Here is a 57,671-nt window from a genome sequence, read left to right as displayed (position 1 = left end):
AAAGATGTGATATGTTTAGAATAAAGTTTGCATCAACAGATGATATGAAATTTATGGAGGAAATTGCTAAGTATTTTAAAATACCATTTTCATGTGATATAAATAGATGTGTTTGCATGGTGGTAGTTGATGAGAAGCCATTTGGTTATATTTGTATTGAAGTAAATAATAATATTGCAAGAATAGTTGGACATGCAGTTTTGCCAAATTATCAAATGAAAGGCTATGGAACTATGCTTTTAAAGGTAGCTTTAAATAACTTATATGATTTTGGAATCCAAAAGGCATATATTGGTTATTCTGACTATGATGAATTTTATATAAAAAATGGCTTTAAAAAGTCTAATAATGGATTGACAATTGATATTGATGAATTATTTAAATAAATAACAATTTAGGAGGAATGTTTAATGGAACTATGGTTTACTGAACATCACAATGACTGCATTGGTTATTCACTTAAAGTAAAAAGAACGTTAAATTCGGAGGAAACTAAATATCAAAAGTTAGACGTTATAGAATCTGAATTCTATGGAAGAGTTTTAGTATTAGATGGCATCCTGCAAACAACTGAAAAAGATGAATTTGTGTATCATGAAATGATTGTACATGTTCCGCTTTTTACACACAAAAGTCCAAAAAATGTGCTGATTGTAGGTGGAGGTGATGGTGGAGCTGTAAAAGAAATTTTAAAACATAATACAGTAGAGAGAATTGTTCTTGCTGAAATAGATGAGAGAGTAGTAGAAAATTCAAAAAAATATTTGCCTTCAATAAGCTATGGATTAAATGATAAAAAAGTTGAAGTTATGATTGGCGATGGAATAAAGTATGTAAATGAACATAAAAATGAATTTGACGTTGTAATCGTAGATTCAACAGATCCAATAGGACCTGCAGTTGGCCTATTTACTGAAGATTTTTATAGATCTGTATATGACTGCCTTAGAGATGATGGGATAATAGTAGCACAGACAGAATCACCGTTTATTTATGGCAGTTTAATAAATAAATTAAGCAAGATGTTTAAAAAAATCTATCCAATAGTAAAGCCATATATCTGTACTATACCTACGTATCCAGGACACTTATGGACTTTTACAATGGGATCAAAAAAATACGATCCTGAAGCAGTTGATGTGAATAATATACCTGAGATTGAGACAAAATACTATACACCAGAATTGCATAAATCTAGTTTTGTATTGCCTAAATTTTTAAAAGATATTTTTGAGGAGGCATAGTTTTTGGTAATAAAAGACAATTTTTCGAATAGCGGCAAATTTTTAAGTAGCATTAATGATTACAAAGAGTCAGATATTGTAATTGTAGGCGTACCTATGGATTATACAGTTAGTTTTAAACCTGGTACACGTTTTGGCCCACAGGCGATAAGAACAGCATCATTAGGCTTAGAAGAATACAGCGTTTATCTAGATAGAAATTTAAAAGAAAAGAAATATTATGATTTTGGTGATTTAATTTTACCTTATGGAAACGTCGAGAAAAGCCTCGATATAATTGGAAATGCAGCCAAAGAAATACTTGATGATGGAAAAAAGCCGTTATTTTTGGGAGGAGAGCATTTAATAAGTGCTCCAGTTATAAAAGAAGTTTACAAAAAGTATGGTGATGAATTGGTAGTACTTCATTTTGATGCACATACTGATCTAAGAACTGAATTTTTTGGTGAAGAAAATTCTCATGCGACTGTTTTAAGAAAGGCTTCTGAATTCATCAATAATAAAAATATGTATCATTTTGGTATACGCTCTGGAATAAAAGAAGAATTCGAGTTTTCTTATAAAAATACTAATATGTTTTTGTTTAACGTTGTTGAGCCTTTAAAAAGTGTACTTGAGTATATTAAGTCAAAACCTATTTATATTACATGGGATATAGATGTTTTAGATCCTGCATATGCTCCTGGAACTGGTACACCTGAACCAGGTGGTATAACATCAAAAGAGGCATTTAATGCAATACACATTTTAAAAGATTTAAATGTTGTCGGTATGGATTTAGTTGAGGTATCACCTGATTACGACCATTCAGGTATTACTTCAATTTTAGCAGCAAAACTTATTCGTGAATCAATTTTATCCTTCTTATAAAAAAATGAGACCAGTTTTTAATACTTGGTCTTATTTTTTTATAGAAATCTAAATTAGATGATAGTATAATATAACATAAAGGAGGAGTTTTCATGGCTAAGATAAAGATCACAGAAACAGTTTTAAGGGATGCTCATCAATCGTTATTAGCAACTAGAATGACTACAGATGAAATGCTTCCTATTGCTGAAAAACTTGATGAGGTTGGATATTTTTCACTTGAGGCATGGGGTGGGGCTACTTTTGATGCTTGTATGAGATTTCTTGATGAAGATCCTTGGGAGAGATTGAGACTACTAAAAAAAGCAATAAAGAAGACACCACTTCAAATGCTTTTAAGAGGGCAGAATTTATTAGGTTATAAACATTATCCTGACGATATTGTCAATGAGTTTATAATAAAATCTGTTGAAAATGGCATTGATATTATTAGAATTTTTGATGCATTAAATGATGTTAGGAATCTAGAGGTACCTATTAAAGCGGCTAAAAGTGCAGGTGCACATGTGCAGGCAGCTATTGTATATACAATAAGTCCTGTTCATAATACAGAACATTATTTAAAAGTTGCGAAATCTCTTCAAGACTTGGGAGCAGATTCAATATGCATTAAAGACATGTCTGGAATATTGTCACCCTATGTTGCATATGATTTGATTAAATCTTTTAAAAAGGTAATTCGCGTACCCATTCAATTGCATAGTCATTATACAGCAGGATTGGCTTCAATGACATATTTAAAAGCAATAGAAGCTGGTGTTGACGTTGTTGATACTGCAATATCTCCTCTTGCTTTAGGAACATCTCAACCAGCTACAGAAGCGATTGTAGCAGCTTTGAAAGATACAAAATATGACACCGGATTAAATTTGAAATTGTTGTCTGAAATTGCAGACTATTTTAAAAATGTAAAAGAACATCATACAAATGGAAGTGACCTATCATTACTTATGAGTGTTGACGCTACTGCACTTGAGAGTCAAATTCCAGGCGGTATGTTATCAAATTTGGTTTTACAATTAAAACAACAGAATGCTCTTGATAAATACAATGAAGTATTAAAAGAAGTTCCGCATGTAAGGCAAGATTTAGGTTATCCACCACTTGTTACACCTATGAGCCAAATGGTAGGAACACAAGCTGTTTTAAATGTAGTTACAGGTGAAAGATATAAAATTGTACCCAAAGAAATAAAAGATTATGTTAAAGGTTTATATGGAAGACCACCAATACCAATTTCTGATGAGATACGTAAGAAAATAATTGGAAATGAAGAAATTATAACAAAAAGACCGGCTGATTTACTTAGTCCTCAATTAGATAAAATTAGAAATGAGATAAAGGAATATTTAGAGCAGGAGGAAGATGTTTTATCATATGCACTATTTCCACAAGTCGCTAAGGATTTTTTCAAATATAGGCAAGCTAAAAAGTATAAAATTGATTCAACATTAGTAAATATGGAGGAAAAAACATATCCAATATAAAAAATTATAAGCTATAGGTTAAAGGCCTATAGCTTTTTATGTAATTTTCAACATTCAAAAATTGGATGGTGTAACATAATTTTAAATTGAACATAACATGTATTAGAAAAATGAAAGGGGGTTTTTAAAATGTCTGATCCACAATATCACCCTGTACACTGTAGAACAACGTATATAGTAAGGCCAGGAGATTCAATGTGGACAATAGCTAATATGTATGGCATTCCATTAGACTGCTTGATTAGAGCGAACCCACAGATTCCGAATCCAAACTTAATATATCCAGGTCAGCAAATTTGTATACCAGCATTTTGCCCACCAGAAAGACATTGTAGAGAAATGTATATAGTAAGGCCAGGAGATTCAATGTGGACAATAGCTAATATGTATGGCATTCCATTAGATTGCTTGATTAGAGCGAACCCACAAATTCCGAATCCAAACTTAATATATCCAGGCCAGCAAATTTGCATACCTTATCATTGCTGGTAAAAATATATAATATGAGAATCATGTTAAGATACTATGCAATTGCGTAGTATCTTAACAATTTACATGTAGATAGATGACATTTAAATAATTGCTTTTAAATTTAATTATTTTAACAGGTCCAATATCTATTTTATTACCGCATTTAAGACAGTAAAGATTTTTATTTTTTTTTAGTTCTGAATAGGATTCATCAATTTCAAGTGAGCCATATTTTATAAAGCTTTTCCAACCTGTTTTGCATAATTTATATCTATTATAATAATCTGCATATACCCACTTTAACAATCTGTGAAAATGAAACGGATATTTAGTATAGCTTAGAAATCTTTTAGAAAGCCCCAATGATAAAGCGTAATCTTCAAAAGTCTTTTCAATTTTGTCTTGTAGAGGATTCAATATTTTTGTGCTTTTATAGTTATATCCATTAGTTTTTAAATAATCTCTTAAGCAGTCAAACATGTAGCCTCTGCAAACACATATTTCTTCTCTTTTACCTACGTTCATCATGTTTAAATATTTTATTGCAATTTCAGTCGCTTTTTTTAAATACAGTTTATTGCTAAAATTATCCTTTGTGTAACATTCTAGTGGGATTATATCATAGTGGTATTCGTTCGTTTCAACTCTCATAACACCTATACATGTCCCACCAACTAAACTTCCGCTTCCGGCATCGTCGATTTGTATCACAATATCACTCCTTGCTTATATATTAATTTTATATTAAAATCAAATTAATTATTCAATTCAATGTGGACCGTGAGAATATATTAATAGGAGGATATTTATGAATGTTTTATTAACAAATGATGATGGCGTTCTATCTCCAGGTATAAATAAATTAGCTGATATTTTAAAAGGAAGCTACAATGTAGTTGTTGTTGCACCTGATAGGGAAAGAAGTGCTGTAGGACATGCTATAACAATGCATAAACCATTAAGGATAAAAAAAATTAAAGATGAAGAAAATTTAAAAATATTTCATGCAAATGGAACACCATCAGATTGTGTGAAACTAGGAATAGATATTATTATGAAAGATAAACCGGATATTATAGTGTCTGGCATAAATGATGGCTTTAACTTAGGTACGGATATATTATATTCTGGAACAGTATCAGCTGCAATGGAAGGTTCAATAAATGGCTTTTCTTCTATTGCAATATCTTTAGAAGCAGGTTCAGATATAACAGATAAAGCCCTATTATTTATAAAAAAACTCATTAAAAGCGTTGCTAAAAATGGTTTACCAAAAAATTCCCTATTAAATGTCAATATACCAAATATAAGTGATAATTATAGTGGCGTCAAAATCACAAAATTGGGATATAGAAATTATATTGAGAATTTTACAAGAAGAATAGATCCTCATGGAAGAGAGTATTACTGGCTTGCTGGAAAAGTTTTGGAAAATATTAACGAAGAAGATAGTGATATAGTAGCTGTGAAAAATGGTTTTATTTCTATTACTCCAATACAGTTTGATTTGACAATGTATAGCCTAATTGATACTTTAAAAAGCTGGGATATACAAATTTAATATTTTGATGCAAGAAATTTACCAAAAATATCATTGGCATTTTTTTATTCATCGATTGCAGGATTTTTTAATTGCATATAGAATATTTTATATAAATAGAAAAATGATTAAACTAGTAATAGAAAGGACATAAACGATGGATAAAAATGAAGATATAATAAAAAGAATACAAAATAACTATACTCAATTAAGCAAAAGCCAAAAAATTATAGCAGAATACATAATAAATCATTATGATAAAGCTGCTTTTATGACAGCAGCAAAGTTGGGTAGTAGTATTAATATCAGTGAATCTACTGTTGTAAGATTTGCAAATACTTTGGGGTATGACGGCTATCCTGAGTTACAAAGTGCTTTGCAAGAATTAATAAAAAATAAATTGACTACTGTTCAAAGACTTGAGATGACAGATGAAACTGACGAAATTTCTATTTTAAATAATGTGCTAAAGTCCGATATTGAAAATATCAAGGAGACAAAAGAAGAAATAGATAAAAATTCATTTAAAGAAGTTGTTGATAATATTTTTAAAGCAAAAAAGATATATATTATTGGATTTAGAAGTTCGACTGCGATAGCTGAATATTTAGGGTTTTATTTAAATTTGATACTTGAAAATGTGATATTAGTAAAACCAGGAATATCTGACGTTTTTGAGCAAATGCTTCGCGTAGATTCTGATGATTTGGTAATTGGAATAGGCTTTCCTAGATATTCAAAGAGAACGCTGGAAGTATTGAAATATGCTAAATCACAGAATGCTAAAATAGTTGTGATAACTGACAGCCTTATATCTCCGCTTACAGAAATTGCAGATGAAATATTATTAGCAAAAAGCAATATGGCATCTTTTGTTGATTCGTTAGTAGCTCCATTAAGCTTAATAAATGCACTTATTGTTTCTGTCGGCATAAGAGAAAAAGATAAAATAACAGATACGTTTGAAAAGTTAGAAAATATCTGGAACGAATACGAAATTTATTTATCGAAAAATGCTTAAAATTTGCATTTTATATAAAATGCCTATAAGGCATTTAATTATTTTTAGGAGGGTATAGATGTCTACACGTTTATTTATCGTAAGACATGGTGAAACGTCTTGGAATAAATTAAAAAAGATTCAGGGTATTAGCAATGTTGATCTTACTAATGAAGGAGTAAAACAAGCTTATTTACTTTCACAGAGATTAAAACACGAAAAAATAGATGTAATATTTTCAAGTGATTTAGATAGGGCGTATAAAACAGCATCTTTGATTGCGAAAGAATTTGATTTAGATGTAATAAAATTACAGGAATTTAGAGAATTATCTTTTGGTGTATGGGAAGGCCTTACAATTGATGAAATAGAAAAGTTGTATAAAGATTTATATCATACATGGAAGACAAATCCTTCTGAAGCCATAATTGATGGAGCAGAAACGCTGGAAGCTGTCCAAAAGAGAATATTAAACATGACGTATAAAATAGTAGAACAATATAAAAATAAAAATATATTAATTGTTTCACATGGCACATCTATAAAGGCTCTTATTCTAGGATTATTGGGTTTAGATTTGAGTTTTTATCCAAAAATAAGGCAGGACAATACAGCTTTAAATATAGTAGACATAAAAGATGATGGCAATTGTGTGCTTGTACTGTTGAATGATACGTGTCACTTAAGGAGCGAGAATAATTGAAAAAAGTATTTGTTATTGGCTGTGGCGCATCGGGAATGATGGCTGCATTGATGAGTTCTAGCAAAGGTAATAAAGTAACTATATTTGAAAAAAATGATAGACCTGGTAAGAAGCTGCTGATAACAGGCAAAGGCAGATGCAATATAACTAATACTGCTACAATAAAAGAATTTATAGAAAACACTCCAACAAATGGGAAATTCCTTTATAGTGCATTAAATAGATTTTCCAATAGTGATTTGATTGAATTTTTAAATAAGAATGGTCTTATGACTAAAGTTGAAAGAGGAGGAAGAGTTTTTCCTGTTTCAGATAGATCAAAAGATGTCTTAGATGTGTTTTTAAAACTTATAAAGTCAAATCAAATAGATATTCAGTTTAATGCCAGAGTTACTGACATTTTATCTGATGGTTCGCGAGTGTTGGGTATAGTTGTAAATGGGAAAAAAGAATATTGTGATAGCATAATTTTGTCAACTGGCGGATTGTCATATCCATCAACAGGCTCTACAGGAGATGGATATGATATGGTAAAGAAGTTAGGACATACAATTATAGATCCGCGTCCTGCTTTAGTTCCACTTGTAACTGCAGAAGATGTAAGTGGAATGATGGGATTATCACTTAAAAATATTAATGCAAAATTGTACGTAAATGATAAGTTTGTAAAAGAAGAATTTGGAGAGATGCTTTTTACGCATGTTGGATTGTCTGGCCCTGTCATATTAACATTAAGCAGTTATATTAAGAATATTAATAAAAGTAATGTTGTTATAAAATTGGATTTAAAACCGGCTTTAACATATGAAAAACTTAACGAAAGAATACAAAGAGATTTTAAAAAGTATTTAAAGAAAGAATTTAAGAATTCTTTAAATGATTTACTACCACGTTCCTTAATTCCATATGTTATTAAAGAAAGCGGAATTAATCCGGATAAAAAAGTTTCGGAAGTGTCTAAAATAGAAAGAAATACTTTGATAAATACCATAAAAGGACTTTCATTTCATGTAATTTCAAAGAGACCTATAAAAGAAGCTGTTATTACTTCTGGAGGAGTAAGTACAAAAGAGATAAATCCTAAGACAATGGAATCTCGTTTAATTAAAGGACTTTTTTTTGCTGGTGAGATAATTGATGTTGATGCATTAACAGGTGGATATAATCTTCAAATATCTTTTTCAACCGGTTATCTAGCTGGAATAAATTCTTAATATAAAATCTCCTTTCGCATTTTTTTATATATTTTGCATAAAATATATAAAAAATGCATAAGGAGGATTATTATGGGGAAAAGAATAAAAAAATCAGGGCATGTGTATTTTATCAGCTTCGATAATTTAATAGCTTTTTTTGTCATAGCTGGTTTTTTAACAGTAGTAATTACGCAGGTACTTATGTTGAATGATAATATCAGGGTCTTTTTAAATTCAACGGAAAAAATAGAAGGCATTAATATCAATACGTATTTATCAAAGGATGGTACACTGAAATTAGAACTAGTTAATATGGAAAAAGCACCGAATGCATATGTGCTTATAAATAGTGATCCAAAGTATAGCTTTAAAAATAAATCCGTGGATATTAGTATTAAACAGGGAGAGTTAATAGAAATCGATGGAACAAAATATAAACAAACTATGTATATTAAAGTTGTTGATTCAAGTGATAATGTAATAGAACCGCAAAGAACTGCAGTAATAAAGGTTGATGGCGGTATCGAAGTTGTTGGGCGTGTGAGGTTAAAATGATGTTGTTATAACATCATTTTTACTATATAATTATAAAAAGAGGATAAAAGAAAGGAGTATGATGTCCTATAAAAGCAATTAGAGGCGCAATAACGACTGAAAATACAAAAGAAGATATTTTTAAAGATACAATTAATCTTATAGATGAGATCTTTCGCTGTAACGAAATTAAACCTAACGATGTTGTATCGATATTTTTCAGTGCCACAAAAGATATTAATTCTGCATATCCAGCCGAAGCATTAAGGTACCATGGAATTACTGATATTCCTATGATGTGCTTTCAGGAAATGGATGTTTATGGTAGCCTTAAAAAATGTATTCGAGTTATTGTATTTATTAATTGCAATGATGATAAAAAAATTAAGCATTTGTATTTAAAAAATGCAAAATTGTTAAGGCCGGATTTATTGAATATAAAAGTTGCTATTGATGGTCCAGCCGGTGCGGGAAAGAGTACAGCTGCTAAAAAGCTAGCTAAAAAACTTAATTTTACATATATAGATACAGGTGCGATGTACAGAGCTTTGACATATAAGTCTATCATTAATGATATTGACATAAACAATAAAGATGAAATTGTAGAATTGGCTTCCAAAATTGATATTAAATTAGAAAATGATAGAGTATTGTTGGATGGTATAGACATTACAAATGAAATAAGAACCCCAATTGTTTCAGAGAAAGTGTCATTAATTTCTAAGATACCTGAAGTAAGGAAAATAATGGTAAATTTACAGAGGCAATTGGTGAACAATGGTAGCGTTATAATGGATGGGAGAGACATAGCAACAGTTGTGATGCCTGATGCACAATTTAAATTTTTTTTAACGGCCAGCGCTGAGGTAAGAGCAATGCGGAGATACAATGAATTAATAGAGAAAAAAATTTCCGTTAATTATGATGATATATTAAAGGACATTAAAAAAAGAGATAAAATTGATACGGAAAGAGACATTGCACCTTTAAAAAAGTCTAATGATTCTATTGTAATTGATACATCTGACATGACTATAGAAGAAGTTGTTTGTAAAATGTATGATATTATTGTTAGTAAATAAAGGGGGACAACTGATGTTTTATTATATCGCAAAATACATTGTTCTCTTTATTATAAATGTAATTTTCAGAATAAAAGTTGAAGGTTATGAGAATATTCCTAAAGATGGGCCTATAATTATTTGCCCAAATCATATAAGTTTTCTTGATCCACCTATTATTGGAGCAGTTTTTACACGAAGAATATTTTTTATGGCAAAAGCCGAGCTTTTTAAAAATCCTATTCTTAAATTTGTTTTAAGCAATGGATTAGGTGCATTTCCAGTAAAAAGGGGAACATCAGATTTAACTGCTATCAAAATAGCATTAAAACACTTGAAAAATGGACATGTTGTAGGAATTTTTCCTGAGGGTACAAGGAGTAAAACAGGAAAACTTCAAAAAGCAGAGCCAGGTGTATCATTGTTATCAGTTAAAGGTAATGCACCTGTTTTGCCAATTGGAATAAAGTCATCATATAAACTGTTTTCGAAAGTCGTGATAAAAATAGGTAAGCCTATTTATTTTGATGAATATCAAAATGTCCATTTGACATCTCAAGATATGGCAAATATAGGTGAGAAGATTATGATTGAAATTTCTAAATTGATCTAGGAGGTTAGTGTGAAAATATTAATAGCAGATAATGCAGGGTTTTGCTTTGGTGTAAAAAGAGCCGTAAAAGTAGCGTATGATCAAATAAATCGAGATGATAGTAGACGGACATATACTTATGGGGAACTTATACACAATCCGCAAGTAGTAAGGGATTTAGAAGATAAGGGAATAAAAACAATAGATGGAATTGATAATTTAAAAGAAAATGATAGAATAATTATTAGAACTCATGGTATACCAGAGAAAACATATAAAGATTTAAAAGAGAAAAAAATTGAATTAATTGATATGACTTGCCCCTTTGTAAAGCGAGTCCAAAAGATAGTAAATGGTTATCATAAAAAAGGTTATACTATCGTTATAATAGGTGATAAAAATCATCCAGAAGTTATAGGAGTAAATGGATGGTGCGACAATTCAGCCTTTGTGATAGAATCAGTGAATGACGTTCAATTGCTACCGTATATTGATAGGGCTTGCGTTGTTGCACAGACAACGATAACACAAAAAACGTGGGAAGATAGTTTGAATGCATTAAAACTTAAAGTTAATAAATTGATATCATTCAATACAATATGTGATGCTACAAACAAAAGGCAATCATCTGCTGAAGAGATATCTAAAAAAGCTGATGTAATGATTGTTATCGGTGGAAAAAACAGTTCGAATACTCAAAAATTAAAAAGAATATGCGAAAAAAATTGTAAGAGAACTATTCAGATAGAAAACGCTGATGAAATTGATTTAAGTATTTTTAATGATAATGATATTGTAGGTATTACTGCAGGTGCTTCAACGCCTGATTATTTAATACAAGACGTGATAAGTAAAATAGCAATTAATAGAAAGGAAGATACTAATGAATGATTTTATGGATGAATATTCTTTTAATCTAATTCATACAGGAGACATTGTTAAAGGTAAAATTATAAAAATACTTAGTGATGGGATAATAGCGGATATTAATTATAAGGCCGATGCATATGTTCCTAAAGACCAATTGTCAATAGATCCAAATTTAGATATTAACAGCTTTTTTAAGGTAGGAGATGAGATTGATCTTTACATAGTTAAAAGAGAAGATGAAAACGGTGATGTATTAGCATCAAAGGTTAAAGCAGATACAGAATTAGCAGAAGAAAAACTAGATACAGCTTATAAAAATGGTGATATTTTAAGTGGGAAAATCATAGAAGTAATTAAAGGCGGAGTATTAGCTGATATTTTAGGTGTAAAAGCATTTATACCTGCTTCACAGCTTGATATACATTATGTAAATGACTTAAACGATTATCTAGGGAAAAATGTTGAAGTAAAAATTATAGATTATATACCGAATAAAAAGTTGATAGTATCTCAAAAAGTTGTATTAGAAGAGGAAAAGTTAAAAGAGAAAGAGGAATTGTTGAAAACTTTACAAGAAGGACAAGTAATTCAAGGTGTAGTAAAATCTATAGCTAAATTTGGTGCATTTATAGATATAGGTGGTATAGATGGCCTGATACCTTTAAGTGAAATTTCATGGGGCAGAAACAAAAATATAAATGATATATTGAATATTGGCGAAAAAGTAGATGTATATGTTGAAAAAATAGATAAAGAAAAAATTACACTAAGTTTGAGAAAACTTATTCCTGATCCCTGGACAACTATTAGTATAAAATTTAAAGTTAGCGACGTCATCTTGGGCAAAATAGTAAACATAACAACCTTCGGCATATTTGTAGATATTAGCGATGGGGTAGAAGGTCTTGTACACAAAAGCGATTTATTAAAAAATATTAAAGAATATAGAATTGGGGAAAATATTTCGGTTGAGATATTGAATATTGATGTTAATAATAAAAGAATGAGTCTAAGAGAAATCGATAGAAGTAACGAATCCTATGAATTAGAAAGAGAAGACTTGAATGTTTCTATAAAAGATATACTTCAAAGTATAAAATGATTATTTATGGGTGTTATGTAAAATACCTTGACAAAAGAAAAAAATCTGATAAAATTTATCTTATTGAATATCCGTACTTTTAAAATGCGAGGAGGCAAGATAATAGAATGAATGCTTTGGGTCGCCATATATTGGCAGAAATTTATGGTTGCGATGAAAATGTTCTTGATGATTGTGAATTAATAGAAGACATAATGGTAAAAGCAGCTATTGAAGCAGGTGCTGAAGTTCGTGAAGTTGCTTTCCATAAATTCAGCCCCCAGGGCGTTAGTGGAGTTGTAGTTATTTCAGAATCACATATAACAATTCATACTTGGCCGGAACTAGGGTATGCAGCCGTTGATGTGTTTACGTGTGGGAATAATGTGAATCCTTGGAATGCATGTAATTATTTAACGAAAATGCTAAAGGCAAAAAATATGACCGCTACTGAGGTAAAAAGAGGGGTTTTTGAGCAACCTGTCAAAGTTGTAAATATGTAATTTTATAAAATTTATTTTTATGTATATTTGATATTTAATGTGTTAATAATATTAATGAACCTCACAAAATACATTGAGACCCCCTTTACATCATTTAAGTGGCTAAGTTTAGCCACTTTTTTTATCATGACGTGAACACTTGGAGGTGTGCTTATTTTGAATTATGACGAATTTTTACTAAAGATATTTAATTTAACTGGTATAGATTTGTCACTTTATAAAGAAAAACAGATGAAAAGAAGGATAGATTCATTTATAGCAAATAATAATTGCCAAAGTTATGATATTTTTTATGATAGACTTACTAAAGATATAAAAGTTTATAAAGAATTTTTAAAATATATTACGATAAATGTAACAGAATTTTTTAGGAATTTTGATCAATGGATGATACTTAAGAACGAAATACTTCCCAAAATAATCAAAAAAAATATGAGAATTTGGAGTGCTGCATGTTCAACAGGTGAAGAAGCTTATAGTCTTGCAATGATAATTTCAGATTTTATTGATCTAAACCAAGTGAATATTATTGCGACTGATATAGATGATGTTGTACTTGAAAAGGCTAAAAAAGGAATATATAGTAATAAGAGTATAGAAAAAATTCCTAAGGAATATTTAAAATATTTTTCTTGCTATAATGAGAATAAGTACATAATTTCTGAGGAATTGAGAAAAAATATTGTTTTTAAAAAGCATAACTTGTTACTAGACAAATTTCCTGAAAATATTGATTTGATTGTATGTAGAAACGTATTAATATATTTTAATGATAAAGCGAAAGAAGAAATATATAAAAAATTTTACTCGAGCCTTAGCACAGAAGGCATTCTTTTTGTTGGTAGCACAGAGCAAATTATTTTTCCGTTTAAATACAATTTTGCGCCTTTAAAGACATTTTTTTACAAAAAAATATCTAAATAGCTATGAATTTAACATAAAACTTAGAATATAGTATAATATTATTATGGATTCATACTCAAAAATATTTTTTATAAACCTTTAATTGTTATATAATATATTGTTGTGATTAATTTAAGTGGAGGTACGTATTTAATGAGTGAAAGAAAAGAAATACTAGTCTCAGATGATGATATAAAAAAGCAAAAAGAGATAATAAATCAAATGGCTGTTTTAAATAAAGATAGATATCCAAAGTTTCACATAGAAACATACGGTTGTCAAATGAATGTTCATGATTCAGAAAAATTAGCAGGTATGCTAACTGAAATGGGGTACACACATACTGATAATTTAGAGGATGCAGATGTTATTCTCTTTAATACTTGTTGTGTCAGAGAACATGCCGAAATAAGGATATTTGGAAGAGTGTCACAGCTTAAAGAACTAAAGCAGAGAAAGCCTAATATAACATTAGGGATATGTGGATGTATGATGCAAGAAAAAGAAGTTGTTGAGGCTATAAAAAATGATTATCCATATATCGATATTGTATTCGGTACACATAATTTATTTAAATTTCCAGAGCTTTTACAAGAATCATTGAATTCAGATACTACTATTATAGACATTTGGGATGATAATAAAAGTATTGTAGAAGATATCCCCATAAGGCGTGCAGAAGGTTTAAAGGCATGGGTAAATATTATTTACGGGTGTAATAATTTTTGCACATATTGCATAGTGCCTTATGTACGTGGAAGAGAAAAAAGTAGAGAGCCTCATGATATTATAAATGAAATACAATCTTTAGCTAATGAAGGATTTAAAGAAATAACACTGCTTGGTCAAAATGTAAATTCTTATGGCAATGATTTACCTACTAAAATAGATTTTGCTGATCTTTTATATATGATAAATGATATTGATGGCATAGAAAGAATAAGATTTATGACTTCACACCCAAAAGATATTTCTGACAAATTGATTTTTGCTATGAGGGATTTGGACAAACTTTGTGAGCATCTGCATTTACCAGTTCAATCTGGTAGCAATGAAATACTAGAGAGAATGAATAGAAAATATACAAGAGAAAGATATTTGGAAATCATTAACAAGTTAAGAGATAACATACCGGGTATTGCTATAACCACAGACATAATAGTAGGTTTTCCTGGCGAGACAGATGAGGATTTTCAAGATACACTGGATCTTGTAAAAGAAGTAAGATACGATTCAGCGTACACATTTATTTATTCAAAAAGAAAAGGTACGCCTGCAGAAAAAATGTCAAATCAAGTCGATGAAGACATCAAACATAAGCGACTAGAAGAATTAATTAATTTGCAAAATGCAATAAGCATTGAAAAAAATAACGAAATGAAAGGGAAAATCGTAGAAGTTTTAGTCGAAGGTACAAGCAAAAGAGATGGTGAGAAATTAACTGGAAGAACGAGAACAAATAAAATTGTTCATTTTAAAGCCAAGCCTGAATTGATAGGTAAGTTTGTTAATGTAAAAATAATAGATACAAAAGCTTGGACTATGCAAGGAGAATTAATAAGTGAGTAAATGTGATAAAGAAGCTATAATTGAGAAAGCAATAGAATTAGGCAGACTTTTAGCAAATTCTGATATATTGAATGATTTGCGTGAAGCGGAAATTGCCTTTTTAAATGATGAAGAAGCGCAATTTTTACTTGAAGATATTAAAAAATTGAAAAAAAATGGCGATAAAAATGAAGCAAGCGTTTTAAGACAGAAACTTTTAAAATTAGACAGTTATAAAAGATTGTTAGAGGCGCAGGAGACTTCTAAAAAATTAATAGAAGAGATACATGGCATATTGAATTATTATATAAATGGATCATTGCCTAAGTGTGATGGTAATTCCTGTGCCAATTGCTCTAGACATTGTATAAAATAATGAATATGTTGTATGAGCTTATCTTTTTATGTAGTTGGAGGTAGTTTTTAATGCCATACACTCCTATGATGGAACAATATTTTAAAATAAAAGAAAAATACAAAGATTCGATTTTATTTTTTCGAATTGGTGATTTTTATGAAATGTTTTTTGATGATGCTATTATTGCAGCTAAGGAATTGGAAATAGTCTTGACAGGTAAAGATTGTGGCCAGGATGAAAGAGCACCAATGGCAGGAGTACCATTTCATGCTGCTGATTTTTATATAGACAAGCTCGTGAAAAAAGGTTATAAAGTGGCAATTTGCGAACAACTAGAAGATCCTGCATCTGCTAAGGGATTAGTTGATAGAGATGTAATTAGAGTTTTCACTCCTGGTACGGTTATAAATACAAATTCTATAGAAGAAAAGAGCAATAATTATCTTTTATCAATTTTTAAAAATGAAAATAATTATGGATTGTCCTTCGTCGATGTTATGACTGGTGATTTATTTGTAACGCAGATAATAAAATGCGATGACATAAGGAAAATTTATGACGAAATAATGAGATATAACCCTTCTGAAATAATTGCAAATAACGAATTTTTTAGCTTAAAAAAGCTTGTAAAAGTAATTAATAGCAGTAAAATTTATATCAATAAATACGAAAACAACTGTCAGGATTTTGAAAGCATAATATCTAATCAATTTAATAAATCGCTTAATGAGCTAGGATTAGAAGGAAAAAATTATGCGATTAAATCATTGACAACAGTTTTAATATATTTGAAAGAATTACAGAAAGTACAACTTAGTCAGCTAAATAATTTGACTTATTATGAAGACAATTCATTTATGTTACTGGATAATAATACAATTAAAAATTTAGAAATTGTACAATCTTCTAATAGAAATAATTCCAGAGATGGGACATTATTAAGTGTATTAGATCAAACTGTTACACCAATGGGTGGAAGACTTCTTAAAAGATGGATAGAAGAGCCTTTAATAGATATTGAAAAAATAAATTTGCGATTAGACTCTGTTGACGAACTTTTTAATGATTTTAAAGGTAGGTCAGATTTAAGGAATGCTTTAAAAGGAATTTATGATTTAGAAAGACTTTCCAGTAAACTTGTGTATCAAAATATTAATGCAAAAGACTTATTGTCTATAAAGGTTTCTATTGAAAGGCTTCCAAAGATAAAGGATTTAATTAGTAAATATAATTCAATTTATCTTAAAGAAATATTTTTAAAATTAGATACACTTCAAGATATATATGATTTGATAGATAAATCAATTAAAGATGATCCATCAACTTCCGTAAAAGAAGGAAACATAATAAAAGATGGATTCGATAAAAATGTAGATGAATTAAGAAAAGCTGCGACAAATGGAAAGTCATGGATTACAAACCTTGAATTGAATGAAAAAGAAAGAACGGGTATTAAGACTTTAAAAGTTGGGTATAATAAAGTATTTGGGTATTATATTGAAGTATCAAAATCTTATATATCGTCGGTTCCACAAAATTATATAAGAAAGCAGACATTAGCGAATGCGGAAAGATATATAACACCTGAACTTAAAGAGATAGAGGAGAAAATTTTAGGTGCCGAAACGAAACTTGTAGAACTTGAATATGAAATCTTCAATGGTATAAGAGAGCAAATAAAAAATGAGATTAACAGAATACAGATGACTTCAAAGTATATAGCTGTTTTAGATGTACTTACATCGTTGGCTATGGTGGCTGAATCAAATAATTATGTCAAGCCAATTGTCAATGACGGTGATAGAATCTTAATAAAAGATGGCAGACATCCTGTAATAGAAACTATAGTTGATGATTCGTTTATATCGAATGATATAGAAATTGATGAAAAAAAGCCTATTATGATTATAACAGGGCCTAATATGGCAGGAAAGTCTACGTATATGCGTCAGGTTGCTTTGATAGTATTAATGGCTCAAGTTGGTAGTTTTGTTCCTGCTTCATATGCTGAAATAGGCATAGTAGATAGAATTTTTACGCGAGTAGGTGCATCAGATGATCTATTTTCTGGACAAAGCACTTTTATGGTTGAGATGAATGAAGTATCTGTTATATTAAATTCTGCGACGCAAAAGAGCTTAATTATACTTGATGAAGTTGGTCGTGGTACCAGTACATATGATGGAATGAGTATTGCCTGCGCTATTCTCGAATATATACACGATAAAATAAAGGCGAAGACAATGTTTGCTACTCACTATCATGAATTGACTAAATTAGAGGACCAATTAAATGGCATTAAAAATTATAATATATCAGTTGATGAGACGAACGATGAGATTATTTTTTTAAGAAAAATAATACCAGGTTCGGCAGATAAAAGCTATGGTATACAAGTCGCTAAACTGGCTGGATTGCCGAATGACGTTATTGATAACGCAAAAAAAATATTAAATAGCCTTGAAAATAGCAATAGAGAAGTTGCAGTTGAAACGGCCGCAACTCAAATGGATATATTTAGTTTTGAAAAAGATGCTTTAATTAGTGAAATAGCTGATTTGGATGTAGAAAATATCACACCTATACAGGCATTGAATTATTTGTATGGCTTAAAGAAAAAAGCTTTATCATTGAGGATGTGATTAACTATGAATAAAATAAATCTCTTGGATGATGAATTGATAAATAAAATATCTGCAGGCGAAGTTGTAGAAAGACCTGCATCAATTGTCAAAGAACTTGTAGAAAATTCAATTGATGCAGGAAGTAATAATATTACAGTCGAAATAATGGAGGGTGGAATACCTTATATTAAAGTATCAGATGACGGTTGTGGTATGGATGAAATTGATGCCGTTTTAGCATTTGGGCGTCATGCTACAAGTAAAATTAAATCTATTAATGATCTTTTTAACATAGAAACTCTAGGCTTCCGTGGCGAAGCATTAGCCAGTATTGCTTCTATCTCAAAAGTTCTGTTAAAAACTAAAGAAGAGAACTCCTTGTATGGAACATTAATAAATGTTGAAGGCGGAAAAATAATAAAAAAAGTTAAATGTGGCTGTCCAAAAGGATGCAGCATAGAAGTAAGAGACATATTTTATAATACACCTGCTAGGAGAAAATTTTTAAAGCGTCCATCGACAGAGGCCATGTATATCACTGATATGGTAGCAAAAATAGCTCTTTCAAGACCCGATATATCATTTAAATATATAAAAGATAAAAAGATTGAACTTCAGACATCAGGAAATAACTCTGTTAGAGATGTTATTTTAAGGCTATATGGAGATGAATTATATTCTTCTTTAGTTCAATCAGAGTATACCAATGAATATTTAAATGTTAAAGTGTTTTTATGTAAACCGTCATATACAAAAGGAAATCGCAATATGCAAATATTATTTGTTAACGGCAGATTTGTAAAAAACAAAGTGTATAATGTCGCAATTGAAGAAGCATATAAAACATTGATACCTATAAATAGATATCCTGTTGTAATTACATATATAAACATTGATCCTAGAAAAATAGATGTGAATGTACATCCAACAAAATTAGAAGTAAAGTTTTCTGACGAAAAGGAGATATTTGATTCTATTTACAATAGCATTAAAGAAGCTTTGAATAAGTCTAATCTTATTCCTAATATAAAGCATGAAAAAAAGTTTGCTTTATCGGATGGTGATAAAGATAAAAATTATAAACATGAGCAGACAAAAATTAACCAATTAGAAATGACAACAAAAGAAATTACAAATCACAGTGGTGATATTCCTTTTTTAAAAGATGAAACTATATCTAGCTTTAATGGAAGCAATCAGAATATATATTTTGATAATGATAAAATTAATGAAACACTTCAAGATAAATATATAAGTAATTTTAATAGCTTGCCTAATGGCGAAAATGATGATTACAAAGTAATTGGTGTACTTTTTTCTACTTTTATAATTGTAGAAAAAGATGATATGGCATATATAATTGATCAACACGCTGCCCACGAAAGGATATTGTACGAAAGATTTATGAGTAAATATAACAATGTTCAAGGGAAACAGACTACGATACCAATATTGGTGAATATTGAACCTGGTGATGAGGAAATTATTAATGAGAACATGGATCTGTTGCATAAATTAGGTTATAAATTTGAAAGCTTCGGGAATAATTCAATTATATTGAGAGAAGTACCTGTAATATTAGGGCAGCCAGAATCAAGACAGTTGTTTTTAGATATAATTGATAAATTACGAAACGAAGATTTTAATAAAGATATCAAATTAAAAGAAGAAAATATTATTATGATGGCTTGTAAAAAAGCAGTTAAAGCTATGGATAAGTTGTCAAAAGAAGAAATTAAATCTTTATTTGATGAACTGAAAATAACAGAAAATCCGTATACATGTCCGCATGGGCGACCTGTGATTATTTCAATTAAAAAATATGAAATAGAAAAGATGTTTAAAAGAATTATGTAGAGGTGTTTCAATGGCAATACCATTGCTAATTATTGTAGGACCAACAGCTTCAGGGAAAACTAAATTATCTGTAGAACTTGCAAAATTTTATGATGGCGAAATAATATCTGCTGATTCAATGCAGATTTACAAGTACATGGATATTGGAACTGCTAAAATCACAGATGAAGAAAAGCAAGGCATACCGCATTATATGATCGATATAGTTGAACCGAATGTAAAATTTAGCGTTGCAGAATTTGAAAAAATGGCAAAACCGATAATAGATGATATTTACAAAAGAGGAAAATTACCTATTGTTGTAGGGGGAACAGGGCTTTATATAGATTCTTTAATATATATAATGAATTTCTCTGATTACATCGGAAATGACGATTTTAGATCTGCTTTAAAAAATATTGCTGAGGTACTTGGAAATGATTATTTATTTAATAGATTAAAAGTTGTAGATCCTAAAACATTTGATAAACTTCATCCTAATGATCTGCGAAGAATTATAAGAGCATTAGAAGTATATCAATTTACAGGCAAACCGATTTCGGTTTATCAGGAATTGAGCAGTAAGAGAATGAATCCGGAGTACGATGTAATAATGATTGGCTTGAATTTTAGAGATAGAAATAAATTATATAAAAGAATTGATGACAGAGTAGATATTATGTTGAAAAATAATTTAGTAAATGAAGTGGTAAATTTACTAAAAATAGGGTATAATAAGTATGATACTTCGATGCAGGCTTTGGGATACAAAGAAATTGCAGAATACTTGGATGGAAATGTCACATTTGAAGAAGCGATTAACAATTTAAAAAAAAGAACAAGGAGGTATGCAAAAAGACAAATAACTTGGTTTAAAAGTTATAAAATCATAAATTGGTTTTATGTTGACGACTATATCGACTTTGAAGAACTTAAAAAAAATATTATTTGTTTTTTAGCAGGAAAATTAAATTTTAAGTAGAATATTAATTATTATTACACAACAATAGAAGGGGGATGGCTATATGAATCAAAAGGCAGCTATCAATTTACAAGACATATTTTTAAACCAGGTAAGAAAGGAACATATCGCTGTAACTGTATACTTGATTAATGGCTTTCAGCTAAAAGGTATGGTTAAAGGATTTGATAATTTTACCGTTGTTTTAGAAACAGACAATAAGCAGCAGCAACTTATATATAAACATGCTGTTTCTACGATAACGCCTTTGAAACCTGTGATTTTTACAACGACAGAAAAAGATGAAAAGCAACAATAATGTGGTGAAATACGAGAAAACAGTATTAGAGTTAGCTAATACTGTTTTTTAAAATATTGGAGGTGTACATTTATGAAAATTGGATTCATAGGAACGGGTAATATGGGCACAGCATTAATAAAAGGTTTAATCAATTCAAAGTATGTATCTTCAAATTCAATATGTGCGTATGATATTTCTAAAGACAAACTTCTGAAATTAAAAGAAGAATTAGGTATTAATATAGGAAACAGTAACAAAGAAATAGCCAAAGAATGCGATGTTATAATTTTAGCTATAAAGCCAAATGTATACAATGACATTTTGTTAGAGATTAAAGATGACATTGATGAAAATAAAATTATAATAATAATTGCCCCTGGTATAACTATTGAAAGTGTAAAAAATATTTTAAGAAGAGGTAAAGTAGTACGTACGATTCCAAATACTCCAGCTTTAATTGGTGAAGGTGTTACAGCTATATCTTACCCTGAAAATATATCATCAAATGATAAAGAAATAGTAGAAAAAATATTCAGATCATGTGGTGAAGTTGTTGAAGTAAAAGAAAATTTGATAGATGCAGCAATGGCTATTTCAAGCTGTAGTCCAGCTTTTGTATATATGTTCATTGAATCATTGGCAGATGCAGGCGTCTCACTAGGGCTACCAAGGGATATATCGTATAAATTAGCATCAAAAGCTGTGTCAGGTTCTGGCAGTATGGTGTTAGAAACAGGCATGCATCCAGGTTATTTAAAGGATATGGTAACATCGCCTGGTGGAACTACAATTCAAGGTGTGAGAACACTGGAAAGACTAGGTTTAAGAAGTGCTTTGTTTGAAGCTGTAATTTCATCTTATGAAAGAGTTAAGGGAAACTAAAATGGCCAATATTCCCGAAATAGACATATATACTGATGGAGCCTGCAGTGGTAATCCTGGCCCTGGAGGTTGGGGCGCCGTGCTTATTTATAATGACATAAAAAAAGAAATATCAGGGTATGAAGAAAATACAACTAATAATAGAATGGAATTAACTGCTGCAATAAAAGCGCTAAGTTTACTTAAACGCTCGTGTAAAATTAATCTATATAGTGATAGCAGTTATTTGATAAATGCTTTTAATCAAAAATGGATTGAAAACTGGCAAAAAAGAGGCTGGCTTAAGTCTGATAAGACACCTGTTGAAAATAAAGATTTGTGGCTTAAACTTTTGGATTTATCATCATGTCATGATATTAAATGGATAAAAGTTAAAGGCCACTCTGATAATGAATATAATAATAGATGTGATAAACTTGCCACTGATGAAATTAGAAAACACTCAAATTAATTCAAATCAAAAAGGTTTTTCTCCAATTATACGAAATAACTATTTCGTATAATTGGAGGTGGAAATTAATTATATTGGAGGTGAATTCACCAGATGCGTATTTCTGCAAATAGTAATATTGAACTGCCACCCATCCTTGAAGAATTTCTTAATTATTTCTCTACTATAAAAGCTAGATCACCTAATACAGTTAAAGCCTATGAATATGATTTAGTATTGTTTTTTCGATTTATAAAAGTTAGAAAAAATTTAAGTTCTGATTCGGATTTTGATCAGATAGACATTAGCGATGTTGATCTCTCTCTTATTGAATCTATAGATTTAAACGACTTATATGCTTATTTGTCATTTGTCACGCATGAACGATCTAATACTCCTCCTGCTCGGGCTCGCAAAGTTGCCAGTCTTAGATCTTTTTATAACTATCTTTATGCAAAAAGAAAAGTTATAACTAAAAATCCTGCTTTAGAGCTAGAATCACCTAAACTCGGGATTAGACAGCCTGTGTACTTGACTCTAGATGAAAGTATGAAATTACTTGATTCTATAGATGGTCCTTTTAAAGAACGTGATTATGCTATCATTACCCTATTTTTAAACTGCGGACTTAGGCTATCAGAATTAGCTAATATAAATATAAGTGATATTAAGGATGATAAATTAACCGTCATTGGCAAAGGAAATAAACAACGGACAGTTTATTTAAATGATGCTTGTATATCAGCAATAAATGAATACTTAAAAGTGAGACCCCACGATGGTGTTAAAGATAAAAAAGCACTATTTTTAAGTAAAAGATTGCAAAGGATTAGCATAAAAACAATACAATACATAGTAAAAAAGCATTTAAAAGACGCTAATCTTGATGGCAAAAAATATTCTACGCATAAATTAAGACATACAGCGGCTACGCTTATGTATAGGTATGGAAAGGTTGATATTAGAACGTTACAAAGACTGTTAGGACATTCAAATGTGTCGACAACGCAAATCTATACACATGTTGATGATAGTCAACTTCGAGATGCAGTAAGTAGAAACCCCCTCTCGGAATTGAATTCTAATAATAAGAACTAGTGTTTGATTTAATGATGTAATTGTGATATAATAAGTGTAAGTTTGGAGGGGTTAAATTGTGAAAGATAAATCTAAAATCAGCCTAAAGCAACAAGAAATAATTGAATTTATCAAAAGTGAAATTAATCGAAAGGGGTATCCCCCATCTGTCAGAGAGATTGGCAAAGCTGTTGGTTTAAAGTCTACATCGACTGTTCATGGTCATCTATCACGACTTGAGAAAAAAGGTTATATAAGAAGGGATCCAACAAAACCAAGGGCAATTGAAGTTTTGAATAACGATATAAAAGATTTAAGTGATGTGATAAAGCTCCCTGTTATAGGTAAAGTTACTGCAGGTTCTCCGATACTGGCAGTTGAGAATATCGATGAATATTATTCTATTCCACGAGATCTTGTTGTTGGTTATGAAGGAGAAAGCTTTATATTAAAAGTTCGCGGTGAAAGTATGATAAACGCTGGTATCCTTGATGGAGATTATATAATTGTAAGAAAACAATCGTATGCAGATAACGGTGATATAATAGTAGCTTTAATTGAAGATGAAGCAACTGTAAAGAGATTTTTTAAAGAAAGCGATTATATTCGTCTGCAGCCAGAAAATCCTTCAATGGATCCAATTATAGTAGACAATGTTATGGTTTTAGGAAAAGTTGTAGGCGTTATAAGAAAACTCAAATGAATGTATTTTTCATTTGAGTTTTCTTAATTTATATCTTAATAAATCCTTTTTCAATCATATTTTTTATAGCAATCATAAGACTAAGTTTTACCTGATAATATGACAACCCACCTTGTACATAAGCTGTATATGGCTTTCTGATAGGTGCGTCGGCACTTAATTCTATAGATGCTCCTTGTATAAAACCACCTGCAGCCATAATAACTTGATCATTGTAGCCTGGCATGTCCCATGGCTCTGGTACAACATGAGAATCAACAGGTGAACCTTTTTGAATGCTTTGAATAAAAGTAATTAGCTCTTCTTTTGTTTTAAACCTAACTGCTTGAACGATATCAGTTCTTGATTCATTAAATTTTGGTAAAACGTCATAACCCAGCATTTCCATAATTCTAGATAAAATTATTGCACCTTTTAATGCATTACCTACGACAAGTGGTGATAAAAACAGCCCTTCCAAAATTAATCGATTTATATCTAATGAAGGACCTACTTTCTTCCCTATTCCAGGTGCGTATAACCTATAAGCAGCATTTTTGACAAGTTCCTTTTTCCCTACTACATATCCTCCTGTAGGCGATAATCCACCACCAGGATTTTTTATAAGAGATCCTGCAACTAAATCAGCTCCAACATCGGTTGGTTCAAGCTCTTCGATAAATTCACCATAACAATTGTCCACAAATACAATCAAATCTTTCTTTTTATTTTTAATCTTTTCTATAGTATTTTTGATATCATTGATGGTCAACGAATTTCTAAAATCATATCCTTTTGACCTTTGGATCATAACCATTTTCGTTTTATCAGATATGGCACCTAAAAGCTTATCAATATCAATTTTTCCACCTTCTAAAAGTGGAATTTCTTTATATTTTACACCGAAATCAATAAGTGAACCAGTATTATTATTTCTTTCCTTCCCTATCACATCTGCAAGTGTATCATAAGGTGTTCCACAAGCCGATATAAGCTCATCGTTAGGTCTTAATATAGCATAAAGGCATAATGATATTGCATGAGTTCCAGAAACAATTTGAGGCCTTACTAAAGCGTCTTCAGCGCTAAATATATCAGAATATATCTTTTCTATTGTATCTCTTCCGATATCTCCATATCCATATCCAGATGTTCCATTAAAATGAATATCACTTAAATGATTCTTTTGCATAGCATATAAAATCTTATATTGGTTTTTTTCTACTACTCTTTCTACTTTTTTAAACTCCTCCCTAACATCTTCTTCAGCTTTTTCCAGCAAAAAAATAACATCTTTTGGGATGTTGAACTTTTCTATAAGTATGTTCTCACTCCACATTATTATTTCAATCCTCTCTAATATCTATGGAATCAATTATCATTAAATCATCTTTTGTTATAGTTTTTTTGTTCATAATTCTAACAGCATGTTTTCTTATAGTTCTCTCAATTATGTTTCTAACTAATCTGGCATTCCCGATTTCCCTTGTCGTATTGTCATTAATTAAAACTTTCATGATTTTTCTTTTTGCACTGTCAGTTAGTATATACTGCCTATTTTTAACCATTAATTCAGCAATTTGCAACAACTCATCAATTGTATAATCAGGAAAATCTATTTGTATAGGAAATCGAGATCTCAATCCTGGATTTGTATTTAAAAAATATTCCATTTCAGCCCTGTAACCTGCTAGTATCAAAATAAATTCGTCTTTATAATCTTCCATTGCTTTTACCAATGTATCAATTGCTTCTTTTCCAAAGTCTTTCTCTCCACCTCTAGCCAGTGAATAGGCTTCATCCACAAATAATATACCACCTAATGATTTTTTTACATTTTCTTGTACTCTATGGGCAGTATGTCCTATATATTCGCCAACAAGATCAGCCCTTTCCACCTCTACTACGTGCCCTTTGCTAAGGACACCAATTCCTTTTAAAAGTTTACCAAGTATTCTTGCAACAGTTGTCTTTCCAGTACCAGGATTCCCCTTGAAAACCATATGTAATACGATTGGATCGGTTGCCAAACCTGCATTTTTTCTTTTAATTTGCACCTGCTCCAATGCATATAGCTCATTTATTATTTGCTTGACTTTATTTAAACCAATTAAAGAGTTTAACTCTTTTAATGCCTCTATCTCAAGATTTTTATCTTTATCAATGTTTTTATTTTCTTCAGATTTTGCTCTTCTTTCAATTTTATAATTATCAAAATTTACAGGCCATATACTCATTACAATCACATCCCAATATATTAGATAATATGTTAATATTATTTTATGATATTGGGATGTGAAATGTTCTTTTTATTTGTTATGGACGAATTCTAGACAGTGTCCTTGGAAATGGTATGCATTCTCTTACATGTTCGGTGTTTGTTATCCAAGCCACAGTTCTTTCAATACCTAAACCAAAACCAGAATGAGGAACCGAACCATATTTTCTTAAATCTATATACCAATCATACATTTCAAGTGGCAGATTTTCCTCTTTTAATCTTTTTATTAGTAAGTCATAATCATGTATGCGCTGGCTACCACCAATAATTTCTCCATATCCTTCTGGTGCAAGTAAATCAGCACACATTACGACTTCAGGCCTATCTTCTTTTGGCTGCATGTAAAAAGCTTTGCACTTTGCAGGATATTCTGTTATAAATACTGGTTTATCAAATTGATTTGACAAAAATGTCTCATCTGGAGAACCTAAATCATTTCCCCACTCGACTTCATAGCCGTTTTTCTTCAACATTTCAATTGCTTCATCATACGTTAGTCGCGGAAAAGGTGTTTTAATTTTTTCTAGCTTGCTTAGATCTCTTCCTAACTCTTTTAGTTCTTTTGACCGATTTTCCAAAACAGATTGCACTATGTATTCTACAAGCTTCTCTTGTATTTCCATATTTTCATAATAGTCTACAAATGACATTTCCGGTTCTACCATCCAAAACTCATTTAAATGCCTTCGAGTCTTAGATTTTTCAGCTCTAAATGTCGGTCCAAAGCTATAAACTTTTCCTAAAGCCATTGCAGCCGCTTCTTGATATAACTGACCAGTTTGGGAAAGGTATGCATTCTCACCAAAATAATCAATTTGAAACAAGTCGGATGTTCCTTCGCATGTAGATGGTGTTATAATCGGCGAATCAATCCTTACAAATCCATTGCTATTCAAAAATTCTTGAATAGCCTTGATTATCTCATGCCGAATAGATAAAATTGCATGCTGCTTTGGTGTTCTTATCCAGAGATGTCTATTATCCAATAAAAAATCAACACCATGCTCTTTTAAGGAAATTGGATAATCATTGAAAGCCATTTGAATCAATTTAATGTTTGAAATTGTAATCTCATATCCGAATGGAGATCTATCATCTTTTCTAACTATACCTGTAACTGTTATGGAAGATTCTTGCGTTAATTTGTCACACAGTTCAAAAACATCTTCTGCTACTTCGTTTTTTACTACCACACCTTGGACAAATCCAGAACCATCTCTAATTATTAGAAATTTTATTTTACCACTGGATCTTTTATTGTACAACCAGCCTTTTATTGTTACTTCTTCCCCCACAAAATCCTTCATTTCACTTATACGTATTATATTCATCATTTACGCCTCCTATCACGTAAATTATAGCATAATTATATTTATACTTCTATATCAGCTTTTACATCTTCAATGTTATTTGCATTCAATAACGGCCTTACAACATTTTCTATATATTCTATTGTTTGATTTTCAGCTCTGCCAGTGAATTTTTTAGGATCTAAAATATTGTCAATTTCATCATCAGATAAATTTATCCGTTCATCTTCTTTCAAATAATTTAAAAGTGGATTTTCCCCACCTTCTTTAATTACTTCTTGAGCCTTTAATGAATTTGTGCGTATGACTTCATGTAATTCTTGCCTATCACCGCCTTTTAATACACACTCCATTAGTATAGCTTCAGTAGCCATAAACGGTAACTCATTCATTACATGCTTATTTATTATTTTCATATTTACTTTAAGTCCAGATGCTACGTTTAAGTATAGATTTAATATTGCATCCGTTGTAAGAAACATTTCTGGAATTACAATTCTTCTATTAGCTGAATCATCTAGAGTTCTTTCAAACCACTGTGAAGATGATGTTATAGATGAATTTAGCAGTGCTGTAATAACATATCTGCACAGTGATGCCATTCTTTCACATCTCATAGGATTACGCTTATATGCCATTGCAGATGAACCTACTTGTTTTTCTTCAAAAGGTTCTTCAATTTCTTTTAAATGTTGTAATAATCTTATATCATTGCTAAATTTATGGGCACTTTGAGCTATTTCGCTTAATACAGAAAGAAGAATAAAATCGTACTTTCTTGTATATGTTTGACCCGTTACATCAAAAACGTTACTAAAACCCATTTTTTCTGCCACAAGTTTATCTAGTCTTTTTACTTTTTCTTCGTCACCATTAAAAAGTTCCATAAAGCTAGCTTGAGTGCCTGTTGTACCTTTGACACCTCTAAGTTTTATATTTTTAAGCCTGTATTCTAAGTCTTCATAATCAAATATGAGATCTTGTATCCAAAGGGTTGCCCTTTTCCCAACGGTAGTTAATTGTGCCGGCTGAAAATGAGTGAAACCCAAAGTAGGTACATCTTTGTATTTTATAGCAAAATCAGAAAGCACTTCAATCAGCTTAAGCAATTTCTTTTTAATTAATTGAAATCCTCTATACATAAGTATTATATCTGTATTATCATCGACAAAAGCTGATGTTGCTCCTAAGTGTATAATTGGTTTTGCTTTAGGACACTGAAGGCCAAATGCTCTTATGTGTGCCATAACATCGTGTCTAAGTTCCTTTTCAAACCTTTTTGCATCCTCATAATTTATATCTTCTGCATGCATTTCCATTTCTTCAATTTGTTCATCAGTAATATTTAGTCCCAACTCCTTTTCACTTTTTGCTAATGCAATCCATAATTTTCTCCATGTTTTGAATTTTTCATCATTGGAAAAAATTTGAGCCATTTCTCTACTCGCATATCGTGTAATTAATGGATTTTCGTAGATATTTGACATAGTTACCTCCACTTTCTAAATATTTTTTAAAAGATTTTCAATTCTATTAAGACCTTCTTCAATATTTTTGATTGAAGTAGCATATGACAATCTTATGTAATTATCATTTCCGAATGGAAGACAAGGGATTACAGCAACTTTAGCTTTTTCTAAAACAAAATTTGCAAAGTCAATAGATCCATTTATTTTTTTTCCAGATATATTCATTCCAATATATTTACTTATATTTACTATCACGTAAAATGCTCCTTGAGGTTTAATGCAAGTTAATCCGTTTATCTTATTTATTCTTTCTACAATGTAATCGCGTCTTTTTTTAAATTCATTAACCATATTTTTAATAATGTCGTTACCTGTACTCAATGCTTTAACACTAGCGTATTGTGCTATCGTGTTTGGATTTGATGTCATATGGCTTTGAATATTACTGATAAGACTTGCTATTTCCTTGTTTGATGCTGAATATCCTATTCTCCAGCCTGTCATGGAATAAGCTTTTGACATGCCATTTATTATTATAGTCAAATTTTTTATTTCATCATTAAATGATGCTATGCTTATATGTCCACCATCGTAAATTAATTTCTCATATATTTCATCGGAAATTATAAAAATATTACGCTTTACAGCCAAAGCAGCAATATTTTTTAATTCTGTTTCATTGTAAACTGCTCCTGTAGGATTATTGGGGCTATTTATTATAATTGCTTTTGTTCTATCAGAAATTGCTTTTTCTAGTTGTTCTACGGTAACTTTAAAATTGTTGCATTCGTCAGTCGCAACAAAGATTGGAACACCATTAGCCAATTTAACCATTTCCGGATAACTAAGCCAATATGGTGATGGGATTAAGACCTCATCTCCTGGATTTAAAATAGCACATAAAGTATTGTATATTGATTGTTTTGCACCATTTGAAACTACTATTTGCGATGTTTCATATGATAAATTATTATCTTTTTTTAATTTACTTACAATAGCTTCTTTTAATTCAATAATTCCTGAAGTAGGTGTATACTTTGTATAACCTTTTTTAATTGCTTCAATAGCAGCCTTTTTTATGTAATCAGGCGTATCAAAATCCGGTTCTCCAGCCCCAAAGCCGATGACGTCTATGCCAAGTGTTCTCATTTTATTTGCTTTAGCAGTTATATCCAGCGTTAAAGAAGGGCTAATACTACGTGCTTTCTCTGATAATTTCATGACTCCACCTCCAACAATATATTTATTATTTTATCTTATTTTTGATTTTATTTCTACACCAAATTACATTCTTTAAGTTTTTCTATATACTTATAATCTAGTTTTACAGTTCCAAGTAAATATTCTCCATCCACGTCTACTCCATGAAAATCAGATCCACCCGTTATTAATAAGTTATTTTCTAACGCGAAGTTCTTGAAGAATTCTGTATCAGCCCTAGTATGTTTAGAATGATATACTTCTATCCCTTTTAAACCATTTGCAATTAGATGTTTTATAATTTCTTTGTCAATTAAAAGTCCAGGATGAGCTAAAACTGGAATGCCGCCGGCATTTGTAACCATTTTAATTGAGTCAAAAGGATGTAATCTGTATCTCTTAACATATGCAGGTTTATCTTCGCCTATATATTTATCAAAAGCTTCTTTTACGCTTCTGGCATAACCTGCTTTGACTATTGCTCTTGCTATGTGTGGCCGTCCTATAAATGAAAATGACTCTTTCGTATGTGATAATACATCATCATATGTTATATTGATGTCCATTCCATTAAGCTTTGATATTATAAGTTTTGCGCGGTTCACCCTTGATTTTCTAATATCTTTAAGCCTTTCCAATAAATCATTATTTTTATAGTCTATGAAATAGCCTAATATATGTACATCTTGTCTATCATCATATGAATTCAACTCAATTCCTGGTATTATTTCTATACCATATAATTCTGATGCTTCTTTGGCTTCATCAATTCCATCTAACGTATCGTGGTCAGTTATAGCAATTGTACTCAAGTTTTCATCTTTAGCCATTTGTACTACTTCTTTTGGTTTACATGTTCCATCAGATTTTGTCGTATGTATATGTAAATCGCCAAACATTTATTTCCACTCCTAATATTAAACTAAAAACAACCTGTTTTGCAGGTTGTTTACCTTGGTTCTACAATTAATTTAATGGCAGTTCGTTCTTCGCCATCGATTTCAATGTCTGTGAAGGCTGGTATACAAATCAAATCAATACCACCAGGTGCAACAAAACCCCTTGCTATTGCTACTGCTTTTATTGCTTGGTTTAATGCACCCGCACCTATTGCTTGTACCTCAGCTCCACCGCGTTCTCTAAGCACTCCAGCTAGTGCACCTGCTACTGAATTTGGATTGGACTTTGCTGAGACCTTTAAAACCTCCATCGTATATCCCCCTTTTAATATATCGAATACATTATCTATATTCTACAAAAAAATTAAAAATCCTTCTTTAATGATATTTATATGTAATTTTTGTTTATTCTATAAATATCAATACACTTTCCTGTATTTTCATCAATATTTATGACTAATCCATTTATCTGTGCAGGTCCTTTTGCTATATCAAATTTTACAGGGATAGACGATGTAAATTTTTTTATTATCTTCTCTTTATCCATTCCAAGAACTGAATCATATGGTCCTGTCATACCAACATCCGTTATGAATCCTGTGCCACCAGACAAAATTTTTTCATCAGCTGTTTGAACATGTGTATGTGTCCCATATACGCAGGATACTCTTCCATCTAAATAATGCCCTAAAGCTATTTTTTCTGATGTTGCCTCTGCATGAAAATCTACAAGTATTATATTCGTATATTCTCTCAATGCTTTCACTTCATCGTCTGCAGTTAAAAATGGGTTCTTATTACATTGCATAAACACAGTCCCTTGTAAATTTATAATCCCTATTTTAATGTTGTTAATATTTAGTAATGAAGAACCTCGCCCAGGTGTATTTGGAAGGTAATTTGCAGGTCTAATTATCCTTTTTTCATCATCAATAAAATTGAATATCTCTTTTTGATCCCACACATGATTTCCCATTGTTAATGCAGATATGCCCATTTCAAAAAGCTCATCCGCCACTTTTCTAGTTATTCCATTGCCTCCTGCCGCATTTTCAGCGTTAGCGACGACCAAATTTATTTTATTCTCTTCAATTATTTCCTTTAATTTCTCTTTTAATATATTTCTTCCGACTCTTCCAACTATATCGCCTATAATAAGGGTATTCATAGAAGCCTCCATTCTCTATACATAATATTATTATATTACTTTAATTACAATTTTATAAATCTAAAAGCGTGCATATGCACGCTTTATTTCCAATCTATTTAGCATAGTCAACTGCAACTGTTTCCCTAACCACAATAACTTTAATTTGTCCAGGATATTCTAATTCCTCTTCAATCTTTTTAGTAATTTCTCTAGCTAACATAATTGTGGATTCGTCATTGATAATTTCAGGTTTTACCATTATTCTTATTTCGCGTCCAGCTTGTATTGCAAATGACTTTTCAACACCATCAAATGAATTAGCGATTTCCTCCAATTTGTTTAGACGTTTCAAATACGATTCAAGTGTTTCACGCCTTGCACCAGGTCTTGCTGCTGATATGGCATCTGCAGATTGAACTAAAACGGCTTCAACAGTTTGAGGCTCAACGTCATTATGATGTGCCATAATAGCATGAATTACTTCATTAGATTCATGGTATCTTTTTGCAAGATCAGCACCTATCATTACATGAGGACCTTCTATTTCATGATCAACTGCCTTTCCTATATCATGTAACAATCCAGCTCTTTTGGCTATATTAGCGTCTGCTCCTAACTCATACGCCATAAGTCCTGCTAAATGTGCAACTTCAATTGAATGTTTTAATACGTTTTGTCCGTAGCTAGTCCTAAACTTCAATCTTCCAAGTAATTTAATCAATTCAGGATGAATTCCATGAACATCTGCTTCAAATGTTGCTTCTTCTCCAGCTTTTATAATGACATTATCTACTTCTTTTTTAGCTTTCTCTACCATTTCCTCAATCCTAGCAGGGTGTATTCTTCCATCTTCTATCAATTTCTCCAATGCTATACGTGCAACTTCTCGCCTTATTGGATCAAATCCAGAAATAACTACAGCTTCAGGCGTGTCATCAATAATCAAATCGATACCTGTTAAAGTTTCCAGAGTCCTGATATTTCGCCCTTCTCGTCCAATAATTCTTCCTTTCATTTCATCGTTTGGTAAAGCGACAACTGAAACTGTGGTTTCAGCTGCGTGATCAACCGCGCATCTTTGAATAGATGTAACTACTATTTCTCTAGCTCTGCTTTCAGCTTCCTCTTTTGCTTTTGCTTCTATATCTTTTATCATTAACGCAGCTTCATGAGAAATTTCATTTTTAACATCATTCAATAAAATACTTCTGGCTTCTTCTCTAGTTAATTCTGATATTCTTTCTAATTCTTCAACTTCTTTTTGATGCATAATTTTAATTTCTTCTTCTAAATTGCTAATTTCTTTTTGCTTTTTTTCAATTAAAGCATCTTTTTGTTCTAATATTTCGGCTCTTCTATCGAGAGACTCTTCTTTTTGAATTAAACGCCTTTCCATTCTTTGAAGTTCGCCTCTACGATCTCTGACTTCCTTTTCCAGATCTGTCCTTTGTTTGTGAATTTCTTCTTTTGCTTCCAACAGCAATTCTCTCTTTTTATTTTCACCATCTTTTTTCGCATTTTCCAAAATAGTACGAGCCAATTCTTCCGCACTTTTTATTTTGGATTCCGCTATAAATTTACGTACGAAATATCCGATAAAAAGACCAATTGCTATAGCGATTAATACAAATACTGCTAAAATTAGTGGACTAATGTTGTTAATATGCCTACACCTCCTTTGCTGATACTCATTTTATATTTTAGTCCTATTTCAAAATTATGTCAAGTTAGGCTCTTTACCAATCTCCATGATTAAGAATATACTATGTGTGAACCATTTTCATCTTTTGTTATTTCTATCGAGTATGGAAAACTATCTTTAAGTTCATCTATATGCGTTATAACAATTATTAATTCAAATTCATCTTTTATCATATTTAAGACATCAATAATATTTTGACGCCCTATTACATCTTGTGATCCAAAACCTTCATCTATTATTAATGTTTGTAAATTAACTCCTGCTCTTTTTGATAAAAATTTTGATAGTGCAATTCTCAATGCAAAGTTAATCCTGAAGGCTTCACCTCCACTGAATAATTCGTATTTTCTTTTGCCAAGTTCATCGGAGATCTCTATATCAAGGGTTTCCTGTACCGAACCACTTTTATTAGTTTTTTGAGTTAATAAACTTACATACATTTTCCCATCTGAAAGTTTAGAAAGAAAATTATTTGCTGTATCTTCAAATTCTGGCAGAGCATTCTCGATTATAAGTGCTTGTATGCCTTTCTTGCCAAAGGACCTTTCTAATATCTCATAATAATGTATTTCAGTCAAATAATTATCTTTTTCTTTATTTAAGTCATTAATTTTCGTTTCTAAATATTCGATTCTTCTTATTCTGTCAGAAATCGATGCTAAATTTGCATTCAAGTTTAGAAATTCATTATTTAAAATATCCATTTTTTGTTTTAAAGATTTAATATCGTTTATTAATACATCGTATCCGCTACATTGAGATTTAAAATACTCCAAAGCTTCTTTGTCTTTTTTTAGGTTTTCAGTATACATGTCTATTGTCTTTTTATAATTGCTGTATGTGTTTTGATAATCAACAATATTTTGTTTTGAGATATTTAACCTTTCATATTTCTTTTCATAATCTCTATATTTTTCATATTTAACTTTTATGTCTTCATAAAATTCCACTGAAAAATTCAACTCTTTTAACTTATTTTCAATTGTAGACAATTTTTCTATTTCTTTAACTGCATATTTATTGTTATTTAAACAATCTGATATATCTTCTATTTTTCTTTTTAATTTATTTAGCTGGTTTAAAAGATTTTCTTTATCTGATAGATTATTTTTTAATGTATTTATATTAGCAACTAATCTTTCACGCTTATGTTGTAAATTCGATAAATTTTCTCGCTCTTTTCTTAAAACTTCTAAATTGTTTTGTTCTTTTAAAATTTCATCTTTGAGTATAGATATTTCTTTTTTGTACCCATTAATTTTTTCTTTAAAATCGTCCAGCAAACTACTTTTCCTTTCTTGATCAAGAGGCGAATTACACAAAGGACATTTAGCATCTGTTTTTAATATCGCATTATAATTTTCTTTAAGATCATTAATTCTATCGTTGTAGCCTTTAAATGAAGCTTTAAGTTCGGCTATTTTTTGAGTGCACTTTTGAATTTCGTCTTCATTATTCATTATTTTATCTTGTAAATTACTGAACTTTTCTAGCTCTTTTTCTAGGGTTTCTACTTCTTTAGTATTTTTTTCAATATCTTTATACTTTTCTAAGCCTTCATTGTATTTAAATTGCAAATTCTTAAGCTCTAATTCGGTTTCTTTTTTCAATAAATTAATATCGTTCTTTATTTTCATTTTATCTTTTTCAAGAACATTAAATTGCATATATTTGTTATCTAGCTCTTTTAACTGGTCTTGCAATGACTTAAAAGTATTATAACCTTCAAAAATAGAATCTTCATTTTTTATAAGTTTGTTGATTTCATTTATTTTGTTTTCAAGGTCACTCAACATAAATTTATATTCTGAAATGACTTTTTCATCCATTTTGATTCTCTCGATGTATTCATTGTACTTTATGATAGTGTCCTCCATGTTTCGCTTTTTTTCCTGTAATATATTCATTTCATTGTTTAAGTTATCAATTTCAGATTTTATTTCATTGCATTTTTTAGATAACTCTTCCTTTTGATTGATTAATTCATTTTTATCTTTTATTTCATTCATATACAATTTTAATTGTTCGTCTATTATATTAACTTTTTTTTCATATTCATTTCGCTTTAATTTCGACTTTTCCTGTAATTTGTCATAAACATCTAAACCTAATACTTCTGAAAATATTTCTTTTCTTTTAGTAGGATCAGCCTCTGAAAAGAAACCGTATTTATTTTGTGGCATAAATGACGATGCTACAAAAGTGTCGTAATCCAACATAATTGTTTTTTCAATCTTGTTTTTCGTGTCTTCCAATTTTTCTTGAGTTAATGATTTTAATGTGCCATCATCGTTTATAATATTAAACTCCAAAATGGAATTAGAGTTCCTTTTTTTCTTTCTTAAAATTCTATATTTAGTATTATTGATTTTAAATATGAATTCTACTTCCATTTCATCAGCACCAATTCTTATAAGGTCATCGCTGCCTCTTCCTGCGCCATCTAATCCTCTTGCTCTTCCCCATATACACCATGTTATAGCATCCCAAAGTGATGATTTGCCATTTCCGTTTTTACCTACGATTGCTGCTACATGAAACTTTGTAAAATCCATTACTTCATGTTCAGAATAAGACATAAAGTTTTTTAATGTAAGTTTTATCGGTATCATTTATTTATTCACCTCTTCAATTAGTTCTTTGTATAAGAGGGAGGCTCTGTTTAATAGCTCATTTTTATCCACATCTAAATCAATAGATAAGAAATATTTTGAAAGTGCATCTATAGGGTTTAATTGTTCATTAATCTCAGGATTCCTTAAGGCTCCTTTATCTATATCAAAATCCTTTCTAATTCCAACGAAATAATATGAATTTTGAATAAAATATTTATCAATTTCTCTATATCGTATATGTTTATCAATCTCTTTTGTAGTTTTTAAATTTAATCTTACAATAGATTTACTAAGATCATACCTTTTTAATTTGTCTAATATTTCTTCAGTAGGTGAAATATTGCTTTTGACTTCTATATTAATTGTTTTAAATTCTCGTGAATTTGTACTGATAAATTTATGTAGTACTTTTTCACCATCTATAATAACATGGCAAAATCCCTTTTCATCCTTTTCTTCTCCAAAATCTATCTTTTCTATGCTTCCACTGTATACTGTAAGAGGGGTATCCCAGATAACTTGATATTTGTGTATATGTCCAAGAGCTACATATTTATATTGATGTCTAGCAATAACACTTATAGGAACGACGACATCGTCACCAATCATTATACTTTTTTCGCTACTTGTTACAGCACCTGTGACTGATAAGTGTGCGGATAAAATTGAGGGTATTGAAGAATCAAGTTTTGATGTCAATATATCAACAATCGTATTTATCTTCTCTACCATTTTTTTGTTGATATCATCAATGCTTAAATTTTTGCTTTCTTCCAGTTTAAGCAAAAAACTTTTAGGAAAATACGGCAAACATGCAACCTGTATTGGGCCGTTTTTAGTTTTTACGAGAAAAACGTCTGGTTTATTTGCTACATACACATTGTCTACATCTAGTATTTTATATATATCAAAGGCTCTTGCTTTTGAATCAGAATTAGGCTGATCATGATTCCCATTGTTTATGACGACAGGTATGTGTTGTGAAAGACGTTTAATCCTTTTAGCTAATTCGCGTTGCTGTGTAGGATTTGGCTCTCTCGATTTATACATGTCACCCGAAATAACAGCTATATCACAATTTTCTATTGAATAATCGACAAACTTATCAAAAGCATTTAGGAAATCTTCCAATCTTGTATTTAAACCGGTTTTTTTATTGATAGTTCCATAATTTTCAATGCCAATATGTATATCAGCGGTATGAGCGATATTTATCACAATGTTCACCTCTTCTAGTTAATCTGGAAATAATTCATCGATCTTTTCTTTTTCTATTAATTCCAAAAAAGGCTTGTCTATAAAGTCACTATCATTAAAAGTTGAAACATCCTTATAAAATTCATGATCATAATTTCTTGTCTTAATGACAACTGGCATTGGTACAGCATGGCCTATTATTAAAGCTTGTTGCTTTTGGTCAAGGCTTGCCAATACATTTCTTAATTTTGAAGCGTTATTTACACCGGATAAAAATGAATTTATATCATTTTCATCTTCCAGTCTGCATGTAATTTTTGTGCCAATTTGTGACATTACTTCTGTGTCAATTTGAGATGTCCTCTGATCCACAATCAACAATGTAACATTATATTTTCTCATTTCTCTTGCTATTTCCCCCATTGTAGTCTCTTTAGAAATAGATGGATCTAAAAATCTATGTGCTTCTTCCACTGCAATGACTAAAGGTATGGGGCCTTTGCTGTTGTTTGCTATAGCTTCTTCAGATTTTTTAACATACATGTCATGAATATGACGCGTTATTATGTTCGCTACTAACATGTAGCCTAATGTAGATACATTACCAAATTCTATTACGACATTTATTCCATTCTGTAAATAATCCATTATCTGTTTAATACAGTCATTTGGAGTCGCATTCATTAAAAAAGGTAATTTTGTGAATCTTTCTAATTTTCTTCTTAAAGCCTGCAGTGAACTTCCATTAGCACCTATTTCCAATGCATATTCATCGATTTCTGATGCATCTATGTTTAAAAAGTTATACAACCAATTATTGCCTTCTTTTTTCATTATTTGATATATACTCTCGATTGCTGTACTATTCAAGTTCAACATAGAATTTAAAAGTAAAATATCATCAGGAGTTATTTGATTGTAAGCTATATTTAAAACACCGTCTATAGGTACTTGTCTTCGTAAAGAAGATTCTCTGTCTAAAGTAAATATAGCAACTTTGCTTCCAAATAATTGCTTTAATCCCTTTACATAACCACTGTTTTCGCTTTTTGCACCATAACCATATTCGTTGTGAGCATCAAAAATGAGGCTTACAGCAAGCTTGGATTTTACTAATCCAGACAATAATAGTCTTGTCAAGTACGTTTTTCCTGTACCTGCACGTCCAAAGATACCTGTGCTTCTTTCAACAAGTTTTTTCAAATTTATGCAAATTGGAATGTCCATTTCAGGTGGTGTACCGATGTAGAAATTCTCATCCGAAGGCTCTCCAAAAACTGCATATATATCGTCTTTATCTGCGTCTAAAGCATATGAACCATAAGATGGTATTGATTTAACAGTCAATGCATTCTGATTTTCATCGACTTGTATCATTGGGGATAGTGTAATAACACCGTACACTCCTGTTCCTTCTATTATTTTTTCGTCTATCTCGCTATCAAAATCTGTTCCACTTATCATGATTTGAGGATTCACAGCTTCATATTTAATATCTGTTACCATGCATAAATATTTATTTTTCTTTCCAGTGACGACAACAAAATTGCCAACTTTTATATCCTCTATAATGCTGTCTCCTGTAAGCTTAATGTCTAGACCAGATGATATAGAACCTCTAAAAAGTTTACCTTTCATATGTTACACATCCTTTTTATTGTTACATATCTATCAAAATCATTTTTCAATAATCTTATTAATTCCTTACCTACATCTATTAAATAAGATTCTTCATGATCTGTAGCATAATATAAGTTTCTTATAGCAGCTGCAATAAGTTCATCTTCTACACCTGTTTTTCCGTTTAATATATATTTTATAAAGTTGAGATCTGCCCTTATATCATTTAAATCAATGTCATCACATTGATAAGTAAATGCGTGTATTTTTACTGGCTTAGGCGGGACTAATCCTATATATGTGTCTTTTTTATAGCCTATTATTTGAACATCAAAATACGTATGCATCAATTCAAAAATCTGTGGTTGTTGCATTTTTAACTCTTCTTCGGATAATCCAAATGCAACTGGCCTTCTTGTTTGATCATCACTCATCGTGGAAACATTATAGACAATACCATATATAGTTATATCGTTTGATATTGCCTTTACAAAACTTCCAAAATCAGGACCATCATTTAACTTTACAGATTGGCATGTGAATCTTAACGTACTTGTTTCTATTACTTCGCCAATATGATTCATAAAATACTACTCCTTTTTCTCTGTGATTTATATGAACGTGATACTTTTATGCCGTTTTTAATATATAAATTTGATAACATACCATAAAACAAATCTCTATCAGCACCTGTAACAACGGCTTGTTCGTGTGCTTCTGATAGCGATATAGGGTATCCATTTCCTTTTTTTGACTGATCATAGCATATGAAATGTACTAAATCTAAATTTCTTTTATCATCTGCAACCCAATATGGAATTTCTATTCTGGCAATTTCATGTCCTGTATTGAGATAAAAGAAAGCAATTTTATGCTCACCGTAATTTTCCAATATATGTGATGTACTTAAAAATAATGGAGACCTCTCTCCATTTTTAAGTATTTTAAAGAATAAATCTGCGTCATTTATTTTGTTTATTATGCTACATGGCAAACTTTTATCATTTTTTAGATAAGGACAATTATTGCAATTTACAAGATCTTGTGGACACAATGATATCCGAAGCATATTTATAAAATCATTGCTTTTAGGTGAACTAATATACCCAACAATAGGTGTGTTAAACTTTTGAGCAGTATTAAAAGTTCTAAGTATGCTGTCAATTATAAATTTCTCATTAGGATCTCCCTGTACCATCCATTCAATCAAAGTTCCGTCAATAAAAGCGATTTTATTTTCGTCTTGTACTCTTGATATACATTCGGCAACTTTGTTGTATTCCATAATTGTTCTTTTAAATGTTATATCTTTTGCGTTAATTAATGTTTTTATTCCACCATATTCCTTATACAGATCATCTTCATTAAAATATAAAGTCGGTTCTGATTTTAATTCGGCATTTGAATTTTTCCCGTAATTAAATATTACATAGCCTATGTTTATCAAGTAGCATAAGCGAACTTCATGCCTATCAGGCATGATTTGAGAACCATCTACTGCTATAACACTATAGTCTTTTGTTATTTCGCATACAGGCTTTATATCATTTAAGCTTTCTATAGGAATTGCAGTAAGCCAAGATGTTTTGCTTGACTTTATCTTTTTAATCAATTCATCTTCTGTGCCCTTTAATTTATTAAATTCGTCAAGAGCATTTTTCAAATCCTCAATCAACGTATTAAATACCTTTTTTTCACTCTCAACCAAAGTGTTAATCAAAAGAATTAATTTTGACCTATTTAGCAATTTAATTAACCTCCTCATCTAAGAGGGCTTTATTTATGTCTTCGATCATGAATCCCTTTCTGAATAAATAATTTTTGATTTTCAATTTGTCATTTGTGGAAATACGTTTTTTGATAATCAATTTTTTAATCGTATCTATTTCATCTTCATATAATTTATCAAGTTTAGATGCAATTATAGAAGGATCAATTCCTTTTCTATAAAGTTCATTGTATATTCTATATTTGCTGTAAAGCCGTTCCTTTTTTTCTTTTATATATAACTCTGTATAATACTCATCATCTATGTAACGCTGTTGAATCAATTTTTCTAAAACATTATTGATTATAGAATCATCGTAACCTATTAATTTTAATTTATCAATAAGCTCCTTTTTGGTTCTCATAGAATATGAAAGAAATTTTAGTGAATCATTATATGCACTTTTATTAACTAAGAAGTTTACATAATAATTATATTGTTCCTCATCTATGTCAATTCCTTCTTTTAAATCAAGTTCTTTTTTTCTTCATAAGAGACTGAAAATGCATATTTATTGTCAATATAAACATTAAATCGCATACTATTGTTTTTTTGTTTTTCGATGTTCGTAATCTTCATTTTATCACCCTTTATAGAAAAATAACCCTATATAGGGTTACTAATCTTGTTCAATTCCGTTGTCACTAACTGACTTTTTTGTTGTTACTAAAAGATTAAAATTTTCTCTAATTTTATTTTCTATTTCATCTGCAATTGGCTTATTATCTTTCAAATACTGTTTTGCGTTTTCTCTGCCCTGCCCAAGCCTTATGTCGCCGTAAGAATACCATGCACCACTTTTGTCTATTATATCGATGCTTGCAGCTAAATCCAAGATGCTGCCTTCTCTAGATATGCCTTCGCCATACATGATGTCAAATTCTGCTTGCTTAAATGGAGGTGCAACTTTGTTTTTTACAACTTTTACCCGTGTTCTATTGCCTACAACATCATTGCCCTGCTTTATAGCATCTACTTTTCTTACATCAAGGCGAATCGTAGAGTAAAATTTTAAAGCTCTACCGCCAGGAGTTGTCTCCGGATTTCCAAACATTACGCCAACTTTTTCTCGAAGCTGGTTTATGAAAACAGCTACAGATCTTGTCTTACTTATAACGCCAGATAATTTTCTTAAAGCTTGTGACATGAGTCTTGCCTGTAATCCTACATGAGCATCGCCCATATCACCATCTATCTCTGCTTTTGGAACGAGAGCAGCAACAGAATCGATCACTATTACATCGATAGCACCGCTTCGCACAAGTGCCTCCACGATCTCAAGAGCTTGTTCACCAGTATCAGGTTGGGAAACTAATAAATTATCAATGTTAACACCAACGTTTTTGGCGTATGCGGGATCCAATGCATGTTCAGCATCGATAAATGCACCGGTTCCTCCTAATTTCTGTGCTTCAGCTAATATATGCAGTGCAATAGTCGTTTTACCAGAAGATTCTGGACCAAATATTTCTATGATTCTTCCTCTTGGTACTCCTCCCACTCCTAAAGCTATATCAAGGTCAATAGAGCCAGTCGAAATAACCTCTACATTAAGTTTGCTGTTATCGCCAAGTCTCATTATCGAGCCTTTCCCAAATTGTCTTTCGATTTGATTTATAGCCATATCAAGGGCTTTTTGTTTTTCTATCATAATTTCTCCTCCCGCCAAATTTAGGCAATCCTCATAATTCAATTATATATTAGGAAAATTTAATAGTCAATTTTTAATCCAGTCAAATGTCTTCTCAACATGTCAAGTGCATGCATTGCAGAATTTAATCTTACTTTATCTCTATTACCATTTGAAATTAATTTTTTTACGTATACTTCATCTTTGTATGCAAGTCCAATATATACTAATCCAACAGGTTTCTCAATCGTACCTCCACTTGGGCCAGCTATTCCTGTAATAGATAGTCCGTAGTCTGTTTTTGAAATATTTTTTACGTTCATAGCCATTTCTCTTGCCGTCTCTTCACTTACAGCACCATGTCGTCTGATAATCTCGCTCGAAACTTCCAAAATATTTTCTTTTGATTCGTTACTGTATGTTATTGCGCCAAATTTAAAGACTTCAGAAGCACCTGGTACGCTTGTAATTTTTTCTGATAACAATCCACCTGTGCATGATTCAGCCGTAGAAAGCGTAAATCCTTTGTCTTTCAGCAAATTAAGAACTATTGATTCCATAGTATCATCATCTACACCAAAAATATATTCACCAAAAATTTTTCTCAAACTTGTTTCAATGTCATCAATCATTTTTTTGGCCTTTTGAACATCATCAGACTTGGCAGTTATTCTTAATGTAACAAAACCATTTCTAATAAGTGGCGCAACAGTTGGGTTTTTTGATAACAATATATCGCTTACCATCGTCTCAACTTGTGATTCTCCTATGCCAAATATTTTTATTACCCTAGAAACAATAATGTCGTTGCTTAATGACTTTAGGAACGGGTAAACATAATTATTAAACATAGGTATCAATTCTGAAGGAGGTCCAGGCAATATCACAACTTTTTTGCCGTTTTTTTCAAAAATACATCCTGGTGCTGTACCATTGTCATTTGACAAAATTTTAGAACCTTCTGGAAATAAAGCTTGCTTGTAATTATTTTGCGTCATTTTCCTCATTGATTTTTTAAAATACGCTTCAATCTTTAATTTTGTATCTGCGTCTTCAATAAGTTTAAGTTCAAAAAATTCTGCCACCGTTTCTTTAGTTAAATCATCCATTGTTGGACCTAAACCACCAGTTAATATTATGATATCAGAGCGATTTGAAGCAATTTTTAGACATTCTAAAAGCCTATTTTTATTATCACCTACATTGGTTTGAAAGTAGACATCAATTCCCAATGAGGTTAACTTTTCGGATAAAAATTTTGCATCTGTATTTGCTATTTGCCCAAGAAGAAGCTCTGTACCGACAGATATTATCTCACATTTCAACAATAACACCTTCTTATTCCAATATTATGTTTCTACATTTTATGATATAATCTATGCCCGAATATACTGTCAAAAATAATGCAAGATATATTGCTACAGTAGAAAACGGAAAAAAGATATATTCAAATGGGTAATTATTTAACATTAGAGAAATAATTGCTATTATTTGAAATGTAGTCTTGTATTTTCCAAGGTTACTAGCTGCAATTACCACGCCTTTATCGGCACCTATTGCTCTTAATCCTGTTATTATAAACTCTCTAGATAAAATAATTATCACAATCCAACTTTGAATACGACCAAGCTGAATTAAAACAATTAAAGCCGAAGAAACCATAATTTTATCGACAAGGGGATCCATAAACTTACCTAGATTAGTTATTTGATTGTACTTTCTTGCTATATATCCATCTAGTTTGTCCGTTAAGGAAGCAATCGCAAATAAAACTGCTGATATTATGTTGCCGTATTTAATACCAGATAGCATAACAATTATAAAAAAAGGAACCAACACCAGTCTTGCTATAGTAATTTTATTTGCTATGTTCACAACAACTCCCCCATTAAATCATAATCAAACGCTTTGGAGATTCTAACTTTGACAAAATCGCCAATATTTAATTTTCTATCTGCCTTGACAAAAGTAACCCCGTCAATATCGGGTGCGTCAATATAACTTCTACCATAATATAAACCGTCTTTATAACCCTCTACAACAATTTCTAATTCAGTACCTATTAAGCTCTTATTATTATTCAAAGATATATTTCTTTGTAAAAGCATTATTTCGTTGTACCGTTTTTGCTTTATCTTTTCTGGAACTTGATCTGGCATATCATACGCTTCAGTATCTTCCTCTCTAGAATACGTAAATACACCCAATTTATTAAATTTCTTTTCTTTGATAAAGTCTTTCAAATCATCGAATTCAGCATCTGTCTCACCTGGAAATCCAACTATAAATGTTGTCCTTATTACCATCCCAGAAATAGTACGAAGTTTGTCTATTATTTCTTCAATTTTTTCTTTTTGTGTATTTCTTTTCATCCGTTTAAGAACATTATTATTTGAATGTTGCAATGGCATATCAATATATTTCAGTAATTTACTATTTGTTCTGATTTCTTCTATTAGTTCATCAGTTATGCTGTCTGGATAAGCATATAAAATTCTTATCCATTTTATTTCATCTATTTTAGACAATTCTCTCAATAAAGTTGGTAACATAAATTTCTTATATATATCAATGCCATATTTTGTTGTATCTTGTGCAATCAAAATTAATTCTCTTACACCATTTTTAGCCATTATTTTCGCTTCATTAACTAAATCCTCAATTTTAACACTTCTATAATGACCTCTAAGCTTTGGTATTATACAAAAAGAACATTTATTATTACACCCTTCTGCAATCTTCAAATAACCATAATGTTTTGGAGTACTTAACATTCTCGGTGAGTTTGCATCATCTAATTTATCAGCATGGCCATATTCTAAAACACGCTTGCCATTTAAAGTACTTTCGATTATTTCATATATTTTTAGAAAATCACCAGTTCCTATAACAGCATCTAATTCTGGTAAATTGCTTAGAAGTTCTTCTTTATATCTTTCAGATAAACAACCAGCTGCTATTAAAGATTTTAATCTTTTTTCTTTAAGCTTACCCATTTCAATTATATAATTAATTGATTCACGCTTAGCACTTTCAATAAATCCGCAAGTGTTTATAATCAATACATCGGCATCATTTTCGTTATTTACAATGTTATATCCTTTTTCTTTTATTATTCCAAGCATTTTTTCAGAATCAACTGTGTTTTTTGCACAACCCAGTGATATTATTCCGACATTTACCATTTAAAACTCCTTTCATTTAATTAATTCTTCTTTATTTACAAAGAAAAGTATATACTATATAAATTATATTGTAAAGAATGTTATCTACCCGTTATCTTTTTTATTTCCTCTTCTGAAAGCAATATTTGCCTTGGTTTGGAACCATCATAACCGCTTATAATTCCCTTTTGTTCCATTTGATCAATTATTCTAGCTGCTCTGGCATACCCTATACGAAGCCTTCTTTGCAACATTGATATAGAAGCTTGTCCGGTTTCTATAATAACATTAATTGCATCGTTCATTAATTCATCTTCTTCTATATCTTTATTTAATGAATTTTTAGGCTCAACAAATATTTCTTCATATTTTGGCTCTGATGTATTTGTTTTTAAAAAGTTTACTATATCCTCTACCTCTTTATCAGATATAAAAGCACCTTGAACGCGTATTGGTTTTGATTCACCAATCGGATAGTACAGCATATCACCTTTCCCTAGCAATTTTTCTGCACCTGCCATATCCAATATGGTTCGCGAATCTATTTGAGATGTAACTGCAAATGATATTCGTGATGGTATATTGGCCTTTATGACACCTGTTATTACATCTACTGAAGGTCTCTGTGTTGCAATCACTAAATATATACCAGCAGCTCTTGCCATTTGTGCTAATCTGCATATGTATTCTTCTACTTCGGCAGGTGATACCATCATAAGATCTGACAATTCATCAACAATAACGACTATTTTAGGCATTGCATTGACGCTATGTATTTTATTATATCCATCAATATCTCTAACATTGTTTTCTGCAAAAGTTTTATACCTTTCTGTCATTTCATTGACAGCCCAGTTAAGAACACCTGCAGCTTTTTTAGGATCAGTAACAACAGGCGTAAGTAAATGTGGAATCCCATTATATATATTTAATTCGACAACTTTTGGATCTATTAATATCATCTTCACTTTGTCGGGAGAAGCTTTAAATAAGAGGCTTACAATCAATGTATTTATACAGACACTTTTTCCTGAACCTGTAGCACCAGCTATTAATAAATGTGGCATTTTAGATAGATCAGCAACAATTATATTTCCAGTGATATCTTTGCCTAATGCTATTGTTAAATCTGATTTGCTATCTCTAAACTTTTTCGTATCAAGAACTTCTCGGAGGGTTACAACCGATATCTTTTCGTTTGGTACTTCAATGCCAACAGCAGATTTACCCGGAATTGGCGCTTCAATCCTTACAGATGGTGCCGCAAGGCTTAATGCAATATCGTCAGTTAAACTAACTATTCTACTAACTTTAACACCAGGACTTGGCTGTATTTCGAATCTTGTAATAGCTGGTCCTCTGCTGACCTGAACTACTTTTGCATCAATAGCAAAGTTTTTCAGAGTTTGCTCTAATTTTCTAGCGTTTTCTATTATTAAATTATTATTAAGTTTTTGTTGTGGTGTACCTTCTTTCAACAAAGTTATAGGAGGATAAATATAATTATCATTTGCTTTTTCCTCATTTCCCTTTTTTATTGATTGAATATCATTTTCTATCTGATTTACTTTTTCTTCTTTTTCTTCAAAAACTGGTTGGATAATTTTTAATTCTTCTTCCTTACCATGTTTTATTTTTTTTCTTTCCCTTTTACTTATAGGCTCCTTTTCTATTGTAGTTGGCATATTGTCTTTATTTTCTATTTTTAATACCTCTTTTTTGCTTTTATATAAGTCTATCAATTTAAATATGTATTTATATGCTGATTTTATAGCTTCAATGAAAGAGATATCTGTAAGAATTATACCGCAAATAATTGCTGTGGCGATTAATAGTAACCAACTTCCTACGATTCCTAAAAACTTGATAAGTACAAATACAATAATAGCAGCAATCGCACCACCACCTGAGTTTTTATTGCCATATTTTACGCTTTCGATTACATAATTTTTAAAAAGTCCAATATCATGATACAAATATATTTGAGCTATACTTATAAAACATAAAAATATAATTAATAGATAAATAATTTTCTTATAATCTAAAAAGTCTTTACTTTTAAATAAAAGAAATAATGCATATATAAAAATTAATAGAGATAAGGCATATGCTCCAATACCAAATAAACTTTTTAACAAAATTACTATTTCTTTACCAACAATACCAGTCGTATCTGAATAAAGGCTAATTAATGAAATAATTGAAAAAGTTAAAAATATTATACCAAGTATTTCATCACGAAAATTGTTTTTTGCTTTTACTTTCATTATTATCACCCAATAATTAATTCTACATTTTTCATTAGAATCCTTTTTATCAAAAAAATAGATGTGTTAAACACATCTATTATAGCATAATTTATATTTTTTTAAAATCAATTGTATTTCCTGGCATATATTTAGTTTCTAAATAATCATTCGGATTTGTTGAATATAATCTTATAATTTTATATCTGTTTTCTTCTTTTTCTAAAAGAAACATTTTTCCTTCTATATTTGTTTCGATAATATTATCTTTTATATTATCGCGATGTTCAAATATAAGCTCATATGGTATTATTGTATATAACATTACATATCACCTTTTATTTTCTTTTTCTTTAATCAACTGTTGAAGTTTATTTATTGCTTCAGAAACACCTCCAACTTCATCGATTAGGCCATAATCTACAGCTTCCTTACCTACTAAAATGGTGCCCACATCGTTTGCTAATTCTCCTATTTTTAGCATAAGATTCATAAAAGCGTCTCTTTTAATTCTTGAATTTCTTATCACAAATTCAACTATTCTGTCCTGCATTTTATTGAAATAGTCAAATGTTTGAGGTACACCTATTACTAATCCTGTCATCCTTATAGGATGGATCGTCATTGTTGCACTTGGCACTATAAAAGAATAATTAGACGACACTGCTAGAGGCACTCCTATACTATGTCCACCACCCAATACAATTGATACTGTTGGTTTCGATAAGCTAGATATCATTTCCGCTATTGCTAATCCTGCTTCAACATCACCGCCCACTGTATTTAAGAGTATCAAAAGGCCTTTTATTTGAGGATTTTCTTCGATAGCTACCAACTGTGGAATTATATGTTCGTATTTTGTTGTTTTATTTTGGGGTGGCAAAATAAGGTGCCCTTCAATTTGACCAATTATTGTAAGACAATGTATGCTACTTTCGAAGTTTGGTAAATTTGTTTGTCCAAAACTCTGTATGTTCTGTTGTACTGCTGTATTCGTTTGTGGAGGCAAGTCATCATTTTTAAATGTATCCATTTTATCACGCTCCTATAAATTTAGTATAAAAAAATTAGCGCATATTATGCGCTAATTGTAATTTTCTAGCTTAAATTCATCGTGCAAAACTTTAACAGCTTTATCTGCTTTATCTTGACTTACAAGGCACGATATAGTGTTATGAGAGTCAGACGTTTGATAAATTTCAATACCATTTTCAGATAATGATTTTATTATTCTTGCCATGACACCTGGCACACCACGTATTCTGTTGCCAATTATTGAAACTTTACTGCAATTTTTTCTTTTTTCGTATTTTATTTGATTTTCATTTAATAACTGTTCTAATTTTGTTAAATCAAACTCAGAAATAGTAAATATTTTTTTGTCAGGAAAGACATTTATTAAGTCAATGCTGATTTTTGCTTCTGCAATCTTCCCAAATATATCTTTATCATCTTTATCTAAATCCATAATAATTTGAACTCTGTTATTCATATTTGCTATTCCTGTAACAAGATTATCAGATTCATAAATATTATTATAAACATTGTTATATTGAGTAATTATGGTTCCAGGGCTATCACTCATTGTATTTTTTATTATTAACGGTATATTGCCTCTCATTGCGATTTCTACTGCGCGTGGATGTATAACTTTAGCGCCTTGTTCTGCTAGTTGAAAAACTTCATTATAGCTTATTCGCTTTAGTATATGTGCATTAGATACGATTCTAGGATCTGCAGTCATAATGCCATCTACATCTGTATAAATTTCAACAGCATATGCCTTCAATGCTTCCCCCAGCAGTGCAGCAGTCGTATCGCTGCCACCTCTACCTAATGTTGTCACATCACCATCTACTGTTATTCCTTGAAAACCGGCCACAACAGGAATTATATTTTGATTTAAAGCATCAAGAATGTACTGCGGCTCTACTCTAATTATTTCTGCATCTCCGAAATTATTATCTGTAATGATTCCTGCTTGTCCTCCAGTAAAAACTTTTGATTTATAGCCTTTGCTCATTAATGTATTGGCAAAAATTACACTTGAAATGATTTCACCACAGGACATTAATATGTCAAGTTCTCTTTTTGGCATATCCTTATATATGGATTTTGCAAAGTTAATCAATGTATCAGTTGCATAAGGATCTCCACTTCTTCCGATAGCTGATACTACGACAACAGGCATAAATCCTTGTTCAATAGCATCTCCTACTTTTGAAACTGCCATATTTCTTCTTTCAGCTGTTGATACTGATGTGCCTCCAAATTTTTGAACTAAGATGTTCGTATTAACCACCCTTTCATTATATGTCATGCCAAATAAAAAATCATTTTAATAATATTATACTTTATTGTGTTAATAAAGAAAAGTACATTTTCGTTTATTAACAATCATGAAAATTTTCTCATCTTATCGAGTTCAACTTCGACAATTATCATATCGTTGCCTATTTTTTTAATGTATTCCCAAGGTATTTCTACGTAATTAGGCTTGCTTCTGAAAAGAGAGCCTTTTGATTCGTATACAATAATTGAATTTATTTCCCCTGTATTTTCATCTATTATAAGATCTGAATCTTCTATCAAGCCAAGTCTTTTGCCGTCATTTAAATTGACGATTTCTTTATTACCAAATTCACTTAACCGCATTTTACCCTCCCCCTTAAAATTATAGACCTGTATGACCAAAACCATTTTCACCTCTTTTAGTATCATCCAATTCGGATACTTCTAGTATCTCGGGTGTTTCTACTTTGTTTATAATCATTTGTGCAATTCTAAGACCTCTTTTGACGATAAAGTCTGATTTTCCTAAATTAATGATTATTAATTTAATTTCACCTCTATAATCGGAATCAATGGTGCCTGGTGAGTTTAACATTGTTATACCATTTTTTAGCGCAAGTCCACTTCTTGGACGAATTTGTGCCTCATATCCTTCGGGTAATTGTATCATTATACCTGTTTCAATCAATTTAATTTCGCCTGGTTTTATTATTACATCTTCTTTAACTTTTGCATACAGGTCCATGCCTGCAGCACCACTGCTCATGTATTTTGGCAGAGGCAAATCTAGAGCATCATTGGTTTTTTTTATTTTAAGTACTATTTTGTTGTTCAATTTAACCATCCTATCTGTTTTTTATTTACATTTCCTACTACAGAAATTCCTAACTGATCTATATTAAATATTTTTTTTGCAAGATTATTTACATCTTCATATTCAATAGACTTTATTTTATTTATTATATCATCAACAGTGTAAATTTTCCTCAGAAAAAGAAGTGACTTTCCCATTACAGACATTCTGCTGCTGATGCTATCCATATCCATTAAAATACTTATTTTTAGTTGTTCTTTAAATTTGTCGATTTCATCTTCTGAAAAACCATTTTCTTTTACGCTGTATATTTCATCACTAATTATTTCATATACTGTCTTTAAATTTTCGATTGATGTACTAGCGAATATTGTAAATGCTCCAGTATCAATATATGTAGAAGGATATGAATATATTGAATATACAAGCCCTTTTTCTTCGCGAATTTTTTGAAATAGTCTAGAGCTCATACCACCTCCAAATGCATTGCTAATAATAGATAAAGAATATATATTTTCAAATGAATATTTTATACTAGGCATACTTATACATATATTTATCTGCTCATATTCTTTGCTTTTTAATATAATTCCTTTGTTCCAGTTAGGTTTCTCTAAAAATATCTCTGTCTTTGAAGAAATTACTTCTGCTGTTTTTTCGGCAATAGAATCAAATATTGAATCATCAAAATTTCCAGCAATAGAAATGACAATATTTTCTTTTATATAATTGTTTTTATAATATTTTATTAACATGTCTTTATCAAAAGATTTTACAGTATCTTCTGTTCCAAGAACCGGATATGATAATGAATTGCCATTCCAAACAAGGCTTGACAGCATATCATATGCAAGATCTTCTGGAGAATCATTATTCATATTTATTTCTTCGATAACTACTTTCTTTTCCTTTTCTATATCGTCATCTTTGAAAAAAGGATTAAATACCATGTCAAAAAGTACATCAATTGCTTTTTCTACGTATGACTTATATACTTTTACATAAAAGCAAGTACTTTCTTTTCCTGTAAATCCGTTTAGCTGTCCTCCAATGTTATCAATTTCTTCTGCTATGTCTTTAGCACTTCTTCTTTTTGAGCCTTTAAACACCATGTGCTCGATAAAATGAGATATACCATTTTGTTCTTTTTTTTCATGCCGTGAACCTACTTTCAGCCATATTCCTATATAGACTGAACTTACGTATGGCATTCTATAAGCTACTACGTCTATATCATTAATCTTCTTTTGTATGTACATTTACTACCTCCTCGATTAGATTATTTTAAAATATTTGAAACGTTAGTAATTACATAACCTTTCTCCTTTAAATCATTTATAATAGTAGGTAACGCTTCTACCGTTCCTTTCGTGGGATGCATTAATACTATTGCTCCATTATGTGCTTTTTTTACAACTCTGTCGATAATATTGTTAACTCCTGGGTTACTCCAATCAATGGTATCAAGACTCCAAAGAATAACTTTATATCCCAAATTTTCGGCGGTTTTTACAACGTCATCGTTAAAATCGCCGTATGGTGGAGCAAAAAGATTGGGTTTAACACCAGTTATTTTTTTAAGCACATCTCCAGCCCTTGTAATATCTTCTGCATATTTTTCCTTGCTCCACTGCGTATATTTAACATGGGTATATCCATGACTTGCAATTTCGTGGCCTTCTTTTGAAATCTGTTTAACTATTTCTGGATTCTTTTCTACCCATTGCCCTTCAAAGAAAAAAGTTATTTTTATATTATTTTCTTTAAAAATTTCTAACATTTTCGGAATATATTCATTTCCCCATGCTACGTTACACGCAAAAGCTATCTTTTTTTCGTTGGCATCTCCTCTATATATAGGATCATTTGTGTTAAATGTAGCTATAGAATGATTTATTAATATGCCTAGTAAAATTATTGCAATAATTATTACTAAAATCAATAAAATAGATTTTTTAGGGTATTTTATATAATATATTTTCAATGCTAACACCACCTTATCTATTTTCTTACTAAATTTTATTAGATGGTGTTAACATATATTACATTTTTATTAAATAAAAAACATAAACCATAAGTGGTTTATGCATTTTACACTTCCTTGTCATTTTTAGATTCGTCTGGCAAAGCATCTTTCCTTGATAAATTTATTCGTCCTTGTTTATCAATCTCAGTTACTTTTACTAAAATTTCATCTCCTATGTTTACAACATCTTCAACTTTATTTACATGTTTTTTATCTAGTTTTGAAATATGCACTAATCCTTCTTTACCGGGTGCAATCTCGACAAATGCACCAAATGAAGCAATTCTAGTAACCTTTCCTAAATATATTGCACCAACTTCTACATTTTTTGTTATTGCTTCAATGATCATTTTGGCTTTTTCGCCAGCTTTTAAGTCAGTTGATGATATAAACACTCGTCCATCATCTTCTATGTCTATTTTAACACCCGTATCTGCAATTATTTTATTTATTGTTTTACCACCGGCTCCAATTATATCTCTTATTTTTTCAGGGTCTACATTTAAGCTAATTATTCTTGGAGCATAAGGAGATAATTCTTTTCTAGGTTCTTTTATTGTTTCTAACATTTTATTCAAAATAAAAAGTCTACCTTTTCGTGCTTTTTCTAGTGCTGCTGATAGAATGTTGCGATCAATACCAGCAATTTTTATATCCATTTGAATTGCTGTTATTCCTTTTTCGGTACCAGCCACTTTAAAATCCATGTCACCAAGAAAATCTTCTATTCCTTGTATGTCTGTCAGAATCGATACAGTTTCACCCTCTTTAATAAGTCCCATAGCAACACCTGCAACAGGTGCTTTAATCGGGACACCAGCATCCATAAGTGCCAACGTACTTCCGCATACACTTGCTTGAGAAGTAGAGCCGTTTGAACTTAGCACCTCCGATACTAATCTTATTGTATATGGAAACTCTTCTTCGGATGGTATCATAGGCTCCAGTGCTCTTTCTGCTAACGCACCATGTCCAATTTCTCTTCTTCCGGGCCCTCTTAATGGTCTTGTTTCACCAACACTATAAGGAGGAAAATTATAATGATGCATATATCGCTTGGATTCTTCATCACCTAAGCCATCTAATATTTGTATATCTCCAAGCGGTCCTAATGTTGCGACTGTCATCACCTGTGTTTGTCCACGAGTAAAGACTGCTGAACCATGTGTCCTAGGCAAAACTCCCACATCGCAAGTTATAGGCCTTATATCATCAAGTCCTCTTCCATCTACTCTTATTTTTTCTTCAGTGATCATTTTTCGCATTTGTTCTTTTGTGATTGTGTATAGGACCTCATCGATATCAGCAAGGTTGTCTGGATACTCATCTTTAAAATGCTCTAGTACTTCTTCTTCTACTTTGTCTATGTTATCATTTCTTTCCTTTTTTTCCTCTGTCCTAAGTGCATTATATATTTTTTCTGTTGCAAATTCTCTTACAAGATGTTCTAAATTACTGTCTATTTCATGTATAGTTACCTCCGCTTTAGGAAGTCCTACTTCTTTTACAATACCTTCTATAAACTCTACTATTTTCTTTATGTACTCATGAGCGTACATAATTGCATCTAACATTACTTCCTCAGGAACTTCATTAGCACCTGCTTCAACCATCATAATAGCGTCTTTTGTACCAGAAACAGTCAAATGAAGATCGCTTTTTTCCCTTGTAGCCAAATCAGGATTAATTATAAATTTTCCGTCAACTAGTGCTACTGACACTGAACCCGTAGGGCCATTAAACGGAATGTCTGATATAGATAATGCAACCGACGACCCTATCATAGCAACAATTTCTGGCTGTACATCAGGATCAACAGATAAAACAGTAGCAATAACTTGTACATCATTTCTATAACCATGAGGAAACAATGGCCTTATAGGTCTGTCTATTAGTCTTGATGTTAAAATAGCTTTTTCTGTAGGTTTACCTTCTCGTTTAATAAAACCTCCTGGTATTTTACCTACAGAATACAGCCTCTCTTCATAATCAACACTTAACGGGAAAAAATCAATGCCTTCCCTTGGCTCTTTTGAAGCGCAAGCCGTCACTAATACCACAGTATCACCATATCTGACAAGTGCACTACCATTAGCTAGTTGTGCCAGTTTTCCAGTTTGGACTATTAATTTTTTCCCAGCAAGATCAAGTTCGAAATTTCTTTCCATATTATCCTCCTTTCATCCTTAATATATTTTTTCATAAACAAAAGCTTTAATACAGAAAAAAGAGCGAGGTTACCCGCTCTATTTTCTTAAATCTAACTTTTCAACGATGGCACGGTACCTGTCCATATCCTTCTTCATTAGATAATTTAATAATCCTCTTCTTTGACCAACCATCTTAAGCAAGCCACGTCTTGAATGATGATCTTTTTTATGAACCTTTAAATGTTCATTCAAAGAATTAATTCTCTCAGTAAGTAATGCAATCTGAACTTCTGGAGAACCAGTATCTTTCTCATGAATTCTGTTTTGTGCAATAATTTCATTTTTTCTTTCTTTGTCTAACATGATTTCACCTCCGCTTTTAAATTCGCCAAATAGCATTGATAACGCCGGTGAACGTATATCAAAGCTATGGTAATTACGGATATAATTTTATCATAAAAATTTAATTATGTAAAATATATTTATGAGATTTTGCAAATACATAATCTTTTTTCATCTGTTCTATGAGTTCTTCTTCACTATTAAATTTTATTTCATCCCGTATGCGCTTAATAAATTCAACTTCTATAAACATACCATAAATATTTTCATTAAAATCTACTATGTATGTTTCTACAGACAAGTTATTGACATTAAAAGTAGGATTAATACCAACGTTCGTTATACCTAAAAAATATTTATTAAGTATTTTTACTCTTGTTAGATATACACCATTTAAAGGAATGATATAATCTCTATCAATACTTATATTTGCAGTTGGAAATCCTAGCTTTCTCCCTACTTTTCTCCCGCTAATGACATAACCTTCTAAGCTGAAATATCTTCCAAGACACTTGTTGGCTTCTTCAATTTTACCTTCTTGAATCAAAGAGCGTATATAACTGCTGCTAATTATGATTTCATTCAACTTTACAGGTTCAATGACTTCAACTATGTAATTATAAATTTTAGAAAAACTCTTAAGCAATTGAATATCACCACTGGCTTTATAACCAAATCTATAATTTTCCCCTACTATAGCAATTTTCATATTTAATTTGTCGATGAGAATATCCTTAATAAAATTTTCAGGCGGTAGTAATGAAAAATCTTTATTAAAGTCAAAAATTATGACATAATCGAGCATAAACTTAGAGAATTCCTCTAATTTTTTTCTATTAGTTATTAAAAGTTTAGGGAAATTTTTTTTACGTATCGTCTTCATTGTATGCTGTCTGAACGTAAAAACAGAGCTTGACATATTGTTAATCTTAGATAATTCAATGGCTTTTTTTATTAATTCTTGATGTCCAAGATGAATTCCATCAAAATTTCCAAGAGCGATCACCTTTTTATCATTATACTTTTTTATGTTATATTCATC

The 57,671-nt window shown here is 30.8% G+C and carries 57 protein-coding genes (1 of these 57 only partly in view); 26 read left to right on the top strand and 31 right to left on the bottom strand.

The window, feature by feature from the left end; all coding sequences use genetic code 11:
• Positions 1-11 precede the first annotated feature (11 nt).
• From Q2T46_RS00915 to safA, 5 genes are all read left to right on the top strand, one after another.
• Entirely contained in the window at positions 12-386 is a 375-nt protein-coding gene (locus Q2T46_RS00915) for a GNAT family N-acetyltransferase (RefSeq protein WP_303264652.1), read from the top strand.
• 24 nt (positions 387-410) lie between these two features.
• On the top strand, positions 411-1,244 hold the full coding sequence (gene speE / locus Q2T46_RS00910) for a polyamine aminopropyltransferase (protein WP_303264653.1): 834 nt from the start codon (positions 411-413) through the stop codon (positions 1,242-1,244).
• Positions 1,245-1,247: 3 nt separating this feature from the next.
• Positions 1,248-2,114, top strand: a complete 867-nt coding sequence (gene speB, locus Q2T46_RS00905; RefSeq protein WP_303264654.1) for an agmatinase — start codon at positions 1,248-1,250, stop codon at positions 2,112-2,114.
• A 92-nt stretch (positions 2,115-2,206) separates the two neighbouring features.
• Entirely contained in the window at positions 2,207-3,601 is a 1,395-nt protein-coding gene (locus Q2T46_RS00900) for an oxaloacetate decarboxylase subunit alpha (protein WP_303264655.1), read from the top strand.
• A gap of 129 nt (positions 3,602-3,730) precedes the next feature.
• A complete protein-coding gene (gene safA / locus Q2T46_RS00895) occupies positions 3,731-4,093 on the top strand; it encodes a SafA/ExsA family spore coat assembly protein (protein WP_303264656.1) in 363 nt (120 codons plus the stop codon).
• Between the two features lie 51 nt (positions 4,094-4,144).
• On the opposite strand, the gene Q2T46_RS00890 is transcribed toward safA, so the two are convergent.
• A complete protein-coding gene (locus Q2T46_RS00890) occupies positions 4,145-4,783 on the bottom strand; it encodes a hypothetical protein (RefSeq protein ID WP_303264657.1) in 639 nt (212 codons plus the stop codon).
• A 97-nt stretch (positions 4,784-4,880) separates the two neighbouring features.
• Between Q2T46_RS00890 and surE the strand changes: the two genes are divergently transcribed.
• The 21 genes from surE (at position 4,881) to lexA (ending at position 24,775) form a co-directional block, all read left to right on the top strand.
• Positions 4,881-5,633 carry a 5'/3'-nucleotidase SurE gene (gene surE / locus Q2T46_RS00885; protein ID WP_303264658.1) on the top strand — a complete coding sequence of 251 codons (753 nt, stop codon included), beginning with the start codon at positions 4,881-4,883 and terminating at the stop codon, positions 5,631-5,633.
• A 136-nt stretch (positions 5,634-5,769) separates the two neighbouring features.
• Positions 5,770-6,633: a MurR/RpiR family transcriptional regulator gene (locus Q2T46_RS00880; RefSeq protein WP_303264659.1), complete on the top strand. Its 864-nt coding sequence runs from the start codon at positions 5,770-5,772 to the stop codon at positions 6,631-6,633.
• A gap of 58 nt (positions 6,634-6,691) precedes the next feature.
• A complete protein-coding gene (locus Q2T46_RS00875; RefSeq protein ID WP_303264660.1) occupies positions 6,692-7,315 on the top strand; it encodes a histidine phosphatase family protein in 624 nt (207 codons plus the stop codon).
• Complete coding sequence (locus tag Q2T46_RS00870; RefSeq protein ID WP_303264661.1) at positions 7,312-8,529, top strand: NAD(P)/FAD-dependent oxidoreductase; 1,218 nt, start codon at positions 7,312-7,314, stop codon at positions 8,527-8,529. The genes Q2T46_RS00875 and Q2T46_RS00870 overlap by 4 nt, the downstream gene beginning before the upstream one ends.
• 72 nt (positions 8,530-8,601) lie before the next feature.
• A complete protein-coding gene (locus Q2T46_RS00865) occupies positions 8,602-9,066 on the top strand; it encodes a hypothetical protein (protein ID WP_303264662.1) in 465 nt (154 codons plus the stop codon).
• A 68-nt stretch (positions 9,067-9,134) separates the two neighbouring features.
• A complete protein-coding gene (gene cmk, locus Q2T46_RS00860) occupies positions 9,135-10,127 on the top strand; it encodes a (d)CMP kinase (protein WP_311062442.1) in 993 nt (330 codons plus the stop codon).
• A gap of 13 nt (positions 10,128-10,140) precedes the next feature.
• Positions 10,141-10,719, top strand: coding sequence for a 1-acyl-sn-glycerol-3-phosphate acyltransferase (locus Q2T46_RS00855; protein WP_303264663.1), 579 nt, complete (start codon positions 10,141-10,143; stop codon positions 10,717-10,719).
• A gap of 9 nt (positions 10,720-10,728) precedes the next feature.
• Positions 10,729-11,589, top strand: a complete 861-nt coding sequence (locus tag Q2T46_RS00850; RefSeq protein WP_303264664.1) for a 4-hydroxy-3-methylbut-2-enyl diphosphate reductase — start codon at positions 10,729-10,731, stop codon at positions 11,587-11,589.
• A complete protein-coding gene (locus Q2T46_RS00845; protein ID WP_303264665.1) occupies positions 11,582-12,670 on the top strand; it encodes a 30S ribosomal protein S1 in 1,089 nt (362 codons plus the stop codon). Before Q2T46_RS00850 ends, Q2T46_RS00845 begins: the two co-directional genes overlap by 8 nt.
• Positions 12,671-12,777: 107 nt before the next feature.
• On the top strand, positions 12,778-13,152 hold the full coding sequence (speD, locus tag Q2T46_RS00840) for an adenosylmethionine decarboxylase (protein ID WP_013297845.1): 375 nt from the start codon (positions 12,778-12,780) through the stop codon (positions 13,150-13,152).
• 153 nt (positions 13,153-13,305) lie between these two features.
• Entirely contained in the window at positions 13,306-14,076 is a 771-nt protein-coding gene (locus Q2T46_RS00835; protein WP_303265729.1) for a protein-glutamate O-methyltransferase CheR, read from the top strand.
• A 132-nt stretch (positions 14,077-14,208) separates the two neighbouring features.
• Positions 14,209-15,624, top strand: coding sequence for a tRNA (N6-isopentenyl adenosine(37)-C2)-methylthiotransferase MiaB (gene miaB / locus Q2T46_RS00830; protein WP_209453565.1), 1,416 nt, complete (start codon positions 14,209-14,211; stop codon positions 15,622-15,624).
• Positions 15,617-15,979: a YlbF family regulator gene (locus tag Q2T46_RS00825; protein WP_303264666.1), complete on the top strand. Its 363-nt coding sequence runs from the start codon at positions 15,617-15,619 to the stop codon at positions 15,977-15,979. Before miaB ends, Q2T46_RS00825 begins: the two co-directional genes overlap by 8 nt.
• Before the next feature lie 50 nt (positions 15,980-16,029).
• Complete coding sequence (mutS, locus tag Q2T46_RS00820) at positions 16,030-18,603, top strand: DNA mismatch repair protein MutS (protein ID WP_311062290.1); 2,574 nt, start codon at positions 16,030-16,032, stop codon at positions 18,601-18,603.
• A 6-nt stretch (positions 18,604-18,609) separates the two neighbouring features.
• Positions 18,610-20,442 (top strand): DNA mismatch repair endonuclease MutL, encoded by a 1,833-nt coding sequence (mutL, locus tag Q2T46_RS00815; RefSeq protein ID WP_303264667.1) that lies wholly within the window; start codon positions 18,610-18,612, stop codon positions 20,440-20,442.
• Between the two features lie 10 nt (positions 20,443-20,452).
• On the top strand, positions 20,453-21,403 hold the full coding sequence (miaA, locus tag Q2T46_RS00810; RefSeq protein WP_303264668.1) for a tRNA (adenosine(37)-N6)-dimethylallyltransferase MiaA: 951 nt from the start codon (positions 20,453-20,455) through the stop codon (positions 21,401-21,403).
• 43 nt (positions 21,404-21,446) lie between these two features.
• Positions 21,447-21,701 carry an RNA chaperone Hfq gene (hfq, locus tag Q2T46_RS00805; RefSeq protein WP_015311590.1) on the top strand — a complete coding sequence of 85 codons (255 nt, stop codon included), beginning with the start codon at positions 21,447-21,449 and terminating at the stop codon, positions 21,699-21,701.
• A 72-nt stretch (positions 21,702-21,773) separates the two neighbouring features.
• Positions 21,774-22,565: a pyrroline-5-carboxylate reductase gene (gene proC / locus Q2T46_RS00800; protein ID WP_303264669.1), complete on the top strand. Its 792-nt coding sequence runs from the start codon at positions 21,774-21,776 to the stop codon at positions 22,563-22,565.
• 10 nt (positions 22,566-22,575) lie between these two features.
• Positions 22,576-23,016, top strand: a complete 441-nt coding sequence (gene rnhA / locus Q2T46_RS00795) for a ribonuclease HI (protein ID WP_399388665.1) — start codon at positions 22,576-22,578, stop codon at positions 23,014-23,016.
• 93 nt (positions 23,017-23,109) lie between these two features.
• On the top strand, positions 23,110-24,093 hold the full coding sequence (locus Q2T46_RS00790; RefSeq protein ID WP_303264671.1) for a tyrosine recombinase XerC: 984 nt from the start codon (positions 23,110-23,112) through the stop codon (positions 24,091-24,093).
• A 58-nt stretch (positions 24,094-24,151) separates the two neighbouring features.
• Positions 24,152-24,775, top strand: a complete 624-nt coding sequence (gene lexA, locus Q2T46_RS00785) for a transcriptional repressor LexA (protein ID WP_303264672.1) — start codon at positions 24,152-24,154, stop codon at positions 24,773-24,775.
• Positions 24,776-24,803: 28 nt separating this feature from the next.
• Here lexA and Q2T46_RS00780 read toward each other — a convergent pair whose 3' ends face one another.
• The 30 genes from Q2T46_RS00780 to Q2T46_RS00635 form a co-directional block, all read right to left on the bottom strand.
• Positions 24,804-26,093, bottom strand: a complete 1,290-nt coding sequence (locus tag Q2T46_RS00780) for an aminotransferase class V-fold PLP-dependent enzyme (protein WP_303264673.1) — start codon at positions 26,091-26,093, stop codon at positions 24,804-24,806.
• Positions 26,094-26,100: 7 nt separating this feature from the next.
• On the bottom strand, positions 26,101-26,991 hold the full coding sequence (gene spoVK, locus Q2T46_RS00775) for a stage V sporulation protein K (protein WP_303264674.1): 891 nt from the start codon (positions 26,989-26,991) through the stop codon (positions 26,101-26,103).
• A gap of 79 nt (positions 26,992-27,070) precedes the next feature.
• Positions 27,071-28,366, bottom strand: a complete 1,296-nt coding sequence (asnS, locus tag Q2T46_RS00770; RefSeq protein WP_311062289.1) for an asparagine--tRNA ligase — start codon at positions 28,364-28,366, stop codon at positions 27,071-27,073.
• Between the two features lie 41 nt (positions 28,367-28,407).
• A complete protein-coding gene (gene purB, locus Q2T46_RS00765) occupies positions 28,408-29,832 on the bottom strand; it encodes an adenylosuccinate lyase (protein WP_303264676.1) in 1,425 nt (474 codons plus the stop codon).
• A 15-nt stretch (positions 29,833-29,847) separates the two neighbouring features.
• A complete protein-coding gene (locus Q2T46_RS00760; protein WP_303264677.1) occupies positions 29,848-31,035 on the bottom strand; it encodes a pyridoxal phosphate-dependent aminotransferase in 1,188 nt (395 codons plus the stop codon).
• 53 nt (positions 31,036-31,088) lie between these two features.
• On the bottom strand, positions 31,089-31,913 hold the full coding sequence (locus tag Q2T46_RS00755; RefSeq protein WP_303264678.1) for a PHP domain-containing protein: 825 nt from the start codon (positions 31,911-31,913) through the stop codon (positions 31,089-31,091).
• 50 nt (positions 31,914-31,963) lie between these two features.
• Positions 31,964-32,224: a stage V sporulation protein S gene (locus Q2T46_RS00750; RefSeq protein WP_013297863.1), complete on the bottom strand. Its 261-nt coding sequence runs from the start codon at positions 32,222-32,224 to the stop codon at positions 31,964-31,966.
• Positions 32,225-32,301: 77 nt separating this feature from the next.
• Positions 32,302-33,081, bottom strand: a complete 780-nt coding sequence (locus Q2T46_RS00745) for a TIGR00282 family metallophosphoesterase (RefSeq protein WP_303264679.1) — start codon at positions 33,079-33,081, stop codon at positions 32,302-32,304.
• Positions 33,082-33,175: 94 nt separating this feature from the next.
• Positions 33,176-34,726 (bottom strand): ribonuclease Y, encoded by a 1,551-nt coding sequence (gene rny, locus Q2T46_RS00740; RefSeq protein WP_303265730.1) that lies wholly within the window; start codon positions 34,724-34,726, stop codon positions 33,176-33,178.
• An 89-nt stretch (positions 34,727-34,815) separates the two neighbouring features.
• Complete coding sequence (locus Q2T46_RS00735) at positions 34,816-37,377, bottom strand: SMC family ATPase (RefSeq protein WP_303264680.1); 2,562 nt, start codon at positions 37,375-37,377, stop codon at positions 34,816-34,818.
• Complete coding sequence (locus tag Q2T46_RS00730) at positions 37,378-38,598, bottom strand: exonuclease SbcCD subunit D (RefSeq protein WP_303264681.1); 1,221 nt, start codon at positions 38,596-38,598, stop codon at positions 37,378-37,380.
• 18 nt (positions 38,599-38,616) lie between these two features.
• The gene (locus Q2T46_RS00725) at positions 38,617-40,215 is read right to left on the bottom strand and encodes an ATP-binding protein (RefSeq protein WP_303264682.1); all 1,599 of its coding nucleotides are present in this window, start codon (positions 40,213-40,215) and stop codon (positions 38,617-38,619) included.
• Complete coding sequence (locus Q2T46_RS00720; protein WP_303264683.1) at positions 40,212-40,781, bottom strand: HAS-barrel domain-containing protein; 570 nt, start codon at positions 40,779-40,781, stop codon at positions 40,212-40,214. The genes Q2T46_RS00725 and Q2T46_RS00720 overlap by 4 nt, the downstream gene beginning before the upstream one ends.
• Positions 40,778-41,944 carry a DNA double-strand break repair nuclease NurA gene (locus Q2T46_RS00715; RefSeq protein ID WP_303264684.1) on the bottom strand — a complete coding sequence of 389 codons (1,167 nt, stop codon included), beginning with the start codon at positions 41,942-41,944 and terminating at the stop codon, positions 40,778-40,780. The genes Q2T46_RS00720 and Q2T46_RS00715 overlap by 4 nt, the downstream gene beginning before the upstream one ends.
• Position 41,945: 1 nt before the next feature.
• Positions 41,946-42,329 carry a regulatory protein RecX gene (locus Q2T46_RS00710; RefSeq protein ID WP_303264685.1) on the bottom strand — a complete coding sequence of 128 codons (384 nt, stop codon included), beginning with the start codon at positions 42,327-42,329 and terminating at the stop codon, positions 41,946-41,948.
• A gap of 255 nt (positions 42,330-42,584) precedes the next feature.
• Entirely contained in the window at positions 42,585-43,616 is a 1,032-nt protein-coding gene (gene recA, locus Q2T46_RS00705; protein ID WP_303264687.1) for a recombinase RecA, read from the bottom strand.
• Positions 43,617-43,675: 59 nt separating this feature from the next.
• The gene (locus Q2T46_RS00700) at positions 43,676-44,920 is read right to left on the bottom strand and encodes a competence/damage-inducible protein A (protein ID WP_303264688.1); all 1,245 of its coding nucleotides are present in this window, start codon (positions 44,918-44,920) and stop codon (positions 43,676-43,678) included.
• Positions 44,921-44,933: 13 nt separating this feature from the next.
• Complete coding sequence (gene pgsA / locus Q2T46_RS00695; protein WP_303264689.1) at positions 44,934-45,470, bottom strand: CDP-diacylglycerol--glycerol-3-phosphate 3-phosphatidyltransferase; 537 nt, start codon at positions 45,468-45,470, stop codon at positions 44,934-44,936.
• Complete coding sequence (rimO, locus tag Q2T46_RS00690; protein WP_303264690.1) at positions 45,467-46,780, bottom strand: 30S ribosomal protein S12 methylthiotransferase RimO; 1,314 nt, start codon at positions 46,778-46,780, stop codon at positions 45,467-45,469. The genes pgsA and rimO overlap by 4 nt, the downstream gene beginning before the upstream one ends.
• Positions 46,781-46,860: 80 nt before the next feature.
• Positions 46,861-49,026 (bottom strand): DNA translocase FtsK, encoded by a 2,166-nt coding sequence (locus Q2T46_RS00685; protein ID WP_303264691.1) that lies wholly within the window; start codon positions 49,024-49,026, stop codon positions 46,861-46,863.
• Positions 49,027-49,117: 91 nt separating this feature from the next.
• On the bottom strand, positions 49,118-49,330 hold the full coding sequence (locus tag Q2T46_RS00680; RefSeq protein WP_015311604.1) for a YlzJ-like family protein: 213 nt from the start codon (positions 49,328-49,330) through the stop codon (positions 49,118-49,120).
• Positions 49,331-49,336: 6 nt separating this feature from the next.
• Positions 49,337-50,038 (bottom strand): ClpP family protease, encoded by a 702-nt coding sequence (locus Q2T46_RS00675; protein WP_013297878.1) that lies wholly within the window; start codon positions 50,036-50,038, stop codon positions 49,337-49,339.
• A 51-nt stretch (positions 50,039-50,089) separates the two neighbouring features.
• On the bottom strand, positions 50,090-51,325 hold the full coding sequence (gene dapG, locus Q2T46_RS00670; protein WP_303264692.1) for an aspartate kinase: 1,236 nt from the start codon (positions 51,323-51,325) through the stop codon (positions 50,090-50,092).
• 77 nt (positions 51,326-51,402) lie between these two features.
• Entirely contained in the window at positions 51,403-51,660 is a 258-nt protein-coding gene (locus tag Q2T46_RS00665; protein WP_303264693.1) for a YlmC/YmxH family sporulation protein, read from the bottom strand.
• A gap of 19 nt (positions 51,661-51,679) precedes the next feature.
• Complete coding sequence (gene dut, locus Q2T46_RS00660) at positions 51,680-52,141, bottom strand: dUTP diphosphatase (RefSeq protein ID WP_311062288.1); 462 nt, start codon at positions 52,139-52,141, stop codon at positions 51,680-51,682.
• A complete protein-coding gene (locus tag Q2T46_RS00655) occupies positions 52,129-53,370 on the bottom strand; it encodes a pitrilysin family protein (protein WP_303264695.1) in 1,242 nt (413 codons plus the stop codon). The genes dut and Q2T46_RS00655 overlap by 13 nt, the downstream gene beginning before the upstream one ends.
• Before the next feature lie 20 nt (positions 53,371-53,390).
• A complete protein-coding gene (locus Q2T46_RS00650) occupies positions 53,391-54,095 on the bottom strand; it encodes a polysaccharide deacetylase family protein (protein WP_311062287.1) in 705 nt (234 codons plus the stop codon).
• A 107-nt stretch (positions 54,096-54,202) separates the two neighbouring features.
• The gene (locus Q2T46_RS00645; RefSeq protein ID WP_303264697.1) at positions 54,203-56,305 is read right to left on the bottom strand and encodes a polyribonucleotide nucleotidyltransferase; all 2,103 of its coding nucleotides are present in this window, start codon (positions 56,303-56,305) and stop codon (positions 54,203-54,205) included.
• Between the two features lie 78 nt (positions 56,306-56,383).
• The gene (rpsO, locus tag Q2T46_RS00640; protein WP_399388663.1) at positions 56,384-56,650 is read right to left on the bottom strand and encodes a 30S ribosomal protein S15; all 267 of its coding nucleotides are present in this window, start codon (positions 56,648-56,650) and stop codon (positions 56,384-56,386) included.
• Between the two features lie 100 nt (positions 56,651-56,750).
• Positions 56,751-57,671, bottom strand: partial view of a bifunctional riboflavin kinase/FAD synthetase gene (locus tag Q2T46_RS00635; protein WP_303264698.1) — the 3' portion only. 12 nt of this gene lie beyond the right edge of the window; only the last 921 of its 933 coding nucleotides appear in the window; its start codon lies beyond the right edge, outside the window; the stop codon is at positions 56,751-56,753.

It is taken from the genome of Thermoanaerobacterium sp. CMT5567-10 (assembly GCF_030534315.2).
GTDB lineage: Bacteria > Bacillota > Thermoanaerobacteria > Thermoanaerobacterales > Thermoanaerobacteraceae > Thermoanaerobacterium.
Note: the sequence above shows the minus strand (reverse complement) of the source record. Positions and strands in the feature narration are given on the sequence as shown.

Excerpts from the sequence above, each read along its gene's own strand:
- Q2T46_RS00915 (WP_303264652.1), top strand. The coding sequence starts at position 12 with ATGTTTAGAATAAAGTTTGCATCAACAGATGATATGAAATTTATGGAG.
- speE (WP_303264653.1), top strand. The coding sequence starts at position 411 with ATGGAACTATGGTTTACTGAACATCACAATGACTGCATTGGTTATTCA.
- Q2T46_RS00900 (WP_303264655.1), top strand. The coding sequence starts at position 2,207 with ATGGCTAAGATAAAGATCACAGAAACAGTTTTAAGGGATGCTCATCAA.
- safA (WP_303264656.1), top strand. The coding sequence starts at position 3,731 with ATGTCTGATCCACAATATCACCCTGTACACTGTAGAACAACGTATATA.
- surE (WP_303264658.1), top strand. The coding sequence starts at position 4,881 with ATGAATGTTTTATTAACAAATGATGATGGCGTTCTATCTCCAGGTATA.
- Q2T46_RS00880 (WP_303264659.1), top strand. The coding sequence starts at position 5,770 with ATGGATAAAAATGAAGATATAATAAAAAGAATACAAAATAACTATACT.
- Q2T46_RS00875 (WP_303264660.1), top strand. The coding sequence starts at position 6,692 with ATGTCTACACGTTTATTTATCGTAAGACATGGTGAAACGTCTTGGAAT.
- Q2T46_RS00865 (WP_303264662.1), top strand. The coding sequence starts at position 8,602 with ATGGGGAAAAGAATAAAAAAATCAGGGCATGTGTATTTTATCAGCTTC.
- Q2T46_RS00855 (WP_303264663.1), top strand. The coding sequence starts at position 10,141 with ATGTTTTATTATATCGCAAAATACATTGTTCTCTTTATTATAAATGTA.
- Q2T46_RS00845 (WP_303264665.1), top strand. The coding sequence starts at position 11,582 with ATGAATGATTTTATGGATGAATATTCTTTTAATCTAATTCATACAGGA.
- speD (WP_013297845.1), top strand. The coding sequence starts at position 12,778 with ATGAATGCTTTGGGTCGCCATATATTGGCAGAAATTTATGGTTGCGAT.
- miaB (WP_209453565.1), top strand. The coding sequence starts at position 14,209 with ATGAGTGAAAGAAAAGAAATACTAGTCTCAGATGATGATATAAAAAAG.
- mutS (WP_311062290.1), top strand. The coding sequence starts at position 16,030 with ATGCCATACACTCCTATGATGGAACAATATTTTAAAATAAAAGAAAAA.
- mutL (WP_303264667.1), top strand. The coding sequence starts at position 18,610 with ATGAATAAAATAAATCTCTTGGATGATGAATTGATAAATAAAATATCT.
- miaA (WP_303264668.1), top strand. The coding sequence starts at position 20,453 with ATGGCAATACCATTGCTAATTATTGTAGGACCAACAGCTTCAGGGAAA.
- hfq (WP_015311590.1), top strand. The coding sequence starts at position 21,447 with ATGAATCAAAAGGCAGCTATCAATTTACAAGACATATTTTTAAACCAG.
- proC (WP_303264669.1), top strand. The coding sequence starts at position 21,774 with ATGAAAATTGGATTCATAGGAACGGGTAATATGGGCACAGCATTAATA.
- Q2T46_RS00790 (WP_303264671.1), top strand. The coding sequence starts at position 23,110 with ATGCGTATTTCTGCAAATAGTAATATTGAACTGCCACCCATCCTTGAA.
- Q2T46_RS00780 (WP_303264673.1), bottom strand. The coding sequence starts at position 26,093 with ATGTGGAGTGAGAACATACTTATAGAAAAGTTCAACATCCCAAAAGAT.
- spoVK (WP_303264674.1), bottom strand. The coding sequence starts at position 26,991 with ATGAGTATATGGCCTGTAAATTTTGATAATTATAAAATTGAAAGAAGA.
- asnS (WP_311062289.1), bottom strand. The coding sequence starts at position 28,366 with ATGAATATAATACGTATAAGTGAAATGAAGGATTTTGTGGGGGAAGAA.
- purB (WP_303264676.1), bottom strand. The coding sequence starts at position 29,832 with ATGTCAAATATCTACGAAAATCCATTAATTACACGATATGCGAGTAGA.
- Q2T46_RS00760 (WP_303264677.1), bottom strand. The coding sequence starts at position 31,035 with ATGAAATTATCAGAGAAAGCACGTAGTATTAGCCCTTCTTTAACGCTG.
- Q2T46_RS00755 (WP_303264678.1), bottom strand. The coding sequence starts at position 31,913 with ATGTTTGGCGATTTACATATACATACGACAAAATCTGATGGAACATGT.
- Q2T46_RS00750 (WP_013297863.1), bottom strand. The coding sequence starts at position 32,224 with ATGGAGGTTTTAAAGGTCTCAGCAAAGTCCAATCCAAATTCAGTAGCA.
- Q2T46_RS00745 (WP_303264679.1), bottom strand. The coding sequence starts at position 33,081 with ATGAATACCCTTATTATAGGCGATATAGTTGGAAGAGTCGGAAGAAAT.
- Q2T46_RS00735 (WP_303264680.1), bottom strand. The coding sequence starts at position 37,377 with ATGATACCGATAAAACTTACATTAAAAAACTTTATGTCTTATTCTGAA.
- Q2T46_RS00725 (WP_303264682.1), bottom strand. The coding sequence starts at position 40,215 with ATGAAAGGTAAACTTTTTAGAGGTTCTATATCATCTGGTCTAGACATT.
- Q2T46_RS00720 (WP_303264683.1), bottom strand. The coding sequence starts at position 40,781 with ATGAATCATATTGGCGAAGTAATAGAAACAAGTACGTTAAGATTCACA.
- Q2T46_RS00710 (WP_303264685.1), bottom strand. The coding sequence starts at position 42,329 with ATGAGAACCAAAAAGGAGCTTATTGATAAATTAAAATTAATAGGTTAC.
- recA (WP_303264687.1), bottom strand. The coding sequence starts at position 43,616 with ATGATAGAAAAACAAAAAGCCCTTGATATGGCTATAAATCAAATCGAA.
- rimO (WP_303264690.1), bottom strand. The coding sequence starts at position 46,780 with ATGGTAAATGTCGGAATAATATCACTGGGTTGTGCAAAAAACACAGTT.
- Q2T46_RS00685 (WP_303264691.1), bottom strand. The coding sequence starts at position 49,026 with ATGAAAGTAAAAGCAAAAAACAATTTTCGTGATGAAATACTTGGTATA.
- Q2T46_RS00680 (WP_015311604.1), bottom strand. The coding sequence starts at position 49,330 with ATGTTATATACAATAATACCATATGAGCTTATATTTGAACATCGCGAT.
- Q2T46_RS00675 (WP_013297878.1), bottom strand. The coding sequence starts at position 50,038 with ATGGATACATTTAAAAATGATGACTTGCCTCCACAAACGAATACAGCA.
- dapG (WP_303264692.1), bottom strand. The coding sequence starts at position 51,325 with ATGACATATAATGAAAGGGTGGTTAATACGAACATCTTAGTTCAAAAA.
- Q2T46_RS00665 (WP_303264693.1), bottom strand. The coding sequence starts at position 51,660 with ATGCGGTTAAGTGAATTTGGTAATAAAGAAATCGTCAATTTAAATGAC.
- dut (WP_311062288.1), bottom strand. The coding sequence starts at position 52,141 with ATGGTTAAATTGAACAACAAAATAGTACTTAAAATAAAAAAAACCAAT.
- Q2T46_RS00655 (WP_303264695.1), bottom strand. The coding sequence starts at position 53,370 with ATGTACATACAAAAGAAGATTAATGATATAGACGTAGTAGCTTATAGA.
- Q2T46_RS00645 (WP_303264697.1), bottom strand. The coding sequence starts at position 56,305 with ATGGAAAGAAATTTCGAACTTGATCTTGCTGGGAAAAAATTAATAGTC.
- rpsO (WP_399388663.1), bottom strand. The coding sequence starts at position 56,650 with ATGTTAGACAAAGAAAGAAAAAATGAAATTATTGCACAAAACAGAATT.